The sequence below is a fragment of the Pandoraea anapnoica genome (genome assembly GCF_902459765.1).
Classification (GTDB): Bacteria; Pseudomonadota; Gammaproteobacteria; order Burkholderiales; family Burkholderiaceae; genus Pandoraea; species Pandoraea anapnoica.
In genome coordinates, this window is the sequence record NZ_CABPSP010000009.1 from 223,995 (window position 1) to 270,363 (window position 46,369).

The following is a 46,369-nucleotide window of genomic DNA, read 5'->3' on the forward strand; positions in this document are numbered from 1 at the left end:
GAACGCCGGGGCTGCACCGAACACGGCGGACGCCACAGCGACGGACGCAAGCGCGGTTTTCCAGCGAGCGCCCAACAAAACGTTTTTCGACATCTGTCTTTCTCCTTCTGGTCTGACGGGGTCGCCCCGGGCGAGTCGTTCGACTGCGCCGCTTGGCGGTCATTATGGTGACAACATGAACAGCAAAGGTTACTGCCTGGAACTGCCTGAAACTACCGGGAGCGAAGCCATCGCTCCCGGGGAAAACGGGTTCGGCTTACGATGTCCGAGTCATGCGAATCAGTAAGCACCCGCCACGCGATGGCGCGCGACAAAGTGCCCCGCGCCAACTTCGACCAACGGCTGGACCTGCGGCTCGTCACCCAGCGCGCGGATCGGGCTCGGAATCTCTTCGGTCAGCAGTTCGCGTTTAGCGTGACGACGCGCCGGATCGGCAATCGGCACCGCCGACATCAGCTTCTTCGTGTACGGGTGTTGCGGGTTCTCGAAGATCGCACGACGCGGTCCGATCTCGACGATCTGGCCGAGGAACATCACCGCCACACGGTGGCTGATGCGCTCCACGACCGCCATGTCGTGCGAGATGAACAGGAACGCGATACCGAACTCCTTTTGCAGATCGAGCATCAGGTTGATGATCTGGGCCTGCACGGAGACGTCGAGCGCTGAAACGGATTCGTCGGCGATCACAACCTTGGGTTTGAGCGCCAGTGCACGTGCAATGGCGATACGCTGACGCTGCCCCCCCGAGAATTCATGCGGATATCGCTGGGCGTACTCGGCGGGCAAGCCTACGCGCTCCAGCAATTCCGCCACCCGCTTTTCGGCTTCGGCACCGCTCGCCACACCATGCACCAGCAGCGGCTCCATGATCGAGAAACCCACCGTCAGACGTGGATCGAGCGACGCGAACGGGTCCTGGAAGATGAACTGGATATCGCGGCGCAGCGTCTGCAAGGCGCGGCCTGCGAGATCGTGAATCGGCTTGCCACCGAACTCGATGGAGCCGCCCTGACTGGCGACCAGACGTAGCAGAGCACGGCCGGTCGTCGACTTACCGCAACCCGATTCGCCCACGAGCCCCAGCGTCTCGCCGGGATACAGATCGAAACTCACTCGCTCGACCGCATGCACACGTTGCTTCACGCGACCGAAGAAACCCGACGGCACATCGAAGCGCGCGACGAGATCCTTCACGCGCAGGATCGGACCGGCATCGGTCTTCACCGTCGGTTGCGGCGTTTCGGCTGCGGGCTTGGCATCGGGCGGTGCGTCGTAGCGCAGCAGCGGGAAGCGTGCGGGCAGATCGGTGCCCCGCATCGAACCGAGACGCGGCACGGCCGAGAGCAACGCCTGCGTGTAGCGCTCACGCGGCGCGGCGAAGATTTCGGCCGACTTGCCTTCTTCCACTTTGTCGCCGCGATGCATGACCAGCACGCGGTCGGCCACCTCGGCCACCACCCCCATGTCGTGCGTGATGAACACCACGCCCATGTGCATCTCGTCCTGCAACGCGCGAATCAGTTGCAGGATCTGCGCCTGAATGGTCACGTCGAGGGCGGTGGTCGGTTCGTCTGCAATCAGCAAGCCCGGCTTGCACGAGAGCGCCATCGCGATCATCACCCGCTGACGCATGCCGCCCGAAAGCTGGTGCGGGAAACGGCCGAGCACGCGGCGCGCTTCGGGAATGCGGACGAGTTCGAGCATGCGCAAGGCTTCGGCGCGCGCGGCGGCAGCGTCCTTGCGCTGGTGCAAACGAATCGATTCGGCGATCTGCTCGCCGACCGGGAACACCGGGTTGAGCGACGTCATCGGCTCCTGGAAGATCATCGCCATGTCGGCACCCCGGATGCTGCGCATGGTGTGGCCGCTTGCACGCGTGAGGTCGACCAGGCGGCCGTTGCGACGGCGCATGATCATCGTGCCCTGCGTAATGCGTCCACCGCCGTTTTCCACGAGACGCATGGCGGCCAGCGATGTCACCGACTTGCCCGAGCCGGATTCGCCGACGATAGCGAGCGTCTCGCCCCGGTCGACATGGAAGGACAGGTCGCGCACGGCCGTGACCACGCGCTCGGAGGTCGCGAACTGCACGGAGATGCCGCTCACGTCGAGCACACGCTCGTCGGGCAACGAAATGGTTGGGGTTGTCTTACGCTCAGCCACGCCTGTCCTCGCTAATCTTCACTTGCCGAATCTGTTGCCAAGGGCGTCGCCGTCTCCGGCGCCGCCCTGTCCTGCCTGCCGTCGTGAGACTTCAGGCGATACTCATGGACGTTATTCGTGAATGGCCGTCACCGGCGTTTCGCCGACACGGGCCACGCCGCGATACATCCCTTCCGTGTTGAAAGGCAGCGCCACGTTGCCCTGTGCGTCCACGGCGATCAGACCGCCGCGGCCACCCACGCGCGGAAGACGCTCGCGAATGACGCGCTCGGCTGCATCGGCCAGCGACAGGCCTGCATAGGCCATCAGCGCCCCCACTTCGTAACAAGCGACCGCGCGAATGAACGCCTCGCCGGTGCCCGTCGCCGACACGGCGGCCGTGGCGTCGTTCGCGTAACAGCCCGCGCCGATCAGCGGCGAATCGCCGACACGACCGATGGCCTTGTTCGTCATGCCTCCCGTGGAGGTCGCCGCCGCCACATGGCCGTGCATGTCGCAGGCGACTGCGCCGACCGTGCCGAACTTCGTGTCCGGATCGATGGGCTCTTTCTTGAGCGGCATGTCGTGGTCGAGCGACACGGCGGCACTCGCCAGCGCGCGCTGCAACTGGGCGTAGCGCGCTTCGGTAAAGAAGTACTCGGGATCGACCAGTTCGGCCCCGTTCGCTGCAGCGAAGGCTTCCGCACCCTCGCCCACGAGCAGCACGTGCGGGCTGTGCTCCAGGACCGAGCGGGCCGCCAGAATCGGGTTGCGCACACGGTGAACGCAGGCGATGGCGCCCGCGTCGAGCGTCGTGCCGTTCATGATCGCGGCGTCGAGTTCGTGCGTGCCTTCGTGGGTGAAGACCGCACCCCGTCCGGCATTGAAGCGTGGGCAATCTTCGAGATGCTGCACGGCCACGGTGACAGCGTCGAGCGCCGAGCCGCCAGCCGCTAACACGGCCTGACCGGCGCGCAGCACGTCAGCCAGTGCTTCGTGATACGCCTTGAGTTCTTCGGGCGACGTGTCGCGACTGATCGTTCCGGCACCGCCGTGAATGGCGATGACCGCGCGTTGGGCGTGGCTCATGATGCGTTGTCCTTTCTGTCCAGACTGACAGGCGTCGTGCTGGACGCCGTGCCGGCATGACTCGAATGTCGGGATGCGGTCTGATGGACCGGATTCGGTGCGCCCTGCGTGCTGGCCGTCGCCGCTGCGGCGGCGTTCGACAGCGACTTCACGGCGGCGGTGGTTGCGGTGGCGGCAGTGGTCGCGACGCGTCCCACTACTGGCGACGGCGCTCGGGCTACCGCTCTGGCCACATTGGCCGGGGCGTTCGACGGACTCTGCGACGCCGAGTCGATCCACGGCAGCAGGAAATCGGTCAGTTCGGTGGCGCGGTCCACGGCGTGTTTCGCGCGTTGTGCCACGGCGTCGCAAATGGCATCGATCATCGCCAGCACGCTCGCTTCGGAGTTGCTCGACAGGCGCGGCTTGCTGCGCACGAAGAGCACGATATCGCCCAGCGGTGCCAACGGCGACGTCGGACTGTCCGTGAGTACCATCACCGACACACCACGCCCGCGCAGCCGACGGCAAAGCGTCACGGTGTCGGAGACGTAGCGCGGGAAGCCGAGCGCGATCACCAGATCGCCCTCGCGCAATTTGAAAAGCTGACGTGCGGCATGCGTCGATCCGCCTGCGCCGACGACCGACTGCACGTTTTCGCAATAGGGATCGAGACCGTGATGGAGCAGCCCGGCGAGATAACCGCTCGCCCCCAGTCCCAACACGTAAATACGGTGCGCTTGCAGAATCGACTCGATGGCGCGCTCGCACGTCCCGGCGTCGAGCGCGCGACGGGTCCAGTCCAGATTCTCGATGGCCTGGGCGAGGGACGCGGCCATCACGTCCGCGCTGTCGCTCGCCTGCGCCTTGCTCGTGCGCAGGCTTTCGATAGGGGCCAGCGTCGCTTCGTAGCCGCGGACCATGGCCGCACGGCATTGCGGGTAACCATCGAAGCCGAGCGCGCGGGCAAAACGATTGACGGTCGCGAGCGACACGCCAACGGCGTCGGCAAATTCGTCGATGCGCATGGTCGCCGCACGAAACGTATTGTCGAGCACGAACGCCGCCATGCGCTGCTGCGCGGGCGTCAGTTCGGGCATGGCCCGCACGATGCGCTCAGTGAGCGGCAAGTCGGCAGGCAACGAATCGGCATCGATCATGAAATTGAAATGCATCCTTTCTTCGGAGTGAAAGAAAGTATATTTTCATCGACACCCCGTCAAAAGAAAAAAAATAGTTCAAATGCTGCCAGTTGAGCTTCCGGCACGTGCGCATTCCCCCTTCACGGCCCACAAACCCTGTCAAAACAAGGGGGCATGACCTCCGTCATACGTAAAAAGCGGGCATACTAGGGGAAACCCGAATGCACGAACTTGCCGGCGGCTTTGCAATCCGACGCTGAAGGACGGTTTCACTGCGCGCCGGTTCTCAAGCGTCGCGCAGCGTCACTCAGATATCGCTTCGATATCACTCAATCGTCAGGTAACAGATTCACAGGACAGTCACTGGACCGCCTGGGGAGGCTTGGTCGGAGGCGAGTCGTAACGTGCAGTAAACATGGAGTAGTCACGGGCTTACATTCGCCCGTTACTGTGATCGAACGAATCGCGCCGACGCGAAAGCTATAGCCTCAAGGAGCATGACCATGCTGAGCCCGCATGAAATCGCCACGCTGCTGCTGGCGGCCGCATCTCTGGGCCCCATCGATGCCGATGCGCTCGAACCGCCCGACCTCGCCGCGCTGGAGCAAGCGCGCCTGGTGCATGTGGCGGTGGACGAAGGACAAACGAAAGTGAGCGTGACCGAAGACGGCCACAGAGTGTTGCGTCGTCTTGGATTGGAACGGGTGCCGCAGGCAGCCGCATCGCTGCCTGCGAACACGAACGCGGATGCGTCAGAGCATCGCGAAGAACAGGCTTAAGCGCGCGAGCACGATCAGCAGAATCTGCATCAGCAGGAACAGCGCCAGCGGCGAGAGATCGAAGCCGCCAACCATCGGGATGACGCGACGAAGCGGGCGCAGCAGCGGGTCAAGCAAGTGCTGGAGAATCGGCATCGCCGTGGCACGCGGATTGACCCACGACAGCACGGCCATCAGCAGCGTGAGCCACATCACCAGATTCGCGCCCCACTTGGCGACAAGCACCACCGCCACCAGCAAGCCACGCGGGAACACCGTGACCGGCGACACCCCCACCACGGCCGTGATCAGCACGAGATAGAGGATCGCCGCGATCCACGCGCCGATCACGCACGCCCAGTCAATCCCCCCAACGCCCGGCACGACACGCCGCAGCGGCAACACGATCCAGTTGGTGAACTGGAACACCCCTTGAGAGAGCGGATTACGCGGGGGCAGCCGAGTCGCCTGCATCCACACACGCAAAAGCAATAAAGCGCCGAATAGCGAGAAAACAAGGTCTAGCAGCAGACGGGCGATTTCGACGAGCATCTGGACTCCAACGGATTGTGCGGTCCCCCGCAAAACCGGCATTGTCGCATGCGTTTGCCCGACTTCAATCCCTGCCTAACGCATTCAGTGGATGCTGCCCTTCCGGCCACGGTGAAACGAAGAAGGCATCCACCTCGGTCGTCGGTACGTCATCCAATGTGGCGAAGCGCCAACGGGGTTGCTTGTCCTTGTCGATCAACAGCGCGCGGACGCCCTCGACGAAATCGCCGGACACGAATGCGTGATAGCCCAGCACCAGTTCCATCCGGAAAGCGTCGGCCAGATCCAGGCGTCGCCCCTTTTGCAATTGCCGGTCGGTGACGCACAGACTGAGCGGGGAGCGCTGGCGAAGCAACGCCAGTGTCTCGGCAGCCCAGGGGTTATCGGTGGCGGCTGTCAGCGACGCCACAATACCCGGCACGTCAAGGGCGCTGAAATGCCGGTCGAGCGACGCTCTCACGCCAGCAAGCGGGGCGGTGTCCGACGACGTACGCCCCAGCGGCAGAATGGCGGCGCGCAGACGCGCGAGCAACGCGTCGTTACCGTGACCTGCGGCGCTCGCGTCGTCCCTGGCCCATTCGAACTTCAGCAGCACCTCGCGCAGTTGCGCCAGTGCATCTCCTTCAAGCCAGACATCGGCGAGTCCGCAGTAGAGCGTATCGGCCGCCGTAATGGTTGCCCCGGTCAGGCCGAGGTAGCGCGCCAGCGTCGGCGCGAGATGCCCGAGGAACCAGCTTGCGCCGACATCCGGGAACAAGCCGATGGCCGTCTCCGGCATCGCCAGCTTCGTTCTGTCGGTCACAATGCGCAGCGCCGCGCCCTGCGCGACACCCATGCCACCGCCCATGACAATGCCGTCGAGCAACGCGATATATGGCTTCGGATATCGGTGAATCAGATAATCGAGCTGGTACTCGTCGACGAAGAACGCCTGATGCGCGTCAGCGTTGTTCACCCGGCTGTCGTATAGCGCCCGAACATCTCCGCCAGCGCAGAACGCCTTCTCCCCCGCCCCTTCGATCAGCACTGCGCGCACAGTGGGGTCGTCTTTCCACGCCATCAATTGTCGCCACATGGCGCCCACCATGCTGTGGGTGATGGCGTTCAGCGCCTTCGGCCGGTTGAGCGTGATCACACCGAACCCGTTGATCACGTCGAACAACACTTCGTCTTGCGCCTCGACAGCGCCATCGTGCAGATTCACTTGCCCTCCTCCTCAATCCAGTGCACGGGCGATCACCTGCCGCTGGACTTCGCTGGTGCCTTCGTAGATCTGCGTGATGCGGGCATCGCGATAGAAGCGCTCGACCGGATAGTCCTCCAGATACCCGTAACCACCGTGAATCTGAATGGCATGCGTACACACCCACTCCGCGAGTTCCGACGCGAAGAGCTTTGCTTGCGACGCCTCCGTCAGGCAGGGCAAGCCCTGTGTGCGCAGGGCCGCTGCGTGCAGAATGAGGAAGCGCGCCGCGTTGATGCGCGTCGTCATGTCGGCCAGCATGTTGGCGATACTCTGATGCTCGCGAATCGGCTTGCCGAATTGCTGGCGCTCGTTCGCATATTGCAGCGCCGCCTCGAAGGCCGCGCGCGCCACGCCCAGCGCCAGCGCCGCGATCCCGATGCGCCCGCCCTCAAGGTTGGACAACGCGATCTTCAGTCCCTGCCCCGGTTCACCCAATATAGCGTCCTCGCCGACTTCGCAGTCGACCAGCGTGATCGGACAGGTGTCCGACGCGCGAATGCCCAGCTTGTGCTCGGGACGCCCGACCTCGAATCCCTTTGTATCGGTCGGCACGATGAAGGCGGAGATGCCACGCTTGCCCGCTGCCGGATCGGTGACCGCAAACACGATGGCCACTGCCGCGCGCCTGCCGTTCGTCACGAACTGTTTGTTGCCGTTCAGGACCCACTTATCACCGCGCCGCTCGGCGCGCGTCTTCAGATTGCTGGCGTCCGACCCGGCTTGCGGCTCGGTCAGGCAGAACGCCCCGATCTTGCGGCCTGCGGCCAGATCCGGCAGCCAGCGCTCGCGCTGGGCGTCGTTACCGAACTTCAGGATCGGCGCACAGCCGACCGAGTTGTGCACGGACATCATCGTGGCCGTGGAAGCGCAACCCGCCGCAATTTCCTCCATCGCCAGCGCATACGCCGTGTAATCGGTGTACGACCCGCCGTACTGCTCCGGCACCATCATGCCGAGCAGGCCAAGCTCGCCCATCTGCGCAACCATCGCGTCGGGCAACGCACACTCGCGGTCCCATTGCGCTGCGTTCGGCGCAAGTTGCTCGCTGGAAAACGCACGCGCCATATCGCGAATCATGCGTTGGTCTTCGGTGTAGAAATCCATGCTCTGTCTCCTGCGCCGTGACGTTATCGGAACGTTATCGGAACGTTATCGGTAAGAATCGCGTTAAGAATCGCGGTAAAAATCGTCGACGTCTTTCGCCTATCGATGGGTCCAGTGTAGGGATCGCGCCCCGTTGGCACCATAGCCAAAAACGGCAAATTGGATGAGCGGAATTGCCATCGGAATCGTCCGTATCGGGCTCGGGACAAACCCTCATGGCCGCAGGGAATCGCCGCACGCCTTACCGGACAATGCCCAGGGTACGCCTGACGCGAGGCGAGATCCCCTGTTTGCGGAGTGGATAAATCCCTCACGAACTCTGACCCGATTGGACATTGCCTGCCGCCGACGCCACCCATTACGATGAATTTCCCCTTGCCCACGAGCGTCGCCCCCGAGAACAGACGGCGCCGTGGGCGGTCGGCAAAGCATACAGAGGGCACTCACCGCGAGCGTGCTTGCCGACCCGCATCTGTCTACAGGAGACAACCCATGACTGCGGAATACGCCCAAGCCTATGAGGCGTTCGACATCGACGCCACCGTGCGCGCCACGCTGGACGGCAATCTCGACGCGATGAATGCCTGTGTCGAATGTTGCGACCGTCACGCCCTTCCCGGGCGCATCGCCCTGTTCTGGGAAGGCAAGGACGGCACGAGCCAGACCTGGACGTTCAAATCGCTGCAAACCTTGTCGGCGCGCTTCGCCAACTTCCTGCGCGAACAAGGTGTGCAGCCCGGCGACCGTGTCAGCGGCCTGCTGCCTCGCACACCGGAATTGCTCGTCACGATCCTCGGCACCTGGCGCGCGGGCGCTGTCTATCAGCCGCTTTTCACAGCGTTCGGGCCGAAGGCGATCGAACACCGTCTGCAAAGCGCGCAGAGCAAGCTCGTCGTTACCGACGCGACCAACCGGGCGAAGCTCGACGAAGTCGCCAACTGCCCGCCGGTCGCGACGGTCGGCGGCCCTCGCGGTCAGGGTGTGCGACGCGGTGACTTCAGTTTCTGGCACGAGGTCGAGCACCACGACGAGGTGTTCGATCCGGTGATGCGCCGGGGCGACGATCCCTTCATGATGATGTTCACCTCGGGCACGACAGGCGCGGCCAAACCGGTGATGGTGCCGCTGCGCGCGATCATGGCGTTCATGGGTTATATGCGCGACGCCGTCGATCTGCGTCCGACCGACACCTTCTGGAACATTGCCGACCCGGGTTGGGCGTACGGGCTGTACTACGCCGTCACAGGACCGCTCGCGATGGGGATTCCCACGACGTTCTACGACGGGCCGTTCACCGTGGAGAGCACGTACCGGATCATCAACAAACTGGGGGTCACCAACCTCGCAGGGTCGCCGACAGCGTTCCGTCTGCTCATCGCCGGAGGCGAAAAAGTGGCGGCTCCCGTCAAGGGCCGGCTGCGCGCCGTGTCGAGCGCTGGTGAGCCGCTGAACCCCGAAGTCATTCGCTGGTTCGCCGAGCATCTCGGTGTGACCATTCACGATCATTACGGCCAGACGGAACTGGGCATGGTGGTCTGTAACCATCACGCACTCTCGCATCCGGTGCAATCGGGCGCTGCGGGCTTTGCCTCGCCGGGGCACCGTGTCGTGGTGCTCGACGACGAAGGCCGCGAGTGCCCTGTCGGGCAGCCGGGCGTGCTCGCGCTGGACCGCAAGCAATCGCCGCTGATGTGGTTCGGCGGCTACTGGGAGCGGGAGACGCCAGCGTTCATGGGCGACTACTACCTTTCCGGCGACACCGTCGAGCGCAATACCGACGGCAGCATCAGCTTCGTCGGACGTAACGACGACGTCATCACGTCGGCAGGCTATCGCATCGGTCCGTTCGACGTGGAAAGCGCGCTGATCGAACATCCGGCCGTGGTCGAAACGGCCGTAGTCGGCAAGCCGGACCCTGAGCGCACGGAGCTGGTCAAGGCATTCGTCGTGCTGCACGCCCAGTTCGCGCCGTCAGACGCCCTCGCCCGCGAATTGCAGGAACACGTTCGCCATCGACTGTCGACGCACGCGTATCCGCGCGAAGTCGAATTCGTGACCGAACTGCCCAAGACGCCGAGCGGCAAGCTTCAGCGCTTCATTCTGCGCAATCAGGAAATCGCCAAAGCCGCGCAAGCGTCGGCCAATGCGGCCTGAGCGCCACCTCTTACTTATTCAGGATTCGCTATGCAAATCAAGGATCGTGTCTTTCTCGTCACCGGCGCATCGTCGGGGCTCGGTGCAGCAACCGCCCGCATGTTCGTCGACGCAGGTGCCAAGGTCGTGCTCGGCGACATCAACGCCGAAGCCGGTGCCAAACAGGCCGACGCGCTGGGCGAGGCCGCGCGCTTCGTCACGACCGACATCACGCGCGAAGACGATGTGCAGCGTCTCGTCGATACGGCAAAGAGCGCCTTCGGCAGCCTGAACGGTGTGGTCAACTGCGCGGGCATGGTCATTGGCGAACGCATTCTCGGCAAGCAGGGGCCGCACCGGCTCGAGAGCTTCGCGCGCGTCATCAACGTGAACCTGATCGGCACGTTCAATGTGCTGCGCATTGCGGCTGCGGCGATGGCCGAGGGCGAAGCGGATGCCGAAGGCGAACGCGGCGTCGTCGTGAACACGGCATCGGTCGCAGCGTTCGACGGGCAGATCGGTCAGGCGGCATATGCGGCGTCCAAGGGGGGTGTCGCCGCACTGACCTTGCCCGCCGCGCGTGAGCTGGCGCGATTGGGCGTACGTGTCGTGACCGTCGCACCGGGGATTTTCGAAACACCGATGATGGCTGGCATGACGCCCGAGGTGCAGGCTGCGCTCGGTGCGTCGGTACCGTTCCCACCGCGTCTGGGACGTCCGTCGGAGTACGCCGCGCTGGTGCGACACATTGTCGAGAACACCATGATCAACGGCGAGGTCATTCGTCTTGACGGCGCATTACGCATGGCACCGAAGTAAGCCGCAGGAAGTCTCGACGTCTTACGCTGCAATCGAAACGCCAAGTCCGCCCCCCGCCAAATCTGCGATTTCGGAATACTCCGATCAGCGTTTCGGACGGCGACGGAAGCGCCGACAGGGGCCGCACTGCTAGAATTCCTGCGTCCCCCTGCTACGGCATTCCGCCGACTCCGATTCGCGACGCATGGAAAAAGGCAGCATTTCGATTCATTTTGTGATCAACGCATTGGCGCACGTCGAGCGACTCGGCGGCGATCCGACGGCATTGCTGCGCGCCGCAGACATCGGCCCGTCGCTGCTCGCGCATCCACAGGGGCGTGTCTCGGCAGATCGATATGCGCATCTGTGGCGGCTGATCAGTCTTTCACTGGACGACGAGTTCTTTGGACAGGATTCGCGCCGCATGAAGGTCGGCAGTTTTGCGATGCTGTGTCACAGCGTCGTCGCCTGCCACACGCTGGAACAGGCGTTACAGCGAGCATGCCGCTTCATGGGGCTGTTGCTCGACGATCTGGAGATGCATCTGGTGCGCGACGGCGCACTGGCCCGGCTTGAAGTCCATGAGCGGCCGGATACGAAAGCGCCGCGCATCTTCGGACACGAGACGCTGCTGATCCTCTTCTACGCACTCACCTGTTGGCTGATCGCGCGGCGAGTGACGCTGGGAACGGCATACTTCGCCTTTGACGAACCGGTCTACAGCGATGAGTACCGGACCATGTATTCCGCGCGGTTGGTCTTCGGTGCTCCGCATACCGCTATCGAGTTCGACGCTGCGTGTCTTGACTTGCCGGTCGTGCAAAACGAAGTCACGGTGAAGGATTTCCTGCGGGCTGCACCGGGCAACATCATCCTCAAGTACAAGAACACCAAGGGGATGGTGGCGCGGGTCCGGCGTCGATTGAAGACCATGTCGACGGATAGCTGGCCGGCGTTCGAAGCGTTGGCGGGCGAGTTTCACACGACCCCGTCGACGTTGCGCCGACGGTTGGAGGACGAGGGGCAGTCATACCAGTCGATCAAGGATCAGTTGCGACGCGATCTTGCGATTCACGCGCTCTGCCACACGTCCAAGCCGATGCTGGAAATTGCGCTGTCGTTGGGCTTCGCCGATCCCAGTGCATTCTTCCGGGCGTTCCGAAAATGGACGGGAGCACGTCCGGGAGATTACCGGCGTCAGGCAGTGGAAGCCTGACGCGCCCTGAACCGATCGATCTCGGTTCGATGACGCGTCAGGCGGTGCCGTGTGTCATCTGCAAAACGGACGACGGCAGACGTCTCAAGCCGTGCGGGCCTTGCCGGTCACGGCAGCACTTTGACCTTCCTTGCCGTTATCGTCATTGTCGTCCAGTTCGATGCGTTTGACTTCGCCGAGCAGCAGCAGGTAGCACAGCACGCCGGCGATGGCGAAGATGCTGATGAGGCCGAGAGCCCAGCCGAACGAGCCTGTCGCTTTGACGATGAAGCCAATGGCGATGGGCGTGATGATGCCCGAGAGGTTACCGGCGAAGTTCACCGCACCGCCCGTGATGCCGACCATGCCCTTGGGGGCGATGTCCGCCACGAGCGACCACGACGCCGACGCCACGCCTTGCGCAAAAAACGCAAACGACATGATGGCGATGACGAGCCAGTTGGCATCCGTGAGTACCGTGAGCGACATCGTCGGCACCAGCAGCAGACCGGTGACGATGGGCGTCTTGCGCGCCGTACCGACCGCCACACCGCGACGCAGCAACCAGTCCGAGAGCAGACCACCGCACACCACGCCGATGGAGGCCGCCACGAACGGCACCGACGTCATGCCACCGGCCTTGAGCACCGTCATGTGACGTTCGGTGATCAGGTACGTCGGGAACCACGTCAGGAAGAAGTACAGCGACGAGAGCGACGCGAACTTACCCACGCAGATCGCGATGATCTGGCGATTGCGAAACAGCGCCAGCAGCTTGCGCCACGGGAATTTCTGCGCCGTCGCAGGTTCCGCCGATTTCACTTCGACGAGCGCCCCGCCGCTACGAATATGCTCGAGTTCTGCGGCGTTGACCCACGAGCACTTGTCCGGATCGCGATAACCGACGAACCAGACACCGGCCCACACGATGCCCAAAAGCCCTGTCGCATAGAAAATTTCGCGCCAGCCCCACGTGTGAGCAATCCAGAACAGCACTGGAGTGAGGGCCGCCATGCCGATGTATTGGCCGACGAGGTAGACGCTCGTCGCCACACCCCGTTCACGTTGGGCGAACCAGATCGAGACCACGCGATTGTTCACAGGGAACGTCGGGGCTTCGGCAATGCCCACGCCCAGACGCATACCGAAGAGCGTGGCGAAGCGCGATGTGAAGCCTTGCATGAACGTCAGCACCGACCAGCTGAGGATAGCCACACCGTAGATCGCGCGCGTGCCAAAGCGGTCGATGACCCAACCGCCGGGAATGTTGGCGATCACATACGTCCAGGCGTACGCCGAGAAAATGAAGCCCAGTTCGACCGGTCCGAGACCGAACTCCTGCTTGAGCATCGGGGCGGCGACCGAGAGATTGGCTCGGTCGACATAATTGATGACCGTGCCGACGAAGACCAGAAAAAGCATCCAGTAGCGCACACGCGAGGGGCGCTGGGAGGATGTGGGGGGCAGAGAAACTGACATGTTGAATCTCGTGAATCTCGAAATAGGCGGCGACGTTATACAGATGCCGCCGAAAATCCTGCAATCACCAACATCGTCGGCACCGAACGAAGTCGACGCCGACGATACCGAGACTTAGACGCTATCTCAGAAGCTGTGATACATCCCGACGCGCAGCAGCATCTGATCGTGATTGCTCGATGCGCCGATCGGATACGACGCGGCGTGGTTATTCCCCGTCGCGCCGATGTATGTCACTTGTGCCTGCAACTGCGTACGCTTCGAGAACGAATACAGGTCGCCCGCTTCGATCTGGTTGTAGTGCGTGTGGTTGAACGACGAGTACGAATAGCCCAGCGTCAACGCGTTCGCTTCCGTGACGCGGTATTCCGTGCCCACGTCGTAGTTGAACATGTTGCCCGAGCCGCCAGGCGCGCGAACTTCGCTGCGCGTATAGAGCGCGTGCACGTTCCAGCGCGACGAAATGCGGTACGAAGCGCCGATGCCGGTGTTGTTCACGGCGTCCGACTTGAACAGGTTCGTGGCGGAAAGGGCCGACTGACCGAAGATCGACGAAATGCCGAGACGCGACGAGAAATCGAACGTCCGCTTGTTGATGCTCACGTAAGTTGCAGCCATCGACAACGCGCCGTTGTCGTACTTCACGTAGGCACCGGCCGTGCGCCCTTGCGCGCTGCCGCCAGCGAAGCCGTACATCAGACCGCCTGTCAGTCCGTGGAAGCTCGTGCTGTTCCACTTCACCGCGTTATCGATCTGCGACGAATTCGCCAGATTGTCGAGGTTGCCGGGGTGATAGGCGTAAAGGTTGTGCTGCCAGAAGCCGTTCGAGAAGCGGATCGAGACGTCTTGCATGAAGTCTGTCTGGTGCCCGATCGATACTGTGCCGAAACGATCGCTGGCGAGCCCGACCCACGCCTGACGATTCCACTCGACGCCGCTATTGATCAGCGCACCGGAGCTTGTATTGAAACCCTGTTCGAGTTGGAAGACAGCGGCGAGACCGCCCCCGAGATCCTCACGTCCTTTAATGCCGAAACGGTCGGGTTGACCGATACCGGCGTCCATTTTGAACAGACGTCCGCCGCCCTGATTGCTCACATAAGTGAGACCGTCGTCGACCGTCCCGTAAATCTGCAACGAATTGCCAGCGGCGTGTGCCGCGCCAACGCATGCCAATAGGCAAGCTGCGCCGATACTGCGTCTCTTCACCATCCACTCCTGTTTGCCTCTGATGCCCGGGGCTGTTGACGCCCTGTGCCGGTACGTTCGACGTCATTCCCAACGTCCCGACTGCCGCATCGTTATTGTCTTACCTATGAAACACTGATTAATAGGTGAGACAATTATGTCGAAGTGGCTAGTGTGAGACAAGCAGAAAATAAGTAAGCATTTATTGATGTTGCGCAAATGCTAATGACAAAGGTGACGCGCGTCTGCGGGAAAAAATAGAGGAATGGCGCAGCCATACGGTCTGGCAGAGGCCATATGGTGGGAAACGGATGGAGCGCAGCTCAGCCGCAAAAAGAGCGGCGGCGGTGGAAAAAATGGGGCGTAAGTGTGGCGGCAATCGCCGGCCCCCTGACGCAGTGACTTAAAGGTAGTGGAACGGAGTCAGGGGGCCGGTGATTGGCGCTGCCCGGAGGGTATTAAGGGTGGCGGGGATTTGGGGCCGCGGGGGTTGGGGGCCCCGGGTGATAAATCACCGATGCCCACCCAAAGGCGCAACCCCAGCGCGCTCCGAGCGATAGTTCAGCTTGTGGGAAAGCTCATCGGCAGCAGATACCACCTTCTCGACGATGCCGTTCTCGAGCAAATCGGCTTCGACGCGTGCCTGCGGGATGGTCACGCTGATAACGGCGGCAATTTGCCCACGATGATTGCGTACCGGCGCAGCGATCGTCGAAATGTTCTGTTCGAAGAAGGCTTGGCTCATGCTGTAGCCGCGAGCGATGTCTTCCTGCACCACACGATGGAGCGCGTCGACCGTGGTCGGTGTGTGCGCCGTGTACGCTTCGAGCTTGCGTTCCGGATAAAGCTGCTTGAGCGACGGCAACGAATAATCGCCGAGCAGAATGTGCCCGACGGCGGTCGCGTGAGCGGGCAGACGCGTGCCGACGCGAACCGTACCGAACACCAGTTCGCGGCTGGCCGCCTTCGCGACGAATACTGCGTCGCGCTGATCGAGAATCAGGATGTGACTGGAGAAGCCCGTCGCGTCGCGCAGCTTCTCGATAACGGGCGTCCCGAGATCCGTCAGTTCAAGCGAGTTCAGATACTCGAAACCGAGGCGCAGCACCGCCACACCGAGCCGGTAATGACGGTCGTCGCCCGCCTTCTCGATAAAGCCTTCGGCTTCCAACGTCTGCAACAGACGAAACACCGTTGAGCGAGGAATGTCCAGCCGCCGCGCAAGGTCCGCCCCTGCCAGCACCGGCTCGCGCGCCGAAAAAGTCATGAGGATCCGCAGACCGCGCTCCAGGCCCGGGACCGAATATTTGTTATCGCTGTCGTTGCTCATGCCGTTTGCGCACAATGGCGCCGACCGGTGTGCGGCGGTTCCGCGCAGCCGATAGACGATATTCATGGAAGGCGCACATTATAGGCTACGGCCCCGCCCCCCGACCATGACGGAAGACCATGAGTCGACCGGGCCACTTTCTCACCCTGCGAGACCGAGTTGCGCCGATGACATCGTCACGGTTGCGCTTAGTTGCGCCCGTTCTCGAAACACCATGCCCTATGCAAGCGCAGACGGGCACCCATCCAGGGCAAGCGGGGCGGGCTTTCGGGCGATTTCGGGGCCCAACGCCCGCGTCCGGCGGCATGCACCGCAATGGGGGTAATTCCGAAGCGCGTCGACTCGCGGTTTTTGTCATGATTGCGGCTGCAAGCTTGACAAGCTGGCGCATGTGGAGCGAGACACCGTGGCCCGAGCCGAGAACAATAAACGATCCGGACTGGCCAAAAGGCACGTATTCCTTTTCTCCTGACGCTTTTGCGATTGCCTATCCCAATAGCCACTCAGGAGCTGCGCCCACCTGCCAAGTGGGCGTTTTTTTGCTGGTCAAACGCTCCCTTCGCAGTGTGGTTCGACCCGCCCGCGGCGTTCTTCAAAAGAGAACCCGATGCCCTGGCATGCTTGTTGCTTGTATTTCCAGCATCGGGGATCGACGCCGCCTTGGCCGAGTTTTGACGATATGTACGCACCAGATTGCAACGGTCCGTACCCCATCGCGAAACCCGGACTCGCCCCCTGCGGCGCCTCCGTTTGTTTTGGGTCGAGGTGTTATGTTTAATGAACTGAGCGACGTTGAATGGCACGCCCTGCGTGATCTGATTTGCGACCGACCGGTCCGTACGGAACGACGCGGCCGCCCTCAAGTCGAGCAGCGCACGCTGACCAATGCTGTCTTGTGGGTGCTGTTCACTGGCGAGAGCTGGTCCAAACTGCCCATGCAGTACCCCTCCGTGCCGACCTGCCGTCGCAAACTGAACGAATGGCGCGAATCGGGCATGCTCGATACGATTTTGAAACGCCTGCAACAATCGGGCCGCGATATCAGCGCCTGTGCAGGCCAGATCAGCAAACCGGCACGCAGCACGCCGTGCGGCGACACCGATCGCCTGCGTGGTGTGTTCTGGACGAACCCCGCTTCGTGGAAGCCGCCGGTCGCCATGCGGTAAGGGATGTCGAGTGACGCTGATAGGTCGCCGGTGTGCCGACCCGCACGCCGGATCGCATCCATCGATGTCACGATTTTCCCGGGCAGGACTGCCGCGCAACGTTCGCGGCACCGTCGGGTGCAATTCACGGGGTTAGCCAGATAGCGGTCGTCGGCGGATACGTCGACGAATATCGGCCAGATGTGACCGGGCGGTCCATCTCGCGATTTGTTGCCTGGCTTTTTCGCCTGACGCCTCCCGTCAGGAAAGCGCGATGCGCACGGCCTCGGCAATCGCCAGCGACGCCGTCAGACCCGGCGACTCGATGCCGAACAGATTGACGAGTCCCGCCACGCCATGCACCGCAGGTCCATCGATCCGGAAGTCCGCTGCCGGTTCGCCCGGCCCGCTGATCTTCGGTCGAATTCCCGCATAGCCCGGTTGTAGCGCGCCATCCGCCAACGTCGGCCAGTAGCGTCGCACCGCGGCGTAGAAGCCATCGCCATCGGACGGATTCACCGTGTAATCGATCTCGTCCACCCACTGCACGTTCGGGCCGAAACGCGCCTGACCGCCGAGGTCGAGCGTCAGGTGAACGCCCAGTCCGCCCGGCTCGGGTACCGGATAAATCAGGTGGGTGAACGGCGCGCGCTGCGCACAGGTGAAGTAGCTGCCCTTCGCGTAGTACCGCTGGGGAATGTGTTCCGACGCCAGGCCGTCGAACCGGCGGGCGATATCGACGGCGTGCAGGCCCGCGCTATTGACGACGGTGTCGGCCAGCAATGTCGACGTGACGCCTTCGGTCTCGACATCGAGTTCGATACCGTCGGCACGGCCCACGCGCGCGCCTGTCACTCGGGCCTCGAAAGCCAGCATCGCACCCGCGTTCTCCGCGTCGCCCTGCAAAGCCAGCATCAGTCCATGACTGTCGACGATGCCCGTCGACGGGGAGAGCAATGCACCAAACGTGTGCAGCGCAGGCTCTCGTTGTGCCACTTCCGCCGCAGTCAGCCACTGAAGATCGTCGACCCCGCTCACGTGTGCGTTGGCGGCGATCGCTTCGAGCTCAGCGACCTGATGGTCGGTCGTCGCGACGATCAGCTTTCCGCAGCGATGATGCTCCACGCCGTGCGAGGCACAAAATTCGTACAGACGGTGTTTGCCTTCGACACACAGCGTCGCCTTGCGCGACCCGGGCGGATAGTAGATGCCGCCATGAATGACTTCGCTGTTGCGCGAACTCGTGCCGGTGCCGATGGCGCGCTCGGACTCCAGCACGACGACTTCGCGTCCGGCCATGGCCATCGTTCGCGCGATGGCCAGTCCCACCACGCCCGCGCCGATCACGACGCAATCGACTTTGTCCATCGCTATTCCCTGTTTGCCGTTCGAGATGTCCGATTCGGATGAAGATGCACTTGCACGCCTCCTCATGCGAATCGGCTGCGGGATCGACTCCCGCAGCCTAACGCCTTACAACGCGCTCGTCAGTTCCGGCACGACGGTGAACAGATCACCCACCAGACCGTAGTCCGCCACCGAGAAGATCGGCGCTTCCGGATCCTTGTTGATCGCCACGATCACCTTCGAATCCTTCATGCCCGCCAGGTGCTGGATCGCACCCGAGATACCCACAGCCACATACAACTGCGGCGCCACGATCTTGCCCGTCTGACCGACCTGATAGTCGTTCGGCACGTAACCGGCATCCACCGCTGCACGCGATGCGCCCAGCGCCGCACCCAGCTTGTCCGCCAGCGGCTCCAGCACCTTCGTGTAGTTCTCGCCGCTGCCCAGACCGCGACCACCCGAGACGATGATCTTCGCCGAGGTCAGCTCCGGACGGTCCAGCTTCGTCACTTCTCGACCCACGAACTGCGACACACCAGCGTCCGGCGTGGCCGCCACCGATTCCACCGCAGCGCTGCCACCCGTGGCGGCTGCCGGGTCGAAGCCCGTCGAGCGCACCGTGATGACCTTCACCTTGTCGGCACTTTGCACCGTCGCAATCGCATTGCCTGCGTAGATCGGGCGCTCGAACGTATCAGCGCTGTCGACCTTCGTGATGTCCGAAATCTGCGCGACGTCGAGCAACGCCGCGACGCGCGGGGCGATGTTCTTGCCGTACGCCGTGGCCGGGGCCAGGATGTGCGAGTAGTTGCCCGCAATCGACACCACTTCGTCGGCGATGTTCTCGGCCAGACCGTCGCCGAAGTAGGCCGCGTCTGCAAGCAGCACCTTCTTCACTCCGGCGATCTGCGCGGCAGCGTCAGCCGCAGCCTTCGCGTTGCTGCCCGCGACCAGCACGTGCACGTCGTCGCCGCATTGCAGCGCTGCCGTGACCGTATTCAGGGTGGCCGATTTGATGGTTTGGTTGTCGTGTTCTGCAATGACCAGAATGCTCATCTCGTCGTCTCCCTTAGATAACCTTGGCCTCAAGCTTGAGCTTGTCGACGAGCGCTGCCACGTCCGCCACCTTCACCCCTGCGCTGCGCTTGGGCGGCTCGGCCACCTTCAGCGTCTTCAGACGCGGGCTCACATCCACGCCCAGATCCGCAGGCTTCACGGTCTCCAGCGGCTTCTTCTTCGCCTTCATGATGTTGGGCAGCGTCACGTAACGCGGCTCGTTCAGGCGAAGGTCCGTCGTGATCACCGCCGGCAGCGACAGCGACACAGTCTCAAGACCGCCATCCACTTCGCGCGTCACCTGTGCGCGGTTGTCCGACACCGACACCTTCGAGGCGAACGTCGCCTGCGGCAGCTTCGCCAGCGCCGCGAGCATCTGACCGGTTTGGTTGGAATCGTCGTCGATCGCCTGCTTGCCGAGGATCACCAGTTGCGGTTGCTCCTTGTCCACCAGCGCCTTGAGCAGCTTGGCGACTGCCAGCGGCTGCAACTCTTCGTCCGACTCGATGAGAATCGCGCGATCGGCACCGATGGCCAGCGCCGTACGCAGCGTTTCTTGCGACTGGGCCACGCCCGCCGACACCGCGATCACTTCCGTCGCCACGCCCGCTTCCTTCAGACGCACCGCCTCTTCCACCGCGATTTCGTCGAACGGATTCATCGACATCTTCACGTTCGCGATGTCGACGCCACTGCCGTCGCTCTTCACACGAACCTTTACGTTGTAATCCACTACCCGTTTGACCGGTACCAGGATCTTCATGCGGAACTCCCTTGAATCAAAAAAACCGGACGGCCTGCCGACACCACGGCAACGGCCGTCCTCGAACATACGAAAACTGTCTTGCGAATTCTGCGAACTGCGCTGCGAACTTACTCGATCTCACGTCCCTTCGTCTCGGGCAACATGAACGCGGTGATCAGAACGACGATGTACGCGCCACCGGCGAACATCCCGATGGCCGAGCCCAGTCCGCTCGTCTTGGCGAGATAGCCCACCAGACTCGGGAACAAGGCCCCAATGCCGCGCCCGAAGTTATACGCGAAGCCCTGCGCATTCGCACGCACCGCCGACGGAAACAGCTCCGTCAGATACGCGCCCATGCCGCTGAAAATGCCTGACGCCGCGAATCCCAGCGGGAATCCGAGAATCAGCATCTGGTCGTTGCTCAGTTGAAGCTGCGTGTAGACGAAAATGCTCACGCCCGAGAGCACGGCAAAAATCAGCAGGTTCGCGCGACGCCCCAGACGGTCGGTCAGATATGCCCCCGTCAGGTAGCCGATGAACGAACCGAGAATGATCACCAGCAGATAGCCGCCCGTACCGATCACCGACAGATGGCGCTCCGTCTTCAGGAACGTGGGCAACCACGTCGTCACGGCATAGTACCCGCCCTGCACGCCCGTGCACAGCAGTGCCGAGAGTGCCGTCGTTTTGATCAGCGCTGGCGAGAAGATTGCCCACGCCGACGTGCGCTTTTCAGCGGCATCCTCGCGCTTACGCGTGCGCTGGAACAGTTCCGGTTCCGGTACGTTCTTTCGGATGAAAAGCACGAATAGCGCCGGAATCACGCCGATCCAGAACAGCACGCGCCACGCATACTCTTCCGGCAGAAACGAGAACGACGCCGTATAACAGAGCGCCGCCACCGCCCAGCCGATGGACCAGCCGCTTTGCACCGTCCCCACAGCGCGGCCGCGATACTCGGTGCGCACGATCTCGCCCATGAGCACCGAACCCACCGCCCACTCGCCGCCGAAGCCCAGCCCCTGCAACGCACGCAGCACGAAAATCTGCTCGAAGTTCTGTGCGAAGCCGATCAGCACCGTGCAGACGGAGAACCACAGAATCGTCACTTGCAGAATGCGCACCCGTCCGTAACGGTCGGCCAGCACCCCGGCAAGCCAGCCACCGATGGCCGAGAACAGCAGCGTCACGGTCGCCAGCATGCCAGCCTGCCCCTTGTCGATGCTGAACACGGTGATCAGTGTCGAGATCACGAAGGTGAACACCATGAAGTCGAGCGCATCGAGCGCCCACCCGCCGAACGCGGCAATAAACGTGTGCCGCTCGGTCTTGTTCATCTGGCGATACCAATCCATCTTGTCTCCTCCTGAACCTCTTGGACTGCATGAGCGCTAGCGCGCCGGGAATGGGTAAAGTAATCAGCTCGGAAATCAGATCGTTTTCGGAAAGCCGTACAGACGTGCCGGGTTGTCCACCAGAATGCGCCGACGTGTCTCGGCGTCGGGCGCCCACTGCGGCAGCAGGTTGCGCAACGCACCAGTGTTCGGCATACGCGTGAGCGACACATGCGGCCAGTCGCTGCCCCAGACCATGCGATCGGGGGCGTCGTCGATGAGCGCCTGTGCGAACGGAGTCACGTCGTCGAACGTCGGGAAACGTTCGCTGATCCGGTAAGCGCCCGAGAGCTTCACCCAATAGCCGTGGTCGCGCACCAGCGAGCGCAGCGCCGAGAATCCCGGCGAATTCAGTCCCTGCGCCACGGGCGTATGGCCCATGTGGTCAACGATGCCCGGCACTGGCAGCGACGTCATGCGCGGCATGAGTTCGGGCAGCGCGTTCACGTCCATCAGGAACTGCATATGCCAGCCCAGATCCTTGATGCGATGCGCGAGCGTCTCCATCGCCGTGAAACCGATGCCACCGCCGAATAGCACGTTGATGCGTAATCCGCGCACCCCCGCTGCGTGCATCGCTTCCAGCTCGGCATCGGTGACGTCCGGCGAGACCACCGCGATGCCACGAAGGCGATCCGGATGACGGCGCAGCGTTTCGAGCATGTACCGGTTGTCGGTGCCGTAGACGCTGATCTGCACGAGCACGCCATAGGTCATGCCCGTGGCGTCGAGCATCGCGACGTACTTGTCCTCGGGCGCGGGCGGCGGCGTGTAGCTGCGCTCGGGCACCATCGGGTACGCGTCGCTCGCGGCGACCACGTGTGCATGCGTGTCGACAGCGCCGAACGGCACTTCGAACGTGGGCGGATCGATCTCCGGCAGCGGGCCCAGACACAGCGGCGCACCGGCGGCGGAAGTTGCGGTCATGTCGACTCCTCAGGGAAAACGTCACCGGACGCCGATGTCCGGCGTCCGCGATGCGGAAAACCGTTACAGCAGCTTGCCCGGGTTCATGATCCCGGCCGGGTCGAACACGGCCTTGATCTCGCGCATCAGACGCAGTTCGAGCGGCGATTTGTACTTGGCGAAGTAGTCGCGCTTGAGCTGTCCGATGCCATGTTCGGCGCTGATGCTGCCGCCGAAGCGCGCGACTTCGTCGAGCACTTCGGCCGTGATCGCCTCACCGTGCTTTGCCATGAAATCCGCTGCTTCACCCGCCGGGCGCGACAAGTTGTAGTGCAGATTGCCGTCGCCGAAGTGGCCGAAGATGAACGGACGCACTTGCGGACAAACACGTCGCACGCGCGCCTCGGCGCTCGTCATGAACTCGGGAATCGATTCGATGGGCAGCGAGACGTCGTGCTTCAGATGCGGTCCGTCGGCACGTTGCGCCTCGGAGATTTCTTCACGCAGCTTCCACATCTCTTCGACCTGCCCCAGCGTGGACGACACCACGGCGTCGGCACACAGATCGCGCTCGATAGCGGCCTCGATCACCCGCTCGAGCAATGCCCCGAGGGCCTGTTCGTCCGCCGTATCGGCCAGCTCGACCAGCACATAGCCCGGGTGGCGCTCACCAAACGGGGCGCGCACACCCGGCACATGCGCCATCACCAGATCGACGCACTCGCCGGTGAAGAACTCGAACGCCTGCATGCGCGGGCCGCATTCGGCGAACAGCAGTTCATAAAGCTCGAGCGCCTGACGCGGCGACGTGACAGCAGCGATGACCACCTGACGCACCGGCGTGGGTGCGTACAGACGCAGGGCCGCCGCCGTAATCACGCCGAGCGTGCCTTCCGAGCCAATGAGCAACTGCTTGAGGTCGTAACCGGTGTTGTCCTTACGCAGCGTGCGAAGACCGTGAAGGATCTCGCCGTTCGGCAACACGGCTTCCACACCGAGCACCAGATCGCGCGTCATGCCGTAGCGCACCACGTTCACACCACCGGCGTTCGTCGCGAGATTGCCGCCCAACTGGCACGATCCTTCGGCCGCGAGACTCAGCGGCAGCAGACGATTCGCGTCGCGCGCAGTGCGTTGCAGGTCTTCGAGAATGCAGCCCGCTTCGGCCACGAGCGTATTGGCGATGGTGTCGAGGCTGCGCACCACGTTCATGCGGTCGAGGCTCAGCACCACGTTCTGATCGGACTTGTCCGGCGTCGCGCCGCCGCACAGGCCAGTGTTACCACCGCGCGGCACAACCGGGGTGCCTGTGCTCTGGCACAGCGCGAGAATTTTGGCGACGTCCTGCGTCGAGCGCGGACGCACGACGGCCTGCGCGTGCCCGCGATACATACCACGCCAGTCGGCGAGCCACGGCGCGACGTCCTCAGTGGAAGTGAAAACGCTGTCGGCGCCGACGGCGTCGATCAGACGTTGAGCGAAAGCGGTGATGGTCATAAGGTCACGCGTCGGGGTTTACGGTGTGGGGGGGATGGCATCTGACGATGGCTCGGCCGCTCGCAGATCAATGGCGCGTCGGCGCAACCGCGCCGGTGATGATGTCGCGCCCGGGAAGCGTCAAGCCAAGACGCCCCGAAGCGCGCAACAGATGCGAGAGCGACGCCTCGCGCGCGCGCATCGGATCGCGCGCCTTGATGGCGTCGAACACGGCGACGTGCTCCTGATGCACCTGCGCCGCGAGGCCCTCGTGGCGCAACGTATTCGTGCGCGCGGCCTGCACGACCTGACGGATTTGCAGGTTCAGGTACTGCAACAAGTCGGCGTAATAGCGGTTGTGCGTCGCGCGTGCGATGGCGGCATGGAAAGCGGTATCGAACTCGACGCCGTTCTCCGGGTGATACAGATGCGTTTCGAGTTCGCCGAGGATCGTTTCGAGCTGCCGGATGTCCTCGTCGGTATGCCGAACGGCGGCGAGCGCGGCGGCCGTGCTCTCCAAATCCAGACGCAGTTCGTAGACGCTCGCGAGATCGGCCGCATCCTGCCCGACGGGCACTTGAAAGCCGCTTTGCGGCGTACGCGCCTTCACCGTCACGCCTGCGCCCTGACGGCTGTCGATCAGGCCCTGCGCACGCAGACGCTCCGTCACTTCGCGAATCACCGCCGGACTCACGCCATACGTTTCGGCGAGTTGCTTGCCGGTCGGCAGCCGCGTGCCAACGGGATAGATGCCCTGCCGGATCGCTTCCTGTAATTGCTGCGCGACCTGCTCGGTCAGGGTTCTGGGCTTGGTGGTCATCCGTTCCTGTCGTCCGATTCTTTTCTGGTTTGCATGTTATCTGAAAACTTTTATTGCCTCATATCGCGTTAACCCTAGTCGTCCCGCTACAAAAAGAAAAAGCGGTGGTGGAGACTGGCTCCATCACCGCTCATCGGCTGCGCCCCGATTGAATCGGACGCGGAACCGGTCTGCCTTAGAAGCCGATCAATGCTTCCGTCACGTGGCCGACGTTCGGCGGCGCGGCGAAGCAATCACTCACGAGCGCACGCCACTGCTGGAACGCTTCCGAGTTGCGGAAGTGGACGGTGTGGTCTTCGAGCGTTTCCCAGGTCACGACGAGGCTGTAATGCGTCGGTTGCTCGATGGACTTGAGCAAGCGCATGCCGTGGCAGCCTTTCGATCCCTTGAACAGCGGCGCGGCTTTGGCGACACCTTGTTCGAACTCGGCTTCCTTGCCGGGCTTCACTTCGATCTGGGCGATTTCAAAAATCATGGGGTTCCTCAGAGATGGGTCCGTGGTTTTGCTGATGGATTCTATACCGCGTGCCGGTGACACGCATCGCGTGTGACGTCCCCTCACCTTTCATCGCTTTTCCACTACCCGCCATGTCCGCATGCACGAGGAACGCCCGCAGCGTCGGTTTGCAGCACCACGACCGTGCACCCCGAAGCACCGAATGTCACATCACCAGATAAAACTCGCATAAATATCAAGACACTAGTCATTTCTGGCATCGCTCTTGCATATCTTCATTTCTTCTCACGTTTGCACCAAAAGAGCACATTCATGCCCAATTCCAATACACCCGGCGACGTGCTGTTCCTGCTGCTCGGCGCGATCCTGGTGCTTGCCATGCACGCCGGTTTTGCGTTTCTCGAGCTTGGCACCGTCCGCAAGAAGAATCAGGTCAACGCGCTGGTCAAGATCCTCACGGACTTCGCCGTCTCGGGACTCGCGTATTTCTTCATCGGTTATCCGCTCGCCTATGGTGTCGACTTCTGGTCGAGCGCCACGGTGCTGTCCGAGCACAACGGCTACGCGCTGATCAAGTTCTTCTTTCTGCTGACGTTCGCGGCCGCCATCCCGGCCATCGTGTCGGGCGGCATTGCCGAGCGCGCCAAGTTTCATCCGCAGTCGGTGGCCACGTTCTTCCTCGTTGGCGTGATCTACCCCTTCTTCGAAGGCATCGCGTGGAATGGGCATCTCGGCATTCAGGACTGGCTCACCCAAACGCTCGGCGCACCCTTCCACGACTTCGCAGGTTCGGTGGTCGTGCATGCGGTGGGGGGATGGATTGGTCTTGCTGCGGTGCTGCATCTGGGCGCACGGCGCGGGCGCTACAACGGTCAGGGTCAGGTCGCCGCGCATCCGCCGTCATCGATCCCATTCCTGGCACTTGGCGCATGGATTCTGATCGTCGGGTGGTTTGGCTTTAACGTGATGAGTGCCCAGCGCGTCGGAGGTATCTCGGGGCTCGTCGCCGTCAACTCCCTCATGGCGATGGTCGGCGGCACGCTCGTCGCAATGTGGGTGGGACGCGACGACCCCGGCTTCATCCATAACGGGCCGCTTGCGGGGCTCGTTGCGGTTTGTGCGGGGTCGGACGTCATGCACCCGCTCGGCGCGCTGGTCGTGGGCGCGGTTGCGGGCGGTCTGTTCGTGTGGCTGTTCACGGTGACGCAGAACCGTCTGCGCATCGACGACGTGCTTGGCGTGTGGCCGCTGCACGGCGTGTGCGGCATCTGGGGTGGGCTGGCGGCTGGCATCTTCGGACAGAAGGCGCTCGGTGGACTCGGCGGTGTGAGCTTCGTCGCGCAGATGGTCGGCACGGTGATGGGCGTGGCGATCGCCTTCGCCGGGGGCTACCTCGTGTATGGCGTGATCAAACGCATCACCGGTTTGCGGCTCGACGACGAACAGGAGTACTACGGCGCAGACCTCTCGATCCACAAGATCACGGCCACGCCGGAGCGGGAAACGAATTGGTGAGGGTTGTGATCGCAAACAATTAAAGTTGTCAAAAATCAATTAAAGTTGTTTGGTGGACTGCACACCCAAACCTAGACGGCCGTCATTTCGATTTGGGGCGAAGGACTGCCTTAAGTAATGCGGGGAGCGCCAGAAGGACCAGCGGCATCTGAACGATAAGGCCCGCGATGATGGCCACCGCCAATGGCTGTTGCATGGCGGAGCCTTGTCCGATGGCGAACGCCAACGGCAGCAGGGCAAGAATCGCCGCCAACGTCGTCATCGCAATCGGACGAAGCCGATTCTGCCCGGCGACAATAAGCGCATCTTCCAACGGCATGCCCTCCCGAGTCAGGCTCTGAAGCTCCGATACATAGAAGATCGCCACCTCTGTCACGATGCCGATGATCATCGTCATCCCCATCATCGCTGTGATGTTCAACTCGATGCCGGTCGCCCACAAGCCGACGAATACCGCGCCAGCGGCCAGCATCGGCATGGCCAGCACAGCGGCCGCCACACGAAAGCGCTCGTAGAGGAACAGCAACAGCGCAAAAACCAGCGCGACGGCCGCCCCGAACACGACCATCAGACCGTGAAACGCGATTTGCTGCTGCTCGTAGAGCCCGCCCAGCGCGTAGTAAGTCCCCTTCGGTAACAACGGTTGCGTGCTCAGCATCTGCTTCACATCGCCGATCACCGAGCCGAGATCGCGCCCGCTGATCCGGGCCGTCACCGCCACCATCGGCTTCAGGTTGTCCCGTTCAATCTCGGGTTGCCCGGTCACAGGAACAAGTTTGGCCACGCGGTCCAGGGGAAACAGATGACCGTCGGGGGCACGCAGCAACAGTTGCGCGAGGCCGGTATCCGTCAGCGCCTTCGCACCGGCCAGCTGAACGCGAATCCCCACGGCTTTGACGCCGACCTGATAGGTCGTCGCCACATTGCCTGCCAGCAGATCCGAAACCTGTTGGGCCACCCACTGCGGATCGACGCCCTGCGCCGCCGCTGCATCGGGCTGGATCCGGATGTCGAGCGCGTCACCGGCCGGATTGATGCCGTCATTGACATCGACAACGCCCGACACATGCGCGAGCGCCCCCGCGACCTTACGCGCCGTTGTCTCGAGCACCGCCTGATCGTCGCCGTAGATCTTGATTTGCACGGGTTGAGGCACCGCCGTCAGATCGCCGATGAGATCCTCCATCAGTTGGGCGAACTCAACGCTCACGCCGGGCACCCTGGCTTCCACCTGCGTGCGAATGTCATTCATGACGGTGTCGATCGGTTGCCTGCTACCGGACTTCAACCGCACGAAGAAGTCCCCTCGATTCGGCTCGCCCAGACCACCGCCCAGCCCGGTTCCCGTGCGTCGCGAGTACGTCTGCACGTTCGGGTTGGACTGAACGATCTGCTCGATCTGGCGCACCAGTCGATCGCTTTCGGTCACCGATGTGCCGGGGGCCGTGTGATAGTCCAGCACGAAGCCCCCCTCGTCCATGCTCGGCATGAAGCCGCTGCCGACCTGCGTGAACGCAAATGCAGCGGCCACCGCGAGCGGGACGATCCCGAGCAGCATGCGTGACGGGCGTAGCGTCAGTCCCCTGACGACGCGCGTGTAGCGCACGTCAACCCATCGCGCAATCTTCCCGCTGCTGTCCGCGTGGGCGTCTTTGGCCGTCAGCCAGTGATCGCAGAGCAGCGGGATCGCCAGCCATGTCACACAGAACGACACAAAGAGCGCGCTCGCCATCGTGATGGAAAGCGCCTTGAAGAATGCGCCCGTGACGCCGGTAAGAAAAGCCAGCGGCACAAAAATGATCAGTGTGGCTGCCGACGAACCGGCAAGCGGTCGCGTGAACTCAAGCGCCGCCGCCATGACGCGGCCGCGAAACTTCTCTGCGCCATGCTCGTGCATGCGCCGCACGATGTGCTCGATCATCACGATGGCGTCATCGATGATCAGACCGACAGCTGCCGCCATGCCGCCCAGCGTCATGATGTTGAGTCCCATGCCGAACAGATGGAGCACCAGAAACGTTGCCGCCATCACCACAGGCACCTGCGCGACAGCGATGGTGGTAATTTTCCAGTTCCGCAGAAACAGCAGCAACGTGAAGGCGGCCAGCACTACACCGATGAGCATGGCGTCGCGAACGCTGGCCGCAGACGCGATGACAAGCTCACTTTGGTCGTACCAGTTGGAGAGCTTCACGTCCGACGGTAACTGCGCCTTGAAGTCCGCCAGCTTTGCCTGAACGTCGCGTGCAATCGCCACGCTGTTGGCGCCCGGCTGCTGGTAGATGTTGAGCAGCACGGCATCGCGGCCGTTGGCGGTGACGCGCAGCCATTGCGGCACAGTCCCCTGCGTGATGTTCGCGACGTCCGACAAATGGATCGGTCCGCCCGGCGTGTTCGCCACAACCACCTTGCCAAGCGTCTCCGGTGACGTCAACGACGCGTGGGCGATGGCCAAATACAGCTTGTCGTGATCTTCGAGCCGACCGCTCGCGAGCAGCACGTTGCTTGCCCCAACCGCCTTGACCACGTCGCCAATCGCCAGATTGTGGGCCGCGAGCCGAAGCGGGTCGACGGTGACCTCAAGCTCGTCCTGCGCGCCGCCTGCGGCCTCGACTCTCGCCACCCCGGCCACGGCCGACAACAGCGGACGCAACTGATATTGGGCAAGGTTGTACAGCTCCGAAGGAGAGCGTTTCGCACTTGTCAGGCTATAGGCAATGACCGGAAACACCGTCGGGTCCATTCGCCGGACCCGCGTTGACGTCCCGGCCGGTAGTGAGGGCAACGTCTCCGCGATGGCCGACTGAATCTGAAGCGTGGCCAACGCCATGTCGGTGCCCCAGTCGAAGTTCACCGCAATCTCGGCGCTGCCACGACTCGTTCGGGACGTCACGCCGCGCACGTTCGGCGCACGATGCAGCGCCTCTTCGACCGGCATGGTGACGAGCGTCGCCATTTGCTCGGCGGGACGGTCACCCGCGTCCAGCGACACAACGACACGCGGAAACGCAACGTCCGGAAACAGCGAAATCGGCAACTGCGTCGACATGAGTGCGCCTGCAATTGCGATCATCGATACGACGAACAGCAACGAGCGCCTGTGCGCCTGCATCCATTGCACGAAACTCATCAGTGGTCTCCTGCGACGGTCACCGTCATGCCTTCGGTCAGCTCGTAGTTGCCTGCCACGACGACCGGTGCCCCTTTGAGCAAATCGCCGTCGACACCGTACTTCTCCCCGGCATCGACTTCCGGACGCACCGCGATTCGGTGCGCGCGGTGCAAGCCGTCGATCTGGAAGAGATACGCGCCGTCCTTGTCGCGAAGCACGGCGCTGCGCGGTACGATCCAGTGTTGCGCCGGTCGCGTCTGGATAGATGCACTCACGCGCGTGCCGGGAATCAGGCCCGGGCTCGCGGGCACATAGGCCGTCACAACCACAGCCTGCGTGACCGGATCGATGGCTGCACCGATGGTCGCGACGCGTCCGGAGACGACACCGCCCGTCAGATTGGCCGAGACCCGCCGGACCTCGACCACGTCCCCCGGTTGGATACTGGCCGCGAGAGACGGCTCGACGTTCAGGACAAGGTTCGGCACCTGCGCGTGCTGCGCGTCGCGCGCCAGAAGGCCAAGCGGTGCACCGCTTGCAACCTGATCGCCCTGCCCCGCATTCAGTTGAACCACAACGCCGTCAAAGGGCGCGCGCACCGTTTGCGTTCCGTTCGTCGCGCCGACACGCTGTTGAACTGCCTCGGCCTGCACGGCGTCATCCAGCGATTTTTGCGCCGCGTCGAGTTGCGATTGCGTCGCCAAATGGGTGTCGTAAAGCGCGCGCGTATGCGACAGCTCTCGTCGGGCCGCCGCCAGTGCCGTACTCGCCTGATCGCGCGCGAGGGTCGCGGCAGCGTCCGCCACCACGTCCATCAACGGCGTGCCCTTGGCGACCCGCTGACCGGGCGCAACGCGAAGCGCCACGATCCGCACCGTATAGGGCAGCGTGACGGACTGGACCGCCGCGCCGGATGCCGACACGGCACCGTACGCGCTGACCGGTTGTGCAATCACCGCTTGCCTCACGGGTAACGCCGTCACCGAGACGGTGGCGGCATCCGCCGCCGCGCTTGCGCTGAACGTGGCGAGCAGACAGCCAAGACCGAGTACAACGGCCTGCCCCAACGAGAGAATTTGCGGGCGTGCACCGGCCCATCGGCGCGCGGCCGCTTGTTCATTTCGGTTCATGATTGGACTCCTTGGACGGGGTGCTTTCGGACACCATGGCCAGCCCGGCCAGCGTTTCGATGGTGATGTCCTGCTCTTCGATGGCCTCACGCAGCGACAACGCCTCGATGGACTTTGCCAACCACGCCAGACGACTGTCGGTATAGGCAGAGAGCGTTAGATTGCGGGCTTGAAACTCGCGGGTTGCGTCGGCGCTCACTTGCGACAGACCGGGAAGCACGCTTTCGACGTCGCGAAGCTGCGTACGCGAAATCGTGCGATCCGCACGCAACCGAGCGATATCGGCATAGGCCTGATTCAGACGAATCTGGTACTCGTCGTGCAGCCGGTTGCGCGTCGCGGATTCGATGGCGACGTTGCCCTGATTTCGATTGAAGATGGGCAGGCTCAGATTGATCTGAAAGCCCGAGGTGTAGACGTTCGAGGTGTCACGCGCTCGAACAAAGCCAACCGTCAGGCTTGGGAACTGCTTGAGAATGGCCTGCCGATACTGCGCATCCTGCGCCGCATAACCTTGTGCCAGCGCCAGCAAATCTGCACGACGTTGTGCGAGATGGCCAGCGGCTTCATCCAGCGCGACGTCGGACGCCGCAGCATCGCGCGCACCGCCGATCAGCGTGAGTTCCGTCTCCGGCGACAAGCCGAGCAACGCGTTGAGATCGGCATGCGCCTGAAGATCTGCATGCTGCAAGTCGGTGTATTGCTTGCGGGTATCCTGCGCGGAGGTTAGTGCTGCGCTGACGTTATCCGAGGTCAGATTGCCCGCGCTGACCGCCACCCGATAGGTCTCATATCGAGCCTGCGCTAGTTCACTCGCCTGACGCGCCAACGGGAGCAGTTCATCCTGCATGCGGACCTTCGCGAACAGGCGGCGGGCCTGAGCGATGATCTGCTGCTCCTGCCAGAGCAGTCCAAGATCGAGCTTACCGACGTTATGTTCCGCCACGGCTTTCGCCCCGGGAATCGAGGCAATCGCCATCAGATCCATACTGACGCCGTAGTTAAACGCACGCGTCGCATTACTGCCACCCGGGGTCACGTAATCGCTCGATATCCCCACCTGCGGATCGGGCAGCAATCCAGCGGCGTAAGACTGCACATGGGCAATCCCCAGATCGTCGCGCGCCAGTTTCAGGTCGGGATTATTCGAGACGGCAAGCATCGCCACCTCGACACTGTCCAGACCGTCCGACGGATCGAAGTGGTGCGCCGCCAGCGCGGGAAAGCGCAACGTTGCGGCGTCGATGGGAATGCGGCTGACGTTCGACGGGACATTTGGCTGCGTCGGCAGAGGCACAGCGCGATACATCGTGCAGCCGCCGAGCAGTACAGCGCTCAGTAGTGTCGAACCAGCGACGATACAACAGGGTCTGGATAGCAATCTGGGCCTCCAACGGCAAGGAGTGGTGACGTTGGGGCGATTCTAGAAAGCGGTCCCTTAAGAACTGCTTAAGCAAGCCATACAAGCGGGGGCATTGCCCGTGAACGGCACGACGGCCACCGGTTAAGCATCTCCTAAGGAAAGCGGTGGCAGAATGCCTGTTTATCGAGTTGCGACTCACGGCATGTTGGCGTTTGGGGAAACTACGGGATGAGACTACTGCTGGTCGAAGACGACCCGATGATCGCCGAAACGGTGCAGGACGCCATGCGTAGCGAAGGGCATGCCGTGGACTGGGCAGCCGATGGCCGTGCGGCGGAATTGTCGTTGGGCAATGCCGTCTACGAGCTGGTGCTGCTTGATCTGGGGCTACCGAAACAGGACGGCATCGAAGTTCTGAAACACTATCGCAAGGCCGGTGGCACGTCTCCCGTCCTGATTCTCACGGCCCGCGACGCCCTGACGGATCGCGTGCAGGGGCTGGATGCCGGTGCAGACGACTATCTGGTCAAACCGTTCGAACTGGACGAGCTGGCCGCCCGGGTCAGAGCGCTGGGCCGTCGCAGAGTCGGACAGGCCGCACCGCTCTACGTACATGGCACGCTGACGCTGGACCCTTCCGCCCATACGGTTTCACTTGATGGGGAGGCGGTCGACCTTCTCCCCCGCGAATTCGCGTTGCTCTGCGCGTTGATAGAAACGCCGACGCACGTCTTCACCCGGCGTGAGCTCGAAGAGAAGCTCTATGGCTGGGGAGAGGAAGTCGGCAGCAACACGATCGAGGTGCACGTTCATGGCTTGCGGCGAAAGATCGGGGCGCAGCGCATCGTCACCGTTCGCGGCGTGGGATATCGCATGGCACAAACCCAATGAAATCGATCCGCTGGCGGCTGATCGTCTGGCTGGTGGCAGGGCTGGTTTTGCTTGCGCTCGTCGCAGGATACGCCCTGTATCGTACGGCCCGGAACGAGGCCGCAGAACTGTTCGACTACGAGTTGCGCACGGTGGCACTGTCATTGCCGGTCACGTCAGCGGATGGCGAAATACCGAAGTCGCCGGACAGCGCCGACTGGGGCGGGCTTGCCGAGGATCGCCTGCTGATACAACGTTGGGACAGCGATAACAAGCCGCAGTACCACAACGAAGCCGCGTTATCGATGCCGCGCCTGACATCGGGATTCCACGAAAAGGAATGGGACGAGACGCACTGGCGCACGTACGGCATCCAGCTTCCCGACCGATACGTTCAGGTCGCGCAGCCGATTGCGGTGCGCGATACGTTAGCCGTCGGCATGGCGCTTCGCATCATTGCCCCGCTCTGGATGCTCGTGCCGTTCATCGTTCTGTTCGTCCTCTGGGTCGTCTCCAAAGGACTGCAACCGATCTCGGCGATCTCGCGCTCTGTCGCGCAACGCTCGTACGAGTCGCTTTCGCCCTTGCACTTCGAGCAAGCCATTCCGAGTGAAATCGCATCACTGGTCGATTCGCTGAACGATCTTCTCGCGAGGCTGGATCAGGCGGCGTCGGCACAGCGCGTCTTCATCGCCAACGCCGCCCATGAGCTTCGTTCACCACTGGCTGCGCTTAAGCTCCAGTTGCAGCACGCGAACCTTCAGGGGGCCTTAGGTGCCAACCCGGTCGTCGTCGCAAAGCTGGAGGGCAGGCTTAATCGACTGATTCATCTCGTGCAACAGTTACTCGACCTCGCCCGGGCAGACGCCGACCAGATCGATATTCGGAACGTTGTGGATGTCAGGGCCATCGCGGAACATGTCGTGGCCGATTATTCCTTCATCGCAGAGAGTCGTAACGTCGATCTCGGGCTGGTCGGATCAGACGGCCCGCTTCACATCCACGGCGACGGCACCAGCCTCACCATGCTGTTGGCGAATCTTGTCGACAACGCCCTTCGTCATACGCCGCAAGGCGGTGCCGTCGATGTGCGACTATCGAGCGATAACAATGGCGTGACACTGGAAGTGATCGATACCGGACCGGGTGTCGCGCCGAATGAACTAGATAAGGTCACCACACGGTTCTATCGGGGTGACGAAGCGGTCGGGCAAGGCAGCGGCCTGGGGTTGTCGATTGTCAGTCGGGTCGCTGAGCGTCATCGTGCACGACTGGTGCTGGAGAATCGAACAGACCGGACGGGCCTGATTGCGCGCGTGGCACCGTTGTCGGCGGCTGACGCCTGAGCGGTGCCTTCATGCGGGCTGCCGGTCGACATCGCAAACGGAGCCGGCGGCAATCGCCGCCGGCCCCTTCCGTCAAACTCCTTCCCGCCTCAGTGACTCTGCGCCGCAGCCGGTTGCATCCGCTTACGCTCGGCGTCGCTCAGACTACGCCACAGTACAGGATCGACCTTGCCGCCCATACCGAGAATCTGCACCGGGCTCGACGCATCGTACCGATAGCCCGCACCGTAGCGTGCCGCGTCGCCGTTGGCCGCCGACGGCTTACCTTGCGCCTCGCCCTGCGAACCCTGCGCCGACGCGCCCAACATCCGCACCGTGAAGATCGACGACTGCCCTGCGCGTTGGCTGGCCCGGTCGCGCGACACGGCATCCTGCGCTGCCGCAGCCGCCTGTGCGGCCGTCGCACTCGCGTTCGTCAACGCCCCCACATTCACCGCTGCGATGGTCGGAATGCCCACCGACTTACCCTGCACCTGAATGTTGTCGGCATTCAGCACCCGTAGCGCCGCGATGTTGACGTTGCCGGACACGCGAATACCCGCTTCGCCCGCATCAATCGTGCCGAGCGGCGCGATCAGGTCGATGTCGCCCGGCGGAATCTCCGGAATCGGATTGAGCGTTGCGATCCCGGCCCCGGTGTTCGGTGTCGTTGGCGACAGCGAAACCATGCCCATCTCGTCGTACACACGACGCTGCGGCGTATAGACCACCGTCGACTTCGAACCGCGCCCGGCGTTGATGTCTCCTTGCGCCGACCACGCCAGCACATTACCGCCGAACGTCGTGAAGATACGGCTCTGGCCCAACAGGATGCTGTCTCGCGAATATAGATCCACGTTGCCGCGACCCTGCGTGAGGATACCCGACCCTTCTCCCGGCACGAAGCCACCGTCCACGCCGATCAGCGTGCGCCCGCCCGGCGTGAGTATGCTCACGCCACCGCCGAAGTCGGTGTGAATCCCAGCATCCTTGACTTCGTAGTGCGCCACATCGTACTGCGGGCTGCCGCGCGCAATCCACTGTGCCTCCGTCAGATACTTCACGCCCGGCAAGGGGCGCGTCGTCGACTGATCGCGATAGAGGTTCTCAAGGTAATACGTCGCGCTGCTGTACATTGTCAGGCTGCCCTCGTACGAACGCGCCGTGCCGCCTTCGTCCTGCAAGGGGAAGAGCGTGGCAATGGCTTCGCGGCCGCGCAGATAGCTTCCCGCGCGCGGACCGTTCGCGTCGTTGTACTCACGCCCGGATGCACGCAACTCCGCAAAATACACGTCCGGCAGATACGCCCGCTGCTGCTCCGGCGGCAAGCCGCCAAAGAACGTTGCAGCATCCATCGACGCCGCATCGAAATGCAGCCCAAGGGCGTTGCGTCCGCCAAAGCGCGTGCTCAGCCAGTTCACGAGATACAGCTGGCTTTGCTGCGCGAACTCGGTGCGCAAGTCACGCTTGGCGGCGCCGCCCGCCGCACCCGCCGACCGGGTTGCCGCATCCAGTTCCGTCTGCTTGGTGACAAGGAAGGCATCGGCACCGGCCGCGTCGCCCTGATAACCGAATTCCTGACGCAACCATCCGGGGAGCGTCAGCTCGCCACCGTAGACGACCACCGCCTTGCCCGGCTGATCGGCGAGCGGTCGGCCTGCTTCCGCGAGATTGGCGGGGTCGAGATAACGTGCGGCAAAGCGCTTGAAGTCGACGCCATCCAGGCCCTTTGCGCCGACGCCCGCAGCCACGGCAATCGCAGCGCCGTTGCTGCGATCCCCCGGTTTGACGTTGGCCAGCGCGCCCAGACTGCGCAGCTCCGCGCGGTCGCCCATCAACACGTCGCGGCCCGCCGTCACTTCCAACGCCCCCGGACCGGCGACGTAGAACGTGCTGTAGCGAATGTCCCGCCCGGCCGACACGATGGAAACGTCGTCGGCAAAGTTGTGCACGATCAAATTGCCTTTCGACACCACGGCCCCGCCCGGCACCGGCTTTCCCGGGTTGTCGACCGGGTCTTGGTAGTCCGGCTGTGTTGTCCAGCCCGCGAAGTCGCCGCTCGTCGCCACGGAACCTGTCAGCGGCGTGCCGGAGTCCACGATGTCGCGTCCGGCGCGAATGATCACCGCGCCATTGCCTTCGTACCAGGTCGGCTGTGTGCCTTGTCTTGGCAGGATCGATCCGCGATAGTCGATCGCCCCTGTCTGCAAGCCGACGATGTCGCCGGTGACCGAATAAAAGCGTCCTGGCGAGACGCGGTCGTAGATATATCCGGAGACCGTTGCGGGCGTCAGGCTGAATAAGGGGAACGTGTTCGCCGACTCGGGACCGTAAAACTCGAAGATCGACGGCGCGAGCGCATCCTGGCGAACGTTCGTGAGATAAGCGCGTCCCCACGGCATGGTGCGCGTGCCCCCTGCGAACGCGGGCGACTGCGGCGTGGGCAATGCTGTCGGGTCTGCCGCTGAACGGCTCATCTGGAAGCCGGACCCGTAGATCGAACGGGCAGCGAGCATCTCAAGCGCCCCACCGTCGCTCGGCACCACGAATAGCGAACTGACAGGTGTCGGCGCCAGCAGCATCGGCCAGAAACCCGAGGACGGTCCGCCGTCCCGTGCGGTAACGCCGGTGGCCGAATAACCGTTGTAGATATTGCCACCGCCCGTCGCCACCCGAAGTACGGACGGCAGGACGAAGCGGCCATCGCTGGGCGCGTAATTCGTAGTGTCGCGCTCGGCGTCGGCAATGGCGGTGAGCGGTGCGACGTTGCCACCGGCGCTCAACAGATCGATCGCCGTCGACGGCGTCCACAGCGTGAACCAGCTATGGCCTTCGCCGCTGTAATTGACACCGTTATACGAGAATGGCGTGCCGTTGGTGCGTTGCGACGTCCGCGTCGCATCGCCGTAGCCGCCGATGACCAGATCGCCACGTGTCTCGATGCGCGCAGCGGAATCCCCCAGCACAAGCGTGGGGCCGCCCGTGGCGTGCGCGAACTCCGAAACAAAGGGATCGAGCGCACGCGACTCTCGCAGGTCCGGCGCGCCGAACCACGCGTCGACCCCGCCGAGCGCACCTGCCGCGATGCGCGTTGCACCGCGCAGGTTGGTAAAAGTGCCGTTCAGTCCGATGTTACCGTTACGCCAAGCCGAGGAATCGGTAACGACACTGCCGACTGACGTCAGGGCGCGCACTTCACGAACCGGATTCAGTCCACCGCCGATGCGAATGTCGAGGTCGCCGCCGCCGGTCAGTTCGATCTGTTTACCGTCCTGAGAGACGCGGCCGGTGCTGGCCACCGCGACGTTTAACCCTTCACTGCGCGATGTGGCAGAGGTGCCAAAACCACCTCCCGGTCCCATGCGCGACTCCAGCATGCCTGCGTTGCCACCTGCTTCGAGCACCAAATTGCCCCCACCCAGTGTGCCGATGCCCGTGAAGCCGAGCAGATAGGGCGATGTCGAGTACGACGAGTAACCCTCTGTCGGCCCAGTGGCGTAAGTGCCGAAGTTGATCCACCATGCACTCGGCACACCGCCCTGTGCAATGGCCGAGCCTGAGCCTTGCCGCCAAACCCAGTTACCGACGATGGAAGTATCGTTCCCTTCGCGGGGCTGTCCGAACGGGAGAGAGCGCTGATAGTTGTTACGCACGCCCACGGTATCGCCGCGAATGTCGCCCTGCGCGCGCACCAGCACATTGCCGCCATGCTCCGGGTACCACGCTGCGTAGAGACTGTCCGCACCGCCGTCGACGAACTTTTCAAGCGTGCCGCCCTTCTCGCCGAGGACGTTCGCGTCCTTCACTTTGGCGCGCGCCATGTTGTATTGGCTCGCGACGGTGCGCGATTGCGTGCCCGCCGTGTAGACCCCGTAGAGCGAATTCATCGTCAGGTTGCCGCCAGCGAGCAAATCGAGATCGCCGGTGCCGGTGCGCAGCACGCTGAAGATCGGCTCGCGCGCAGGCTTGACCTCAACGACATAATCAGGCGGTGTTCCCGGCGTCACGAGCTTGAAATAGTCCCCCCACCCGTTCCACATCGCAACGTCGTCTTCGGTGAAGATCGCCCAGTCGGCCAGTTCCTGCGGCGTGACGATCTCGCCCGGCGCGTTGCCGTCCGCGCCCCAGCGATACACGCCGAGCGAACCGGTGCCCGGCACGATGTTGCGCTCCTCCCCCATACCGTAGTGCGTGTCCGAGAGCACGAGATGTCCATCGGTCGCGAACGGACGCAATGCCCTCGGATCGGCGGCCGTCGTATCGGCACCGGCGACCAGTCGCATCGACCACGACGCCGATCCCGGCACGAGCATGGGTGCCAGCGCCAGCGTGCGGCCTTGCGCACCGGTAGCATCCGCCGGACGCAAGTTGACCGATATCGCGCCTCCCGGCAGCTTCACGTCGGTCTCCGCCGGAATGATCGCGCCCTTGCGCAACGCGATATTGTTCGCGAGCATGAAGGACACAGGCATGACAGCGCCCGCAGGCCACGTCATCGCGCGCACCGGTGCGACGGTTGGCAGCACGAGACCCGCGTCGAGTTGCGCGCCGCTGCGCAGCGTGATCGCCGACGACAGCACCGAACCGGCGGCATACACGACGTTGCCCGATGAATCGCGCACAGCACCGGCGAGCACCGTGCCCGCGGGCAGCGTGAGGTCTGCCGACAACGTGACGCGCGTCGGCAGACGTGTGCCTGCTGGCAGCGTGACAGCCGCCACAGGGATGTCGTAGTTAAGCGCACGCTCGGCAGGGAATACCGTGCCCGTGACTAGCGTGACGAGTCCCCCCACAGGCACGACGGCATCACCGCCCCAGCCTGCCGTGCCGCTGGTCAGAATCCAGCCTTTGTCGTCCGGCGAGCTGGTCAGCTTTGTCGTGTCGAAGCCATCCGTCACGCTGCCGTAGATATTCAGATTGCCACCCGCGCGAATCGTCAGCGATCCGGCCTCACCGCTGCCGTACACGCCGGTCTTTTGCGTGTTCGGATTCAGGCTGACGTAGCGATACTTCGACATGTCGATATCGCCGTCAATATGGATGTCGCCGTTGGGTGTCGCACTCACGATTTCGACGCCGGGGCGCAGGTGGAAGGCGTCCGTATAGCGACGCAATCCGGCCAGACGTGCAAGCAACGCCTGATTCGCGACGGCGTTATTCATGAACGTCTCGCTCTGCGCGTGCAGCGTGTCGAGATAGTCCTTGTCGACGATCTGATACGGACGTCCGTCGACCGACACATCGGTGCCCGGACGCGCATTGGCGTCGCGCTGCATGCCGTTGACGGTGATCGAACGTGCCCCGTCGATGACGATATTGCCGCCCGCATCGATGGCGATGTCGTTACCCGTCGCATTGCCCGCGCCGTTCGGCCCCAATCGCTTGGCGCTGATCTCGACGGTGCCCACAACGACCGACGCACCGCGAGCGTCACCGGTTCCGGCGCGCACGTCCATGCGTGCGCCGTCGGCGAGCACCACGCGGCCATCGTTGCCGTTGATCTCGATGACGGCCCGGTTCGACGCTTCGATTGGCTTACCGTAGCTGTCCACGCGCAGCGTGGTGCTGTGTGCGTCGAGTACGGCGTTGCCACCAATGCCCACGCCATCGCGTGCCGACAGCCGAATGACGCCTGCCTGCTCGCCACTCGCATCCACACGGCCCAGCACATCGAGCCGCCCGCCGTCGACCGACAGCGTCACTTCGCGCGCCTTGAGTTCGTTGCCGACAACGAGATCGCCCTGCTTGATCTGGAAGCTGCGGCTGCCGAACACGCCACCTTGGCCGAGTCGCGCGTTGAGTCCTGCGAAGTCGTCGATGCGCTGTGCACGCACGTCGAGGCCACCGGCCGCAAACGGCACCCACGTGCCCCCTGCGTCGTATTTGCCGCTCGCGCCGCCGAGCAACTGACCCGCAAGCGACACCGATCCGGCGGTACCGCCCAGCGCTACCACCGACAACTTGCCTGCCCGGTTCTCCTTTGCCGACAGGTCGATGCGCGAGGCCTCCGCCTGACGCACGTTGCCGTTCACGCTGGAGAGAATGACGTCACCGCCCCAGCTGTATTTGCTGACGTCGAAGAAATCGAGTTTGCGCCCGGCCAGATCGAGCTGCGCACCGTCGGCGAGCGTGACGTCGTCCTGCGCCGAGACCGTGAGCTTCCCGCTGGGTAGCACGATGTTCGTATCGACGCGCGCCGCGCCGCCCGCGCTCAATCCGACTTCCGCGCCCAGCGCCGACACGAGCAGTCCGTTGTCGAGCACTGGCTTTTGACGAGCGCTGGCGTTGCCTACGGTCACGTTGCCGCCCGCCGTAAAGCGGTTCACGGAACCGGTGGCCCCCGTGAGCATCGGCGTATCGATCACCAGATCGCCGCCGCTGTAATCGTAGTTCTGCGTCTGCGGATTCCAGCCGCCCTGCGAGCGGTAGACCGAGAGCGATCCCTTGTGATTTGCCGTCACGCGCTCGCTGGCATTGAGTTCGACGGTGGAGAAACCGACCGCCACGCGGTTCATGTCGTGGTTGACGTCGGGCAGCGTACCGGGACCGGCACCGAACTCGATATTGCGCGCGTCGATGACCAGTCGTCCACTGCCGGTCCCGGCACCACCGGCCGTCACGCCACCGGTCGGCAAGCGTGACCCGGACCACACCAAATGGTCCGTGCGGATGCGGGCGAGCGCGTCGCTTGCGCCGTAGCCAAAGATCGCGGGCGTGCCGAGCACCAGCGTATCGATGGTCGATTTACCGGTCACGGCGTCGATGGTGGACAGCTCGACCGTATTGAAGAAGTTGATCGCGTCGCGTGCACTCAGCGACAGACTCTCAAGCGCGGGCGCGCCGTAGGCGGTATCCCCCTTCATGAGACGCGTCAGCACCGACTGATTGAGCGTCAGGCCGTCGGCGAGCCGACCCGCCGCGCTCAGGGCGTCGAGCGTCGATTGATCCGCGACATTGACGCGCCCCACCGCCAGCGAGAGGTTGCGCGTTCCGTAGCGCACTGCATCGGTGATGGTGAACCGCTTGTCGGTCGCCACCGCAATCGTGCCCTCCGACAACAGGAGCGTCTCGCCCGAGCAGGTGGCTGTCGATGCGCATACGCCCAGGTCGATGTAGCCCGCCCCGTACGTCCCGTCGCCCACCGAAGGCGGCAGCACCGCCAGACGGCCATTCGAGATGGCCAGCACCCCGGCGGAACCCGGATAGTAGACGTATCCCAACGAGGAATCCCACATCGGCATGCCGTAACCGAGCGTGCTGATGCCGCTGCCCTGCTCGATCCGGATGCCTCCCGTGGCGGAAGTCGTCACGAGGAATACCTCACTGCCGCGCAGCACCGCGCCGCCGCGCAGTTCGATCTCCCCCAGGGGCGTGCCGCTGAAGCTCGCCTGCGTCGCCGCGCGGATCGAGCCCTTCGAGTCGAACGCCACCGACGGCAACGCGCCGATCCCGATACGGGCGGCACCGACCGCGTTGATGTCGCGCGCGCCCACCGACACCACGCGGGGGTTACCGGTTGACGGCGTTGCGCCGGGGCCGAGAATATCCAGCTTTCCGCCCCCAACGAGTCCCACCAGCAGGCTCGAACCGTAGCCGCCTGCCGCCGGTGCGACGAGCGCAGTGCCGTCGAACGTGAGCGTCGGACTGTTACCGATCTTCCCTGCGTAGTCACCATTGAGGAATCGGAAATCGAGGCGTTTCGCATCGGCCTCGATGAGCGCGCGGGGCACGCCTTCGCGCTTGGCCAGTGCCCGCGCGAAGTCCGAATAGCTCATCTCGTTGTACTGCGAATACGTTCGCAGTACATCGGCCGACGTCAGCACCGCCTGTGTCGGTGACGCCTGACGAATACCCGTGTTGTTGACGCTCATCTGCACGGGCAGCGTGAGCGAACCGTTACGCATCGCCACCGGTGCCTGCCCCGCCTGCGTGCTCACCTGCGTCTGCAATTCCACGCGGTAGGCCCCGGGCATCAGCGCGAAGGTCGACGGCAACAGCGTGTAGGTGCCCGCAGGCAAGCCCGGCACGCCGTCGCCAATCGTGATCTGCTGTCCGACGCCCGGCGCCCCGGCACCGACGTCCTTGAGCGACGGAGCGTAGGCGGCCTGCACGCCCGGCACGATGGCGTAGACGAGATTGGTCGTCGCGCTCGGCAGGCGGAACGTCGCCTTCCCGCCCGACTGCACAACCTGCATCAGCGGTGCGAGACGCGCATCGACGGAGCCGCCGCGCCCCGTGAGGAACGCCGCGCCGAGAATCTGGCCACCACCGGAGAGATCGACGACGGCACCGGGCTGCACGTCGATAGCATGACTGTTGATGACGATCGACGGACCGTTGCCTGCCGCGCCATAGATCGCGTCGGCACCGGCGTTGAGATAGCTCAGTCCGTCGAGCGTACCGCCGTACGGCATCGTCAGCCCGTTGGCGCTCACCGACGTCACACTGCCGGGCAGCAGTTGCAACCGCGAGTTGATTTCGTAGGAGAGTGGCGAGCCGATGACGATCTGCCCCATCGGTGCGTGCAGGACACCGCCTTGTCGAATCGTGGGCGCAAACAGCGACAACGTGCCAAAGAGGGAGAACGGCTGTGCGGGCACACCGTCGCCCGAGCGTTCGATCCGCAGCACGCGATCCGTGTCGAGACGCGTATTGACGCAGCAATCCGTCAGGAAGCTGCGCTGTCCGACCACGATTTTGGCGATGGCATCCGTCGTCGGATAGATCTGCGCGGCCGCCAGCGTCAGGTCTCCGGCCGAGTAGAACGCCGTCTTGTCCTTGAGACGCAAGTCACCCGAGCTACGCAGCGCCACATCGCCGAACGCCAGACGTTCTACACGCAACGGCGTGCCCGCGTTGGTGACGATGGTCCCTGCGGTGCCGAACTGGAGCATGCCCGCCAGATCGATCAGCGCGGCGTCGATCTCGAACTTGGCACCCGACGCGAGCGGCGCCACGCCAAGTGTGCCCGCGCCGGACCCGGTGTTCATCGAGCCGATGATGGCGTTCGGCATGATGAAGTTGTCTTCCTGACGGCGTGTCGCACCGTCGAGCAAAACATAAGGCGCACTCAGCTTCACTTGCGTCGTACCCGGCGCGTTTTTGGCAAGACCGAGGGCGTTGGTCGTCAAACGCAGGCTCTGCCCCAACGACAGGCTTACGTTCCCGTCGAAGTCGATCATGCCGTTCGCGAGCAACGACAGGTTGTCGAAGCCACCCGATGTCACACGGTCGACGCCAAGGCGGGCCGTTCCCAAAGTGAGCCCGTTCTTACCGCCACCCGCCGCGTTCATCTGTCCGGCACGCAGGTCTTTGGACAGCACGCTGTCGCCTTGCGTTTGCGCGACGATCAGCTCGCGCGGCACGCGAACCGCATCGTCGACGTTCGCGCCGAGCAACGTCACGCGATCGACCTTCCCGTAGACCGGTGTCTCAAGTACGACATTGAGCGTGCCGCCCGCCGCGCCTGCGCCACCTGAGGTTGCCTTAATGTCGCCGTCGAGATACAGCCCACGGCCGGACGCGAGCGAGATCACGCCGCCGTTGCTGCTCACGCGGGTGCGTCCCTGGCCGGGGACGTCGATATCTGCGGCGGTGCCCGACGCGTCGAGTGTTGCGCCCGGACGCACGATCACGAAGGCGTCGGCCGCATCAACCTGCGTCGCGCCCGGCGTGTACTTCGCACCGATCTGAATCGTGCCACCGGCCAGCACTTTGCCAGTCGCAGCGCCCGACGCCGACTGCGCCGTGAAGGGACGTGCTGCCACATCAATCACTGCGTTGCTGCCGATCCAGATCGAGCGCGGCGTGAGCACACCCTCCGGCAGGTTTCGCGCGTCGCCGGTCCCGAAATCACCGGCGAGCAGGCTGACCGTGCCCGACGACGCGCGAAGTCCGCCGAGCATCGTCATCTGGTCATTGGACGTGAGCGCGATGCTGCGCCACGGATCGACCTCGATCAGTGCGCCGTGGCCGACGCTCATCGGCCCACGTTTGGCTTGCGAGCCTGCCGTGAGGGCGAAGTCTGCACCGCCACGCTGCGAGACTGCGCCCGAGACGGCATGGCTCTGCCACACGGGCGGCAGCCAGGCGCTCAGCACGCGCGAGGGATCGCTGGCGCTGATGGCGTCGCGAGCGGCCTGCATGTCTACGTTGAGCACCGGCATACGGACGTCGAGACGCGCGTTGTCCGCGATCACCGCCCCCATCTGCCCCGTCACGTCATATCGGGAGAAGCCGGTGGAGAAATAGGTCGGCGCGATGACGGTTGGCGACGCCACTTTCACCGCTTCGCCAAGCGTGAAGCCGATGGGCAGGAACGCGCCGCGTTCGAGCACCATGTCGACAGTCGTCGGCACACCCGCCTTGGCCACAACATCGAAGGGCACGACGGGCATGCCGTTCGGGAACACGTTCGCGGGCAGTACGTAGTTGCTTGCAAGGGTGCCGGACGAGCGCGAGAGCTTGCGCCCCGCCGGGACGACCTGCCCCGAGGAGAAGGAGAAATTGAGTTCGTCGTAGACGGTGTACACCGTGCCGCCTGCGCCGCTCGGCACAGTCCACGGGGCCGCAAGGACAGTCAATTGCGTCATGCTGAACGCGAGCTGCGCCGCAATCGGCTGACCGGGCTTCGCGCGCGAGATGTTCAGCACGTAATCGACGGGCAGCACCGTGCCCGCTTTGATCGTGTAATCCTGAAGCAGCGTCAGCCCGACCGGCATCGTCTCGCCGGGTGCAAGCCATCCGTCCTGCGCAAGCCCCTTGCCGCCGATGATGACGCCGGTGCCGGTGTCCAGTTTCAGCGTGCCGCCGCCAGATACGCCATAGGCGCGCAACGCGCCGTCGAGCAGCAACGCGCCGCTGCGCGTGCCGTTGGTGTCGTACTGACTGGCCAGCAGCGAGACATTACCGCCCTTACCGCCGCGTACCGTACCGTTCGAGAGCAACGCAGCGCCGGACGACACGTCGATGGCAGACCCTGCCGACAGTCGCACGTCGCCCGTGCTCGACAACACCACGTTGCCGCCATTCACGAACGGCATGCCACGCAAGCCATCCTCGCCATCGTCGGTGCGGCTCCACAGGCCCCGCGTATCGAGCGTGACGCCGTTCGCCAGCTTCACGTACTGCTCGCCGCCGATGCCCGCCGGGTCGGCGATGGGGATGTCGAGCCAGGTACCGGTCGAGCCGTCCGCCACGCGCGTCAGGATGTTGCCCGCATTGATCGCGCCACCACGCGCCGCCAGATCCGCACCGATGTCGACGCGTGTCGCATGCAGTCCGATGTCGCCGCCGTCTGCCACTTGCAGGTTACGTGTCACGGCGACGCTCTCGCTCGCCAGCAGTTTGACGCTGCCGAAATGCTGTCGATTCAACCAACCGGCGTCGAGCGAGAGTTTGCCTGCGCGTTGCGTATCGAACGCCGACCCGAGTCCAATGGAGGCTGCCAGTGCCTGCACGTCGCCCACGTCGATAGTGCGCACCACCGCCGACGGGCTGTCGCGCAAGGCGAGTGCCACGTCGTCGTAGTACGGCGTGAGCTTGCCGACGATCAGTTGCCCGCC

The 46,369-nt window shown here is 63.5% G+C and carries 30 protein-coding genes (1 of these 30 running past the window's edge); 8 read left to right on the forward strand and 22 right to left on the reverse strand.

The features are described 5' to 3' along the window. The 4 genes from gsiB to PAN31117_RS16260 all read right to left on the reverse strand — a co-directional run. A protein-coding gene (gene gsiB, locus PAN31117_RS16245; protein ID WP_150739088.1) for a glutathione ABC transporter substrate-binding protein GsiB crosses the window boundary here: on the reverse strand, positions 1-93 show its beginning. It extends 1,467 nt beyond the left edge of the window; 93 of the gene's 1,560 nt are visible here — the first part of the coding sequence; it begins with the start codon at positions 91-93; the stop codon falls past the left edge of the window. 186 nt (positions 94-279) lie between these two features. After that, entirely contained in the window at positions 280-2,166 is a 1,887-nt protein-coding gene (locus tag PAN31117_RS16250) for a dipeptide ABC transporter ATP-binding protein (protein WP_150739089.1), read from the reverse strand. A 111-nt stretch (positions 2,167-2,277) separates the two neighbouring features. Beyond that, complete coding sequence (locus tag PAN31117_RS16255; protein WP_150739090.1) at positions 2,278-3,234, reverse strand: isoaspartyl peptidase/L-asparaginase family protein; 957 nt, start codon at positions 3,232-3,234, stop codon at positions 2,278-2,280. Continuing rightward, positions 3,231-4,388, reverse strand: a complete 1,158-nt coding sequence (locus PAN31117_RS16260) for a MurR/RpiR family transcriptional regulator (protein ID WP_246189126.1) — start codon at positions 4,386-4,388, stop codon at positions 3,231-3,233. The genes PAN31117_RS16255 and PAN31117_RS16260 overlap by 4 nt, the downstream gene beginning before the upstream one ends. 470 nt (positions 4,389-4,858) lie before the next feature. On the opposite strand from PAN31117_RS16260, the gene PAN31117_RS16265 reads away from it, so the two are divergent. Beyond that, entirely contained in the window at positions 4,859-5,134 is a 276-nt protein-coding gene (locus PAN31117_RS16265) for a hypothetical protein (protein ID WP_174990993.1), read from the forward strand. Here the strand turns inward: PAN31117_RS16265 and PAN31117_RS16270 are convergent. The 3 genes from PAN31117_RS16270 to PAN31117_RS16280 form a co-directional block, all read right to left on the reverse strand. Beyond that, positions 5,108-5,665, reverse strand: a complete 558-nt coding sequence (locus PAN31117_RS16270) for a YggT family protein (protein ID WP_150739091.1) — start codon at positions 5,663-5,665, stop codon at positions 5,108-5,110. The genes PAN31117_RS16265 and PAN31117_RS16270 overlap by 27 nt on opposite strands. Positions 5,666-5,729: 64 nt before the next feature. Further along, on the reverse strand, positions 5,730-6,869 hold the full coding sequence (locus PAN31117_RS16275) for an enoyl-CoA hydratase/isomerase family protein (RefSeq protein WP_150739092.1): 1,140 nt from the start codon (positions 6,867-6,869) through the stop codon (positions 5,730-5,732). Positions 6,870-6,881: 12 nt separating this feature from the next. Continuing rightward, positions 6,882-8,015: an acyl-CoA dehydrogenase gene (locus PAN31117_RS16280; protein WP_150739093.1), complete on the reverse strand. Its 1,134-nt coding sequence runs from the start codon at positions 8,013-8,015 to the stop codon at positions 6,882-6,884. A gap of 492 nt (positions 8,016-8,507) precedes the next feature. Between PAN31117_RS16280 and PAN31117_RS16285 the strand changes: the two genes are divergently transcribed. The 3 genes from PAN31117_RS16285 to PAN31117_RS16295 all read left to right on the forward strand — a co-directional run bounded on the left by PAN31117_RS16285 (position 8,508) and on the right by PAN31117_RS16295 (position 12,162). After that, positions 8,508-10,169, forward strand: a complete 1,662-nt coding sequence (locus PAN31117_RS16285) for an acyl-CoA synthetase (RefSeq protein ID WP_150739094.1) — start codon at positions 8,508-8,510, stop codon at positions 10,167-10,169. Positions 10,170-10,199: 30 nt separating this feature from the next. Further along, positions 10,200-10,967, forward strand: coding sequence for an SDR family NAD(P)-dependent oxidoreductase (locus tag PAN31117_RS16290; protein ID WP_150739095.1), 768 nt, complete (start codon positions 10,200-10,202; stop codon positions 10,965-10,967). Between the two features lie 184 nt (positions 10,968-11,151). After that, the gene (locus PAN31117_RS16295; RefSeq protein ID WP_150739096.1) at positions 11,152-12,162 is read left to right on the forward strand and encodes an AraC family transcriptional regulator; all 1,011 of its coding nucleotides are present in this window, start codon (positions 11,152-11,154) and stop codon (positions 12,160-12,162) included. 84 nt (positions 12,163-12,246) lie between these two features. Here PAN31117_RS16295 and PAN31117_RS16300 read toward each other — a convergent pair whose 3' ends face one another. The 3 genes from PAN31117_RS16300 to PAN31117_RS16310 form a co-directional block, all read right to left on the reverse strand. Beyond that, positions 12,247-13,620 (reverse strand): MFS transporter, encoded by a 1,374-nt coding sequence (locus tag PAN31117_RS16300; protein WP_150739097.1) that lies wholly within the window; start codon positions 13,618-13,620, stop codon positions 12,247-12,249. Positions 13,621-13,746: 126 nt separating this feature from the next. Next, positions 13,747-14,832 carry a porin gene (locus PAN31117_RS16305; RefSeq protein ID WP_150739098.1) on the reverse strand — a complete coding sequence of 362 codons (1,086 nt, stop codon included), beginning with the start codon at positions 14,830-14,832 and terminating at the stop codon, positions 13,747-13,749. A gap of 487 nt (positions 14,833-15,319) precedes the next feature. Next, the gene (locus PAN31117_RS16310) at positions 15,320-16,138 is read right to left on the reverse strand and encodes an IclR family transcriptional regulator (RefSeq protein ID WP_150739099.1); all 819 of its coding nucleotides are present in this window, start codon (positions 16,136-16,138) and stop codon (positions 15,320-15,322) included. Between the two features lie 770 nt (positions 16,139-16,908). Between PAN31117_RS16310 and PAN31117_RS27180 the strand changes: the two genes are divergently transcribed. Further along, on the forward strand, positions 16,909-17,304 hold the full coding sequence (locus PAN31117_RS27180; protein WP_069343458.1) for a transposase: 396 nt from the start codon (positions 16,909-16,911) through the stop codon (positions 17,302-17,304). A gap of 240 nt (positions 17,305-17,544) precedes the next feature. Here PAN31117_RS27180 and PAN31117_RS16320 read toward each other — a convergent pair whose 3' ends face one another. The 8 genes from PAN31117_RS16320 to PAN31117_RS16355 form a co-directional block, all read right to left on the reverse strand. Next, complete coding sequence (locus tag PAN31117_RS16320; protein WP_150739101.1) at positions 17,545-18,651, reverse strand: NAD(P)/FAD-dependent oxidoreductase; 1,107 nt, start codon at positions 18,649-18,651, stop codon at positions 17,545-17,547. Between the two features lie 105 nt (positions 18,652-18,756). Next, positions 18,757-19,689, reverse strand: a complete 933-nt coding sequence (locus tag PAN31117_RS16325; protein WP_150739102.1) for an electron transfer flavoprotein subunit alpha/FixB family protein — start codon at positions 19,687-19,689, stop codon at positions 18,757-18,759. A gap of 13 nt (positions 19,690-19,702) precedes the next feature. Next, positions 19,703-20,452 (reverse strand): electron transfer flavoprotein subunit beta/FixA family protein, encoded by a 750-nt coding sequence (locus tag PAN31117_RS16330; protein ID WP_150739103.1) that lies wholly within the window; start codon positions 20,450-20,452, stop codon positions 19,703-19,705. Between the two features lie 110 nt (positions 20,453-20,562). After that, positions 20,563-21,792 carry an MFS transporter gene (locus tag PAN31117_RS16335; protein ID WP_150739104.1) on the reverse strand — a complete coding sequence of 410 codons (1,230 nt, stop codon included), beginning with the start codon at positions 21,790-21,792 and terminating at the stop codon, positions 20,563-20,565. Positions 21,793-21,867: 75 nt separating this feature from the next. After that, complete coding sequence (locus PAN31117_RS16340) at positions 21,868-22,758, reverse strand: amidohydrolase family protein (RefSeq protein WP_150739105.1); 891 nt, start codon at positions 22,756-22,758, stop codon at positions 21,868-21,870. Between the two features lie 63 nt (positions 22,759-22,821). Continuing rightward, positions 22,822-24,234 carry an FAD-binding oxidoreductase gene (locus tag PAN31117_RS16345; RefSeq protein ID WP_150739106.1) on the reverse strand — a complete coding sequence of 471 codons (1,413 nt, stop codon included), beginning with the start codon at positions 24,232-24,234 and terminating at the stop codon, positions 22,822-22,824. Between the two features lie 67 nt (positions 24,235-24,301). Then, positions 24,302-25,033, reverse strand: coding sequence for a FadR/GntR family transcriptional regulator (locus tag PAN31117_RS16350; protein WP_150739107.1), 732 nt, complete (start codon positions 25,031-25,033; stop codon positions 24,302-24,304). A gap of 175 nt (positions 25,034-25,208) precedes the next feature. Beyond that, on the reverse strand, positions 25,209-25,508 hold the full coding sequence (locus PAN31117_RS16355; RefSeq protein ID WP_039399708.1) for an antibiotic biosynthesis monooxygenase family protein: 300 nt from the start codon (positions 25,506-25,508) through the stop codon (positions 25,209-25,211). A gap of 294 nt (positions 25,509-25,802) precedes the next feature. Here PAN31117_RS16355 and PAN31117_RS16360 point away from each other — a divergent pair, with 294 nt between their 5' ends. Beyond that, the gene (locus tag PAN31117_RS16360; protein WP_150739108.1) at positions 25,803-27,005 is read left to right on the forward strand and encodes an ammonium transporter; all 1,203 of its coding nucleotides are present in this window, start codon (positions 25,803-25,805) and stop codon (positions 27,003-27,005) included. Between the two features lie 82 nt (positions 27,006-27,087). On the opposite strand, the gene PAN31117_RS16365 is transcribed toward PAN31117_RS16360, so the two are convergent. From PAN31117_RS16365 to PAN31117_RS16375, 3 genes are read right to left on the reverse strand one after another with little or no spacing between them, the layout of a single operon-like run. Then, positions 27,088-30,135, reverse strand: coding sequence for an efflux RND transporter permease subunit (locus PAN31117_RS16365; protein WP_150739109.1), 3,048 nt, complete (start codon positions 30,133-30,135; stop codon positions 27,088-27,090). After that, entirely contained in the window at positions 30,135-31,247 is a 1,113-nt protein-coding gene (locus PAN31117_RS16370) for an efflux RND transporter periplasmic adaptor subunit (RefSeq protein WP_150739110.1), read from the reverse strand. Before PAN31117_RS16370 ends, PAN31117_RS16365 begins: the two co-directional genes overlap by 1 nt. After that, on the reverse strand, positions 31,234-32,628 hold the full coding sequence (locus tag PAN31117_RS16375; protein WP_246189127.1) for a TolC family protein: 1,395 nt from the start codon (positions 32,626-32,628) through the stop codon (positions 31,234-31,236). Before PAN31117_RS16375 ends, PAN31117_RS16370 begins: the two co-directional genes overlap by 14 nt. Positions 32,629-32,838: 210 nt before the next feature. Between PAN31117_RS16375 and PAN31117_RS16380 the strand changes: the two genes are divergently transcribed. Then, on the forward strand, positions 32,839-33,501 hold the full coding sequence (locus tag PAN31117_RS16380) for a response regulator (RefSeq protein ID WP_150739111.1): 663 nt from the start codon (positions 32,839-32,841) through the stop codon (positions 33,499-33,501). After that, positions 33,498-34,826, forward strand: coding sequence for an ATP-binding protein (locus tag PAN31117_RS16385; RefSeq protein ID WP_150739112.1), 1,329 nt, complete (start codon positions 33,498-33,500; stop codon positions 34,824-34,826). The genes PAN31117_RS16380 and PAN31117_RS16385 overlap by 4 nt, the downstream gene beginning before the upstream one ends. Before the next feature lie 89 nt (positions 34,827-34,915). Here PAN31117_RS16385 and PAN31117_RS16390 read toward each other — a convergent pair whose 3' ends face one another. Beyond that, positions 34,916-46,324: a filamentous hemagglutinin family protein gene (locus PAN31117_RS16390; RefSeq protein ID WP_217429664.1), complete on the reverse strand. Its 11,409-nt coding sequence runs from the start codon at positions 46,322-46,324 to the stop codon at positions 34,916-34,918. Positions 46,325-46,369 lie beyond the last annotated feature (45 nt).

Excerpts from the sequence above, each read along its gene's own strand:
- PAN31117_RS16255 (WP_150739090.1), bottom strand. The coding sequence starts at position 3,234 with ATGAGCCACGCCCAACGCGCGGTCATCGCCATTCACGGCGGTGCCGGA.
- PAN31117_RS16260 (WP_246189126.1), bottom strand. The coding sequence starts at position 4,388 with ATGCATTTCAATTTCATGATCGATGCCGATTCGTTGCCTGCCGACTTG.
- PAN31117_RS16265 (WP_174990993.1), top strand. The coding sequence starts at position 4,859 with ATGCTGAGCCCGCATGAAATCGCCACGCTGCTGCTGGCGGCCGCATCT.
- PAN31117_RS16270 (WP_150739091.1), bottom strand. The coding sequence starts at position 5,665 with ATGCTCGTCGAAATCGCCCGTCTGCTGCTAGACCTTGTTTTCTCGCTA.
- PAN31117_RS16280 (WP_150739093.1), bottom strand. The coding sequence starts at position 8,015 with ATGGATTTCTACACCGAAGACCAACGCATGATTCGCGATATGGCGCGT.
- PAN31117_RS16285 (WP_150739094.1), top strand. The coding sequence starts at position 8,508 with ATGACTGCGGAATACGCCCAAGCCTATGAGGCGTTCGACATCGACGCC.
- PAN31117_RS16290 (WP_150739095.1), top strand. The coding sequence starts at position 10,200 with ATGCAAATCAAGGATCGTGTCTTTCTCGTCACCGGCGCATCGTCGGGG.
- PAN31117_RS16295 (WP_150739096.1), top strand. The coding sequence starts at position 11,152 with ATGGAAAAAGGCAGCATTTCGATTCATTTTGTGATCAACGCATTGGCG.
- PAN31117_RS16300 (WP_150739097.1), bottom strand. The coding sequence starts at position 13,620 with ATGTCAGTTTCTCTGCCCCCCACATCCTCCCAGCGCCCCTCGCGTGTG.
- PAN31117_RS16305 (WP_150739098.1), bottom strand. The coding sequence starts at position 14,832 with ATGGTGAAGAGACGCAGTATCGGCGCAGCTTGCCTATTGGCATGCGTT.
- PAN31117_RS16310 (WP_150739099.1), bottom strand. The coding sequence starts at position 16,138 with ATGAGCAACGACAGCGATAACAAATATTCGGTCCCGGGCCTGGAGCGC.
- PAN31117_RS27180 (WP_069343458.1), top strand. The coding sequence starts at position 16,909 with ATGTTTAATGAACTGAGCGACGTTGAATGGCACGCCCTGCGTGATCTG.
- PAN31117_RS16320 (WP_150739101.1), bottom strand. The coding sequence starts at position 18,651 with ATGGACAAAGTCGATTGCGTCGTGATCGGCGCGGGCGTGGTGGGACTG.
- PAN31117_RS16325 (WP_150739102.1), bottom strand. The coding sequence starts at position 19,689 with ATGAGCATTCTGGTCATTGCAGAACACGACAACCAAACCATCAAATCG.
- PAN31117_RS16330 (WP_150739103.1), bottom strand. The coding sequence starts at position 20,452 with ATGAAGATCCTGGTACCGGTCAAACGGGTAGTGGATTACAACGTAAAG.
- PAN31117_RS16335 (WP_150739104.1), bottom strand. The coding sequence starts at position 21,792 with ATGGATTGGTATCGCCAGATGAACAAGACCGAGCGGCACACGTTTATT.
- PAN31117_RS16340 (WP_150739105.1), bottom strand. The coding sequence starts at position 22,758 with ATGACCGCAACTTCCGCCGCCGGTGCGCCGCTGTGTCTGGGCCCGCTG.
- PAN31117_RS16345 (WP_150739106.1), bottom strand. The coding sequence starts at position 24,234 with ATGACCATCACCGCTTTCGCTCAACGTCTGATCGACGCCGTCGGCGCC.
- PAN31117_RS16350 (WP_150739107.1), bottom strand. The coding sequence starts at position 25,033 with ATGACCACCAAGCCCAGAACCCTGACCGAGCAGGTCGCGCAGCAATTA.
- PAN31117_RS16355 (WP_039399708.1), bottom strand. The coding sequence starts at position 25,508 with ATGATTTTTGAAATCGCCCAGATCGAAGTGAAGCCCGGCAAGGAAGCC.
- PAN31117_RS16360 (WP_150739108.1), top strand. The coding sequence starts at position 25,803 with ATGCCCAATTCCAATACACCCGGCGACGTGCTGTTCCTGCTGCTCGGC.
- PAN31117_RS16365 (WP_150739109.1), bottom strand. The coding sequence starts at position 30,135 with ATGAGTTTCGTGCAATGGATGCAGGCGCACAGGCGCTCGTTGCTGTTC.
- PAN31117_RS16370 (WP_150739110.1), bottom strand. The coding sequence starts at position 31,247 with ATGAACCGAAATGAACAAGCGGCCGCGCGCCGATGGGCCGGTGCACGC.
- PAN31117_RS16380 (WP_150739111.1), top strand. The coding sequence starts at position 32,839 with ATGAGACTACTGCTGGTCGAAGACGACCCGATGATCGCCGAAACGGTG.
- PAN31117_RS16385 (WP_150739112.1), top strand. The coding sequence starts at position 33,498 with ATGAAATCGATCCGCTGGCGGCTGATCGTCTGGCTGGTGGCAGGGCTG.